We start from the raw sequence: 56,875 nt of genomic DNA on the forward strand, positions 1-56,875 counted from the left end.
GCGGCAGATGGCAAAATAGGCAGTGCTGTCACTGTAGTTACTGGCCGGATGGAGTACTAGCTGTTCACCGCGTTCAGCAAACGCTCCAGCGAAAAAGCCTTCCCCTTTGCCATCCGCTCCTCCAGACATCCCTTATTGATATCTGAATGTTCCACCTCCCTTGAGAAACGGTGGGCAACATCCACAAAGTCCAGGAACCCCATCTGTCTCCCATGCTGCTGCCAGGCCGCCATTGCCAGTTCCTCAATTAAAAGTGTGATGGCCGCAGCCATTTTCATCTTTCTGAAAGGGCTGTTGTTATAGACCGCGCCGCAGAAATAGGTAAATACAAAGTAAACCATGAGCTGTTCCCTCCACAGCGGCAGTCTGCCTGCTGCCGGGCCATCCAGGAATGCAGTCCTCATTTCCCCATATGCAGTCTCCCCCTCCGCATACAGGACCCTGTCCGCACGGCTGGCAAAATCCGGCCAGTCCTGTCCCAGTACCTCCAGATCCTTAAAAATCCCGAACATCTCCTTCATGACGCCGTGACGCGCCCCAGGGGTAATCCGGTAATCCGCCAGTTTCCTGCGGAAAAATCCATCCCGTTCCTGTTTGGCGCGGTCACCATCGCGGCTGCCTGCATACCGCGTGAGCAGTGCATCTGCTTCAAACAGGCGCCCCAGCTGTATGCGTCTCTCCAGGTCATGGGCCAGTGCAAGGCACATGGAAATGCGCATGCTTATGTCCATTGACCTGTCCTGGAGCATGGACAGCGCCAGTTCCCTTGTATCCATCAGCTTTGTATAAAGGAAAAAGTCAAAATCTCCGTAAGATTCTTCCTTCCCGTCCTCCTTTGTGATGAACCGCACCGGCTCCTCACTGCCCAGGATAAGCTTTGCCGCCTCAATACAGGACATGCACAGGGATATTTCCCTGCATCCCTCAAACTCCTCAATGTGTCTTGGATAGGTGCGGCAGGTCCTGCAAAGATTCTCCGGCCCTGTCTCGGCATAGATATCACAGAGATTATCCTCATTTAAAAATGCACACCGCCCCTCATACTGCCTGAATGAGGATTCCTTCCAGTCAATGGAGTTGTGAAGGCGGTTTCCAAAGGGCCCTTCCATGTGCCGGTAGTTCTCCAGCGACTTCCGGTCAATCATGATGGCCCATCCGGCGCAGCAGGTATCCGGGCAGCCGGATGCAATGCACCGGAACTGTTTATAATAGTGTGGGATTGTGTATATCATTTCATTGCATCCCCAGTCTCCGGCCTTCTGTTTTCCAGTTCCAGAAGCATTTTCTTTACTTCCATACCTGCCGCATAGCCGGTAAGGCTTCCGTCCGCCCCCATGACCCGGTGGCATGGAATCATGATGGAGATGGGGTTATGTCCCACCGCCCCGCCCACGGCCTGGGCCGACATGGAGGGCCTTCCCAGCAGTACCGCCACTTTCTTCGCGATTTCACCGTAGGTCGTGCTCCTGTTGTATGGGATTTCACATAATATCTTCCATACCATTTGCCGGAACGCACTGCCCTGCGGCTCAAGGCTTGGCAGGAATCCAGGGTCCCGGCCAAGAAAATATCCGTCCAGCCAGGTCCTGGCTTCATCAAACACAGGCAGTTCCTCATTTTCTTCATACAGCCCCGGAACTTCCTCCGGTTCCTTAAGCTTCCATGCCCCGCCGCCAATGCGTTCCAGCATGTTCCTATCCAGCGTGCTTCCATAATATTTCTGTCCCTCTATCCACAGGCCTGTTATGCTCTTCCCATTGCTGGAAAGGGTGAGCTGTCCTGCCGGGGAAGGTATTTTACATATGTATACCATATAAGCCAGTCTCCTTTTCTTCTTAAACCATGTTTCCCTCTTATCCAATCATGTTTCCCTCTTATCCAATCCGTATCTGTAATCCCTCACAGGAATGTATTCTCCCGTACGCCCGGAAGCAGGTCATAAATCCCGCATCCCATACGCGCTTCAAAATACTCCTTGATTTCCAGTATCTTCTTCCATCTGGGTACGGTGGAGGGGTGAGTCCCATAGCGCAGGGTCACATCCACAAACCGCTTTTCCAGAAGGCAGAATCCGCTGGGCAGGGCCAAGGAATCACACAGCTGCACCAGACGGTCATAATCATCATACACAGCTAATCCGATGAATTGTTCCATGAACCGCCGGTCCTCCTCAGGCATATCGAATATGCCGATGGATGTCCCGATGTCCTGGATCATGAATGCATGGCTGATGCAGATTTTAGCCGCCTCATCCCACCCATGCTCCATGCATCTGCGGTATCCCTCTATCAGGTGGCGTTCCGATATCCGGCCCGGAAACCGGCCCACGTCATGGAGAAGCCCCACCACATAAGCGTGCTCATTGTCAAGCCATCCGCACCGGGATGCAATATGTTCACAGGCCATGGCCACATAGTTGGAATGGTCCACCCAGATTCCCGGATTCTGTTCCCCGGCCCAGGCAAGTTCCTCCTCAGCCCGTTTTCTGTCTGGCAGCATGATAAACCTCCTTGTTGTATACACTGATATACTGTTTTCATTTTCCTGTATCTCTGTTTATTGTACTACCAAACGCATGGAAGGGCCACTCTTTTTATGAACGCCATGATTTACCATATCCTCCTTCCCATCCGGCTTTGATCCTGATATGATTATAATCATGATGAACAAACAGAACAGCTGAGGCATGCTTAGGATGCTTCAGGAAAGGAGCTGCTGCATGAGATACAGGAAACTAGGCGCTACAGGACTTGAGGTCAGTGAAATCGGACTGGGGGCGGAATGGCTGGAACGCCATACCGCAGAAGAGGTGAGGCAGGTTGTTGCCTATTGTGAGGAAAAGGGGATCAATATCCTGGACTGCTGGATGTCGGAGCCGAATGTCCGCTCTCATATCGGGGCCGCCATCAAAGGCCGCAGGGAGCGCTGGATCATCCAGGGGCACCTGGGTTCCACCTGGCAGGACGGCCAATATGTGAGGACCCGGGACCTTGAGAAGGCCAAAGCTGCATTTGCAGACCTGCTGGAACGCCTTGGGACGGATTATATTGATTTGGGAATGATCCACTTTGTGGATGAAATCGCGGAATACCACAGGATCATGGACGGGGAGTTTTACGCCTACGCAAAGGAACTGAAGGAGCTGGGCGTAATCCGGCACATCGGCATGAGCACGCATAATCCGGCGGTTGCAAGGCTGGCAGCGGAAAGCGGGCGGATTGAGATGATCCTCTTCAGCATCAATCCGGCCTTTGACATGCTGCCTGCCAGCGAGAACATGGAGGATTATTTTAAGGAAACATACGATGAGCAGTTAGGCGGGATTGCGCCGGAACGGGCAGAATTATACAAGATCTGTGAAAAGAACAACATCGGGATCACGGTCATGAAGGGATATGCGGGCGGACGGCTGTTCTCAGCAGAAACCTCCCCCTTCGGCGTGGCCCTGACGCCCGTACAATGCCTGCACTACGCCCTGACCAGGCCCGGTGTTGCCAGCGTCATGGCCGGATATGATACCATAGGGCATGTGGATGCCGCGGTTGCATACGAGACCGCTGCCGAAGAAGAAAAAGACTATGCCACCGTACTGTCCAAAGCGCCCGCCCATGCCTATTACGGGCAATGCACCTACTGCGGCCACTGCGCGCCCTGCCCGGCCGGTATTGACATTGCGATGGTCAATAAATTATACGACCTGGCCGTGATGCAGCCGGAAGTCCCCGCCGCGCTGAAAGCCCACTATAACGAGCTGTCGGCCAATGGCAGGGACTGTGTCGGCTGTAAGGGATGCGAGGAGCGGTGTCCATTTGGGGTGGCCGTGTCTGGGCGGATGGAACAGGCGGCTGATTTGTTCCGGTGATGCCGTCCTGGTCATCCCTTTGGTAATCCCCATAACCCGAGGGCTCCTAGTAAGGTACAGGCAGCCCCGGATGCACAGCCATCAGATATGTATACACGATAATCAGCAGGATAACCCCGGCAGACACAAGGATATACGGGATGATTGCCTTGGATATCTTTTCAATGGATACCCCGGACACACCCGACAGCACGAACAGCACCATCCCCACCGGCGGTGTCACCAGGCCTATCAGAAGGTTCAGGACCATTATGATGCCGAACATGACCGGGTCAATCCCAAGAGCCGTGATAAACGGAAGCAGTACCGGGGTCATGATTACAATTGCCGGTGTAATATCCATGAACAGACCAATGAACAGCAGTATGACACTGACAATGATAAGGGCTGTCATTGGGTTATCCGTCAGATTCATCAGGTATACCGCCACGGTCTGGGGTATCTGTGAAAATGTAAGGATCCACGAAAACAGCGTGGCCGACGCAATTATGAACAGCACCCCTACCGTCACATCCAATGTCTGCCGGATGACAGAGGGCAGCTCCTTCAGCGTGATGCTCTTATATAAAAATCCCAGAAGGATTCCGTATACAACCGCTATCACCGCTGCTTCCGTGGGTGTGAAAATCCCGGCAATGATCCCTCCCCTGATGATTACAGGGAGGAGCAGGGCCCAGAACGACCATTTCAGGCAGTTCCATATTTCTTTTAACGTTGCCCGTTTCCGTTTCTCATAACCTTTGTTTTTGCAGATACAGTAGTTAACAGCCATCATTGCAGCGGCAAGCAATATGCCCGGAAGGATTCCTGCCGTAAACAGGTCCCCTACCGAAACAGAAGCAGTCACGCCAAAAATAACCAAAGGCACGCTCGGGGGGATGACAGGGCCTATGAGGGAGGAGGCCCCTGTTACTGCCAGCGAGAAATCATCATCATAGCCGCCGTCCTTCATGGCCTGCAGCTCAATTGCTCCCAGTCCCCCCGTGTCCGCGATTGCGCTTCCGCTCATCCCTGCAAAAATAACGCTGGCCAATACATTGGAATGTGCCAGCCCGCCTGTGAAATGCCCTACCAGATGGTCTGCAAAGGAGAATATACGCTTTGTGATTCCTCCCTGGTTCATGATATTTCCCGCCAGGACAAAAAAAGCAACGGCCAATAAGGGAAAGGAGTCCACTCCCGCAGCCAGCCTTTGGGCAATCAGTTCCAATGGCAGTCCATAGACCACCATAAAGGCCACTGAACTGATGAACATACTCATGGCAATGGATGCCCCCATTAACAGCAGCAGGAAAAACAGTCCAAATAAAATCAGCATCCGTCCTTCCTCCTTTGCAGCATTTTCCTGATATCACCGACAATCATGCCCAAATCGTATGCCATGTAAATCACGGCCCCAACCGGTATGACCAGATAGACCAGCTGCATGGGCAGTTCCATTGCGGTAGAGACAACATTCTGGTGGGCAAGGAACTGCAGGGAGGTCCTAAACAGCACCATGAAAGCCAATAACCCAGCCATATCCACAACCAGCCCGCAGAGCGCCTGAAGAACCCGCGGCAACCTGTCCCTGAGAAGCGTCATCCCGATATGGGAACCTCTGCGGATTCCATATCCAATACCAAGGAAGGTGATCCATATCTGGAGATATCTTGCCAGCTCCTCCGCCCATTTGAGAGGGGCTGAGAAAACGGTGCGCATGATGATCTGGACAAACAGGATGATTCCCATAACGGTAAGACATAATATCAAAGAATACTCTTCCAGTTTATGTAAGCCACTAACCAACTTTTTCATAACCCACCTCATTCAACGGCGCGTATCTTATTAACAAGTTCCTGGTCAAAATCATCATATATGTACGCTGTCATTTCCCTGAATGCTTCTTTGTCCACATCCTCAATGACTTCCATACCATTGGCCTCCAGCTGCTCAATATATGTATCCTCAGCCTCAAATGCCTTACCATCAATCCATGCAGACGCTTCCCTGGCAGCCTCCAATACAGCTGTCCTGTAAGCCTCAGGCATGGATTCCAATGTCTTAGTGCTGGCGTAAAGGGCATTGGCCCCCATGATATGCTCGGTCTTAATAAGATAATGCTGCACCTGGTCGAATTTATTGGCGGCAATTGTAGCCAGGGGGTTCTCCTGCCCATCAATCACCCCTTGCTGAAGGGAAAGGAATACTTCGCTGAAAGCCATGGGCGTTGCCACTGCCCCCATTGCTGTCAGGGTGTCAATGTAGAGCTTCTGGTCCGGTACCCGTATGTTCAGCCCCTTCATGTCCTTGGGACCGGACACCAGCTTGTCCTTTGTTGTCAGATATCTGGCCCCGTAGTAGAACGCCCCGATTCCTTTGGCCCCCATATGTCCTTCCATTTCATCAAACATGGAATACACCACATCACTGTTTAAAATCCGGACCAGGTGTTCCCTGTCACCGGCAATATACGGGGCGTCCAGAATCCCTATATCCTGATACTTTTTCGCCGGTTCCCCAAATCCGATGATTGCAAAGTCAATGGAACCGATTTCCACAGCGTCAAATATCTCCTTTTCATTCCCCAGCTGGGAAGCAGGGAACACACTCACCGTCACATGACCGTCTGTCTTTTCCTTTACAAGCCTTGCAAACTCCTCTGCCCCCAGGCCGTTTGGATGGTCAATGGGCATGATATGGGCCAGCTTCAGCTCAGCATGATAATCATCCCCTGGATTCGCAGCAGCCGTATTTGCAGCACCCCCGCTGTTTCCGGCACCGCCAGCCCCGTTGCTGCCGGAGTTTTTCCCCGCTCCGCCTGCAGCGCCGCACCCCATCAGTGAAATGCCGCATGCGCAGGCCACCATCCCTGCTGCAAGACGCACAAACTGTTTTTTCCTCCATACATTGAATCCTTTTAACATAAATCCCTTCTCCTTTCGTATTTATTGGTTCATTTTTTCCAGTTTCTCCCAGTCAAATTCCACTCCAATCCCCGGTAAGCCGGACGGTTCCAGGCATCCCTCTTTGATTGTCAGGGGCTGCATCGTATACTGCCAGATAGGGAAACTGTGGAACTCAATATACCCCCTGTTTTCCAGACCTGCCAGTATGTTGACATGCAGCTCCTGCATGCCGTGGGAGTGGACCGCCAGGTGATATTGTCCGGCCAGCTCCGCCACCTGCACAAATCCGGTAATCCCCCCTGCATTGGATGCGTCGGGTATGGGACATTTGATGTGTCCAATCCGCAGAGCCATCTCGTGCTCATAAATGGTGTGCAGGTTTTCCCCCATGGCAATGGGTATGGATGTGGCCTGCCCAATCCTTGCATAGGCCTCATAGTTATCAGGATCCGTGGGTTCTTCCAGCCACGTGATGCAAAACTCCTCCAGACGCTTTGCCATCTCAATGGCAGCTGTTTCATCCCAGGCCATATTGGCATCTACCATAAAAACAGCCTGGTCCCCTATGAGGCGGCGCACCGCCCGTACCCTGGCAATATCCTCATTCCCGTCCTGTCTGCCCAGCTTAATCTTAAATGCATTGTGCCCCTGCCCCATCTGGTCTTCAATCTGGCTTAACAGTTCCTTCTCCGTCAGCATCAAGTCAATGCCGCCGTAATAGGTAGGCACCTTGGAGGATGGATTTCCTAAATACCCTGACAGCCCCATGCCTTTCTGTTTCAGCATCACATCCCAAAATGCAATATCCAGCGCAGAAATGGCAAATGCGGCAATCCCTCCCCTGGCAACATAGTGGATTCCCCGCGCCATCATCTGGTTCATGGTTTCCGGGCATTGCATTTCTTTCCCGATTAACAGCGGTCCCAAGTCCTTTTCCAACATGACCGCAATGGCCGCCCCGCCAATACCGCCCGTATATGTATATCCCACCCCCTTTACTCCGCTTTCCAGCATGACTTCAACTGTGATGACTTCAAAGAAACTATGCTTTCCATGAATCGCATCCACCAGGTTCCCCTCCAGCGGCAGCCTGAAATACCTTGTATGAATTGATCTGATTTTTCCGTACACCTGACTTCTCCTTTCCTGGCTTTGGGAATTATTTTTAAAATGTATTTCTGTCCCATTTAAACCGTTATACTTGCAAAACATTTTATGTATTTTATTTAACCCTTATTTTTATATTATTGTATACTATAAATCCAGATAAATCAAGTATTTTTGTATACTATTTTTAAAAACCCGACAGAAAATAGAGGGTTTTTCATTATGAAGCCTATTTAATACCCCGTTTTCTATAATTCATCTTTTTTATGTATACATAAACTCCTCCCGTTTTATCCATATGTTTTAATTTTATGTATACAATTTTTATTTCTTGAGTTAAAATAGATTTATCCATTGAAAAGGAGATTGCCTATATGCCCAGGCTAAAAGGAAATGCCTCTGACACGGCATTAAAAAAGATTGTCCAGAAAATTAATGACTATGAGTTATCCTCAGGGGAGATTGTATCTGACCTGGAGTTATCCAATGAGCTGAATATCAGCCGTACCCCTGTCAGGGAAGCAATGCAGCAGTTGATAGACATAGGGTTATTGGAGCGGACAGCCACCAAGGTAGTGGTACGGTCCATCACCCTTACCGATATTGCGGAAATATTCCAGATACGGGAAGCAATCGAAATCATGAGTGTTAAGATAATCCTGTCCAGGGGAGGATTAAACGAGACCCAGAAACTGGAATTGATGGATATCCATCAGAATTTGTGCAATGACATTTCAAATGGGAACTTTGACAAAAACTTTTCCGATGACACGGCATTTCATGAGAAGCTGATAGAATATTCCGGCAACACACGTATGGAAGACATATGCAGACGCATCACCCTGCAGAGCCAGAGACTGCGTTGGCTGACCCTTCTTACCCCTTCCAGATACGCGGGCACGCGGGATGAACACCAACGGATCATCCAGGGAATCTTAAACCAGGATTTAAACAGCGCTGCCCGGGCCATTGAGGAACATTTGCAGGGCAGCCTTGAAAACTATACCCAGATACTTAATAATAACCAATGGATGAAAATCATGAGCGAGCTTAAGAACATGAACCCATAGGGAGGATCATTACAGCAAGGGGTTGCGGCAGAATTGTGCACCGCTTCACCCTTGCTGAAATCATTGTTTTACCGTACTAAGACAAAACGGATGGCCTTCCGGGTCAAACATCGTGGCCGACGTTTCGTAATACTGCACTTCTGACTTGGTGGCGCCGCATTTTAAAGCATGGGCAACTGCTTCGTCTAAATTTTCAACCAGAAAATCAATATGGGCCATCTGCTGTTGCCCACCTGCTTCCCAGGGCCAAACCTCCTGATTTTTCTATTTCCGCCTTCCCTGAACAGGGTGTGTCTGATTCCATATATCTAAATTTTAATGCTGAATCTTGAAAGTCATTTCATCACTTCTTATTCTTCAGCCGCAGCTCAATCCCCCGTTCCCCAGCCATCTCCTCAAACATCCGTACAGCCCGCGCCGCCCGCTCCTTCACATTCCCCTCTTGTGCAACAATCTGTTCCCGTATCCGTGCAACCGTGGCCTTCACGTCTTCAAGCTCCAAAAGGTTGACTGCCAGACAATAAAAATTCTTGCGCCTTCCGTCATTGCAATATTCCAGCAGCCACCGCAGCAGGCCGATCTTCTCATCCAACGCAGCCTGATATGCTTTTATCCCGCCCGTTTTTACCGTTTCAAAATCCCTTGTCACATTCCTGTATGTAATAAAGGAATCCTCCGGGTGCTCATCCATATACCGCCTGCAGGGAAATTCCCCGCACAGCACACAATATTCCACCCCGCCGTGGCGCTGGCCGCAGTTAATAATGGCGCAGGATGGGTGCTTATGGTAAAATCCCGGCCCGCCGCATCCCGGGCACCTGGAGGTACCCTGCGTGTGGTACCGCGGGCAAAGGCCGCAGTTCAGACCGCAGGCCGCGTATTCCGGGTAAGCCCTGTAATGTTCCTTCATAGCCATCCCCCTCTTCTTTCCGTCCTCTTCTTTATTCCATGATTTTCTCCGGCCTGAATTTCAGGTAATCCGCTGAAACCAGCCTGTAATCGACGCCATTCACCTCTCCCAGGAAACTGTCCTGATACCGGGCCTCCCCGTGGCAGTGGGAATAAACCACCAGCTCCGCCCCGTATTCCTCTGCCATACGCGTAAAGCAGCTTTCCATCTCCCCTATGCTGGTGGGCGGATAATGCAGGAACATGATGAAATGTTCATATCCGTCCGCTGCAGCCGACTCAAAGGAAATACGCAGCCGCTCCTGTTCACGTTTCACGATTTTCTGAAAGTGTTCCGGGGTATCCTTTCCTTCATAGCAATATCCCTTGGTCCCAACAAGGGCATGGACATTCTTTGAAGGATCCCCGTAGGTAAAATAGTTGTTCTGCAGGAATAACAGCTTTCCTTTATACAGCTCATTTAACAGACGGGTCTTTTTAGCGTCCCAGAACATGTCATGGTTTCCGCGCAGAAGAATCTTCCTGCCCGGAAGGGAGGCAATGAATCCCAGGTCCGCCCGGCTCTCATTCAGGTTCCGCCCCCAGGAGTGGTCGCCCGTGATTACAACCGTGTCCTCCTGGCGGATCTGCCTGATCCAGTTCTTTTCAATCTTTTCCACATGGTTCTTCCACTCTTTCCCAAAGACATCCATGGGTTTATCCGTGGATAAAGACAGGTGAAGGTCCCCTATTGCATATAATCCCATATATCACTCCATATTTCTGTCAAAAATTCAGGCATTACATAATTTACAAATAATACCGATCCGCACTATTATATCCCTGCAAATCAAAGCATGCATTTTTTCCCTTATCTGCTATAATATAATAAGATCGTACCTGTCCCAGGGCGTGTTTGACCAATCATCCCCGCCCTCTGCCCAAAGGAGGTGAGACCATGAAATGTCCATACTGTAATCAGGACATGCAAAAGGGATATATAACTTCAGATGCGCGCTTCCTTGCCTGGCGGGAAGAAAAGCATGAATCGGCAAATGTCAAAAAGGGTGACGGCATCCAGCTGGCCAAAAAAGTCTTTGGCGGCGCAGCCACGGTATCAGACGCATACTGCTGTAAGGCATGCCGGAAAATTGTCATAGACTATGCCAAAACAGAGACTTATGCCGTGTAGACCTTCTGGTCCCCGCAGCAAAGCCTTTTCCTGCCGAATTGCCGCCATTCCCTATGCCCGGGCGTCCCTCTGTTCCATCTCTTCAAAGGCCCGGTCGGCTGCCTGCTGCGCCTTTATGATCCGGTCGCACCACCGGTCAAACCCAGGATCCTCTACCTGTGTCTCAGGATGTTCCACCATATATCTGGCAGCCTCCCGGATTCCCTGGGCCATGGAGACCGTGCACACAAAATCAGGAACCGCCCTCTTTATCTTGGAGTTGTCAAATACCACGCTGCAGGATTTGTCTCCCTGCAATTCTCCTTCCAGATCATACTGCCCCCCATGCCTTGCCAGGAAATCCGTGGTCACATGGACGGCCTTCAAAGGCATTCCAAGGGCGTCTGCTATGGTTTCGTAAATCTGGTTCCATGTCATGCTTTCATCGGTAGTGATATGGAAGGAATGTCCAATGGCATGTGGATTGCCCATCAGTCCCACATAACCTTTGGCAAAGTCCGACGCGTGGGTCACGGTCCACAGGGAAGTGCCGTCCCCGGGGATAATGACCGGTTTTCCATCCAGGATACGCTTTAAGACCTGCCAGTTCCCCCTGGCGCCATGAGGCGTCACAGGCGGCTTTTTCCCGCAGTGGGTATGGCTTGGCCTAACAATGGTAACCGGGAAACCGGCCCCGCGGTATGCATCCAGAAGTGCATTCTCAGCCTCTATCTTCTGCCGTGAATATTCCCAGTATGGATTGGCCAGGGGCGTGCTTTCCGTAATCCTGTAATCTGACACCGGCTTCTGGTAAGCAGACGCGCTGCTGATATAGATATACTGCCTTGTGACGCCGGTAAAAAGACGGATATCCCGCAGGGCATCCTCCGCCGTATAGCCGACAAACTGGGCCACCACGTCATATGACCTTCCCTCAATGGCCTTTCCCACCGCCTCCTCGTCATGTATATCCGCAACAATGGTATCCATGCCCTCCGGTACCGGCCTGCTGCCTCTGTTCAGCAGCGTAATGTCCCATCCACGTTTCAAGGCCAGTTCTGTCACGGATGTGCTGATCGTACCGGTCCCGCCAATGAATAATGCCCTCATGCCATATTCCTCCGTTTTCCTTATTGATTGAAGATGTCTGTCTTCCACTGGTTTGATTGTACCATACCTTAGGTCATCCAACAACCATACCCTGATCAGGATACCCTGGTCTTCTGCCTGGCAGCCGACCCATGACGGACATGCCGCTGCCCCGGCTGCTGACAGACGGAAAGCCATTTACAAATCCCATGCAGACAGACCCTAATATGACATTATCTCATACCCGTCTTCCGTGACCAGAACCTGGATTTCCCACTGGGCAGAAGGTTTCCCGTCAGCCGTGTATACGGTCCAGCCATCCTCCTCATCCGTGAAGATCTCATCTGAGCCCATGTTAACCATGGGTTCAATGGTAAATATCATGCCCGGTACCATAAGCATTTCCGTGCCCCGCCTTGATACATAACTGACCCATGGGTCCTCATGAAATTCCAGCCCCACCCCGTGTCCGCCGATTTCCTTCACAACCGTATACCCGTTCTGCCTCGCAAAGTCATGGATGGCCTGGCCCATATCCCCCAGGAACCCCCATGGCTTTACCTGCCGCAGGCCAATGTCAAGGCTCTGTTTCGTCACCTCCACAAGGCGCTTCTTTTCCTCTGAAACCTGGCCGATGCAGAACATCCTGGATGAATCTGAGAAATACCCGTTGTAGATGGTAGACACATCCACATTGATGATATCGCCCTCCTTGAGGATTACATCCGGTGAGGGGATGCCGTGGCATACCTGGTCATTGACAGAGGTGCACACGCTTTTTGGAAAGCCCTCGTAATTCAGGGGAGCCGGTATCCCATGGAGCCGCGTTGTCTGCTCATAGACCCACCGGTCAATCTCCTCCGTGCTGACTCCTTCCTTTATCTTCCCGCTGATGTAATCCAGGACAGCGATGTTCACCTTGCAGCTCTCCCTGATGCCTTCAATCTGTTCCGCGTTCTTGATGATGCGGCGGGGCGGTATCACTGCTCCCCTGCGGGCATATTCCTCCAGCCTGCTGTCAAAATCGCTGTGGCACTTCTTGTATTTCCTGCCGCTTTGGCACCAGCATAAATCATTTCTCCCTAATTTAAGCATAAACAATGACGCTTCCTTTCTTACTTTCCTTTTACATTTACCACTGGTACTATATGCCCGACCCATGTCTAAAATCCCGGAACCGCTTTCCGTCCCGGATAAAAAAACGTCGGAAGGCAGGCAGGTAATCCCCTGCCTCCTCCCGGGTAAAGTCATATGGTCAGTTATCACTGTCAACGATCAACATCAGCAATTATAACATGTTTTAACCGGGTGTCAAGAAGGGCGCTTATCTGCCGGACCCTGATCCATGTGGTCATCCGTCAACTGCCAGGCGCACCAGGACAACATAATCATACTTCCGGAACACTGAGTCATCCTCCGCCATTTCCTCACAGTCCACGGATTCCATGCTGTTCCTGTCAAACTGGAAGCATCTGGCCGCCAGGACATACCCGGCGGCAGGCGCATTGCCCACATCATCCGCATGCTTATCTGCTTTCTTTTTCCTCCCCGCATCTGCAGTCTCACCATAAATGCCTGTCATCGCCATACCGCCCTTCTTTCCATCTGGAAATACGGTCCGCAGGGCGCCGCTTGCTGTTTTTGTCCCATCGCTTTCCAATATCATCTTCCATGTGGTGCCGGACCATGTCCCGTCTTCCCTTTTATCAATATCGGATAAGAGGTAACATGTCATGTTTGCCTCCCCATCCCCCTGCATCAGGATGTCCGAGCCAACCAGGCTGCCATCCACCCATTCCTCCAGATACAGGCTCCTGCTGCCTGCATCCTGAGGGAATGCAAGTTCCATGACAGCTATCATATCACCGGAGAAACCGGCAATCGTCTTCTCCCTCTCTGTCAGTTCAATATGGGTCACCATGGGCCGGTCCTCCCCCTGGCTTCCAGCCCCCCTTAAACAGCCAGCGAATCCGGCCGACGCCATCAGTACGGCCCCACAGAAAACAGCCGTCCTGATATGTCTGATTGTCATCTGATTCCCTCCTCCAGTTCCATGATTTAAGGTTTATCCCTATTACAATCATACAGGATACGGCGGCTTAAAACCATATCGGATTTCTTAATCTTCCTTACGTTCCAAAGCAAGCTAGTACTCCATCCGGCCGGTAACTACAGTGACAGCACTGCCTATTTTGCCATCTGCCGCGTTGTCGTCAGTCAGCGGAGGAACCACTCCGCTTCCCTCCTCCGCCTTGCAGACTGACAAAATATACAGCACTGTCACTGTAGTTACCGGCCGGATGGAGCACTAGGGTGTGTTGGAAAAATTTCCAATGATAAATGTATAAAATTACCATTTCAAGAGAAACATAAAATTAGAAGTTTCTAATATTCATGTTTCAGAAAGGAAGGACCCAATGGGACGCAGTTATCATTTATCAAAAAAGATTGCAGAAAACCAGGCGGCTGAAATCCTTCGGGAAATCAATGGGTTTTCTGACATCAAACAGGCAGCTTTCAGTTCAGGGATGGATTATCTGGAGATTGAGGCAAAGGACCAGGATTATTCCGAGGTCATGAGCAGGGCCGTTAATATCTTCAGCAAAAAAGCAAACGGATGTGAGCTGTCATTTGCACGTTTTGTATAATGAAAGCAGGCCCCTGGCCTGACAGCGAAGAGGGACCGGGCCTCCCAGGCTCCCAGCCCCTCTTCGCTTGCAGACAACATCCCTTCCGATTAAATCAACCCCACCAGGTCCAGGCTTGGTTTCAGGGTATCTGCCCCCGGCTTCCACTTGGCCGGGCAGACCTGGTCTCCGTGTTCTGCCACGAACTGGGATGCCTGGACACGGCGCAGCAGTTCGTCCGCATTCCTTCCCACATTACCTGCAATTACTTCATAGGCCACAATCCTGCCTTCCGGGTTCACGATAAAGCTTCCTCTCTCAGCCATGCCGTCCGCTTCAATCATCACCTCAAAATCCCTGGCAAGCCTGCCTGTGGGGTCTGCCAGCATGGGATACTGTATCTTCTGGATGGTCTTGGACGCGTCATGCCATGCTTTGTGGACAAAATGACTGTCACAGGAAACGCTGTAAATCTCGCAGCCCATGTCTTTAAACTCCTCATACTTATCAGCCAGGTCCTCCAGTTCCGTTGGGCACACAAAGGTGAAATCAGCCGGATAGAAAAAGAACACGGACCACTTTCCTAATATGTCCGGCTTCTTTACTTCCTTAAATTCATTGCCTGCAAATGCCTGTACTGTAAAATCGCTTATTTCCTTTCCAATTAGTGACATGATTATGTCCTCCTTTGTCTGATATGGTTATATTAAAATCCGTTCATTAGTTCCTGCTAACTTATCTTTATCTTACCAGAACTTTCCTGTTCTGTCAATAAACAATATTAATAATTATTATTAATATTGTTTGATAAGCATAAAATCAGCCATAAGGGAATCCTGTGCCCCTTACGGCTGAAAAAACCAATCCTCTCATTATGACCGGATTGCATTTATGTGCGGCCCGTGTCATGATTTAAAAAATGTACTTGACCCTCACATGATGTGAGGGTCTATACTCCACCTATCAAATCGAAAAGGAGAAAAGATATGAATGATTACATGGTACATCCCATAGGGAAAGTCCGCACCAGTGAGGAAGGGACATTGATTGAGCTGGAGAAGGAATACATCCCGGCCCTTAAGGGGCTGGAAGGATTCAGCCATATGAATATCCTCTGGTGGTTCAGCTGCTGTGACAATGAAGCTTCACGCTCCGTCCTGACAGCCGGGCAGCCATATAAGAAAGGACCAGCAGTAATGGGGACCTTTGCCACAAGGTCGCCGGAAAGGCCCAATCCCATTGCCCTGACCACTGCCGGGATCATCAGCCTTGATAAGGACAGGGGAATCATCCAGGTCACATACATGGATTGCCATGACAACACCCCAATCCTGGACATAAAGCCCTATACCCCCAGCTTTGACAGGGTGGAAAACCCCGGCGTGCCTTCCTGGTGCGCACACTGGCCCGGCAGCATTGAGGAATCGGCTTTATTTGAGTGGGAAAATGAATTTAACTTTTAGGGAATGTTTCAGCCATTAACGTCCCTCCCATGAGGCTTGCATCCAACGGCTGCAAGTCTCAGCCATTCCTCATCCTCCTGCCCGACTAACTGTGCGTACTTCGTCCACCGCGGTGATTCCACTGCCTTAAGCGCTGTGAGTACAGCCAGCTTCTGGTACTGCTCCAGCTCACGTGGATATTTCTTCCTGTTCCAGAACAGGTCCGCATAGTGATGCACTTCCTGCACCCGTCGGGAACCTCTGCCCGGGGCAGCCTGTCCGCAAACTGCCATCTTGCTTCCGGCTCGTCCATAGGAAGGGAATATCTGCACAGTATCCCAAACCACTCCGGATATTCCAGCAGGCCGTCAATCCATTCACTCTCCATCAAAAACCGTTTCCCCGTCAATCACAGAGACCCCATCCGGCGTCTCCTCATCTGGCTCAAACACAGGAAATGTCTTCATCTCGTCAAACATATCATACAACAGATCCGACTCATAATAGTTATCCAAACTCCAGACACGCCGCAGCGAATCACCATCAAAACCGCACTGGCATAATACGTCCGGGAAATCAGTGGAAAACTCTTCATCAAATCCGAAATCCTCTATTATACCTTCATCTGCACATACAAACTTCTGAACAGCCCCATCTTTACAGACCACCAGAAAAACAACATCGTCATCCAGTACAGATAAGGCCATTACAATTGCCTGAAAATGATTACCCATCTCTTTTAAAAGGTCTTCATCCAGATTCTCAGCCTGCCATACCAGTTCTTCTGAAAATACAGGAAACCACCCAAGGCCCCTGCCATAATATATCCTCAAATCCTCTATGGAATATTGCTGCATTACCGCCTTAAACCCATTGAGCTGCTGCTCCAGTTCTTCCTGTGTCTGTTTCCTGTTCCGGATAAAATAAAATGCTTTCGTCATTCCCATATGAAACCTCCCAGCTTCAAAGCTATATCAGATTCCTAAATGCCTCACTAGGTTCCCTTATGACCCGGCTGCAAAGAGCCTCGCCCTCAGCGGCCAGGCGTTCCTCATCCACACCTGTCAGGGCCCCGTCCCGGTAAACCACATTGCCGTTAATCATGGTCATCCATACCGGGCCTGTAAGCCCTGCCCTGGCAATGATGTTCTTAGGGTCATGGAGCGCGCCGGTCAGCTCCAGCACAGCGGTGTCAATCATGAACAGGTCCGCCGCCTTGCCCGGTTCCAGGGAGCCAAGGTCAGGGCGTCCCAGTGTTTTAGCGCCGTTGATGGTGGCAACCTTAAGCATCTCATAAGCCGATGCACAGCCGCCCCGCTGTTTGCTGTGGTAGGTCTGCATCAGATACGCAATCCTCAGCGCGTCCAGAAGATTGGAACTGTCGTTGGTGGCCGAGCCGTCGCAGCCAAGGCTGATGTTGATGCCGGCCTCCAGCATTTCCTTAATGTTCAGTATGGGGAAACCGCCCAGGATGGCCGGTGACGGACAGTGGGAAACCCCTGTTTTGGTGGAAGCCAGCACCCGGTATTCCTCAGGCGTCACTTCCCAGTCATGGGCATACCACACATCCTCTCCAATGAATCCCAATTCCGCACACCAGTCCATGGTCCTCTTGCCCCAGCGGGCCACCATTCCCTCATTCTCCCCTTCGCCCAGATGGGTGTGCATACGCACGCCCTTATCCCTGGCCATGGAAACCGTCTCCTTAAAGGTATCCCTGGTACAGTTAATGGGCTGGCATGGCGCCATTACGATCTGTCTCATGGAAAATGCCCCGGGATCGTGGTACAGGCCAATCAGCCGTTCACAGTCCTTCAGGAACTCATCCGTGGTCTCCAGCATGTTGTCCGGTATGGAACTGCCCTCCGCCCTTGACAGGGTATTGGTCCCCCTTCCCGCATGATACCGGATACCCAGAAGCCCGGCGGCTTCCATCTGGCGGTCCACAGGCGTCTTGCCGGTCTTATTGGTGTAGCAGTACTGGTGGTCAAAGGCACAGGTACAGCCATGCTTGATCAGGTCCCCCAGCGCAGTAAGGCTGGAATAGTAAATCACATCTGAATCAATGATCTGGAAAATCCTATAAATTTTATCTATCCAGTCCATGACCATCAGGTTAGGGTAATCAATGGAGGTCAGGTTCCTAACAAAGGTCTGGAAAAAATGGTGGTGGGTGTTGATTAAGCCCGGATAAACAAACTTACCGTCCCCACGTATGATTTCCGCCCCTTCTGCCTCTATATCCTTTCCGATTTCCGTTATCTTGGGACCCTCAATCAGGATATCGGAATCCCAATATACCTGGTCCCCGCTGTCACAGCTTACAATCGCTTTTGCATTTTTAATCAGTATCTTCCTGTCCATGAACCCTCCGCTTTGTCTTTTATCTTTTAACTTTTAGCTTTTCTTATCTTAATTTACTGTTTTCCTCATCATATAGCCATGATAAAAGTATACCATATTTTCACATAACTTCAATTATCATATGGAAATCCGTGGTGAAACCAGTGCCGGGCGGCATTAGGGCATGTTTGAAAAGGGCCCTGGAGCGTGTACTATGGATTTATGGTGAAGCTGAAGGTGCGTTCAAAGTCCGTGTATCCTGCCGTCCCGTTTACATCCTTCACGGATTTTGTAATGGCATAGGTTCCTTCTTCCAGCCCGCCATAGAGGGACTCCCAATCCACTGTCAACTCCACCGGATGCCCCCGCCTGGGCTTATAGGCAATGCTGTGAAAGTAAATCCCGTCTTTCTTTAACAACGGTTCCATATCCACCCATGATTCCCCGTCATGCTTCTGAAGCCTGAAATCATCCCCAAACACAATATCCAGGTCTGTTTCATTTTCCAGTAAAAGCTTCATGGATGTCGGTGTAATATCGCTTTCATCCGCAGACATGCTGACCTCCCCCGGCAGGCCGAAGGATTCGTTCAGCCCGTTGATGGCCCTCACCTTAAGTCCCTGGGATGATAAATCGTCGTTCAAGGCCTCCACCACCCATACCCGGCCTGTTTTTCCAAGCATGATGCCGCTCCAGTTGCAGAACATCCTGCTGCAGGTTTCTTCCTCCAACTCCACGAAAAAATAAGGATTCAGATCAGCCCCAAAATCAGCTGCCAGGAATTCCTCCGGCGTATCATAGATTACCCCGTCAACGGTAACAGGATACGACAGTTCCCCGGATAATGCGTCCCAGTCCTGTATCATCAGCTGCTGTTTTACCTTCTTAGCAAACTGTTCCACCTTGGATGCAGGAAGATCAGTGGCCAGACTGTAAAAGTCCTCAGGAACCGAATCATCGCCCGCCAGCACATCGTTCTGGTCTACAGGCTTGAAATCAGTATCCGTACCCTGGGCCGCATGGCGGGTCACATAGTCATTACTGCGGGTCACCCCGTGGGCGGCTTCCTTCCCCTGCCCTGGTGTCTGTGCTTTTATCCCGGCGCTTTCATCCGCTTCCCTCTTTGTCCCGTCCTCATCCTGACCATCACTTTCAGCCACGGCCATGGTTCCGACGCTTTCCGTTGTCCGGGAAACGGAACGTGTTTCTCCTTTGCATCCCCAAAGCAGCATTGCGCACATCACCACAGCCGTGATTTTCCTTGTTTCCCTGATGCTTTTCTTTCTCATAATACCACCTCTCCATACATATCCGTCCTGTCCCAGGTGCGGATAACCCTTAAAATTCATCGCCTTCTGCCGCCTTTTCCGGCATTCTCCCCTAACCATTAATAAAAGTCCTCAATGACCTCTACATTTTTTCCGTTTTTCCATCAAGGAGAAAAAAGAATACATTGCGCCCGTCATCCCGCTCCAGCCGCTCCGGAACAGACACCCACCACCACCACCCACGGAACAGCCATCTAATCAAAGGATATCACAATGCAGCTGATTTTCAATTAACGATACCTTAAACTTTATTAATTTTCAGACAGCAAAAAAGCACGGCTTCCAGAGACATTCATGTGCTGCCACATGCCAGGGCGTATTTGAAAATCCAAAACACACCATGTCCCTGGAAACCGTACTCTGCTGCTGCCTGCTAATCCAACAGGTCCGTTAATCCAACAGGTTCGTCATACTCTTAAGGCTGATTGCAAGGGTAGATGTATTGTGAAGCAGGGCCGATGTGGCCGGGGCAATCACTCCGCCCACCCCAAGTAAGATAAGCGCCAGGTTAAAGCCGATGACGCACCGATAATTCCGGTCAATCCGGTCAATCAGGCCCCGGCTGATTGCCCTGAGTGTCACTAGCTGGTAAAGGTTATCCTCTGAGATTGTGATATCCGCAATCTCCCTGGCGATTTCAGCGCCTTCGCTGATTGCAATGCCCACATCCGCAGATGAAAGGGCCGGGGAATCATTGATTCCATCGCCAATCATGATGACCTTGTGTCCTTTTTTCTTTTCTGCCTCCACAAATCCCGCCTTGTCTTCAGGCAGTACCTCTGAATAACATTCATCCACCCCGACCCTGGCTGCAATGGCCCTGGCCGTACGCTCACTGTCGCCTGTCATCATGACAATCTTAGATATCCCCTGCCTGTGAAGGGCGCTGATAACAGCGTCTGCTTCTTCCCGCAGCGGGTCCTCGATACAGATTACAGCAGCCAGCACGCCGCCGATTGCAAGATAGAGATGGGAATATTCAGAGGGCAGGCTGTCAAATGCTTCCTTTCCGTCTTCCGGTATCCTGCATCCTTCATCCTCAAAGACGAAGTGGTAGCTTCCGATTACCACCCGCTCATCTCCCACATAGGTGGCAATACCGTGGGCCACGATATAATCCACCCTGGAATGCATTTCCTGATGTACCAGGCCCCGCTTCACCGCTTCAGTGACAACCGCATTGGCCATGGAGTGGGGAAAATGCTCCTCCAGGCAGGCTGCAATGCGAAGCAGCTCATTTTTGTCCTGTCCGTTGAATACAACTACATCTGCGACCTGGGGCCTTGCCTTTGTAAGGGTTCCTGTCTTGTCAAATACAATGGTGTCTGCTGCTGCCACTGCTTCCATATACCTGCCGCCCTTTACCGTGATATGGTAGGTGCTGGCCTCACGCATGGCTGACAGGACGGAAAGGGGCATGGCAAGCTTTAATGCACAGGAGAAATCCACCATAAGGATGGACAGTGCCTTGGTGGCATTGCGGGTCAGAAGCCATGTAAGCACAGTTCCGCCAAGGCTCCACGGTACCAGGGCATCTGCCAGTGTGGCTGCCTTTCCTTCTGCCGTGGACTTTAACTGTTCGGATTCCTCAATCATGGTCACAATGCGCTCGAACCTGGTGGAACCGGCTGCCTTTTTAACGCACAGGGTAATCTCCCCCTCTAAAATGGCAGTCCCTGCATAAACATACATGCCCTTTTCCTTTTTCACCGGCACGGACTCACCTGTCATGGATGCCTGGTTCACCATTGCTTCTCCTGAAGCCACCACTCCGTCCAGAGGGATTACATTGCCCATATGTACGGTTACAAGGTCCCCTTCTATGATTCCTGAAACAGGTACTAGGACCTCGGTCCCATCCACGTTCTGCCATACCTTACTGATATTAAGGGACATGCTTCTGGCCAAATCACCCACTGATTTCTTATGGGTCCATTCTTCTAAAAGCTCGCCGATTCCCAGCAGGAACATCACAGAACCTGCTGTATCAAAGTCCCGGCGCACAATGGATACCATAATGGCCGTGGCGTCCAGGACTTCTACTTCCAATGAACCTTTTAACAGGCAGCGGATACCTTTGATTAGATACCTGACCGCGTGGATGGCTGTATAAACCGCCCGCAGAGGCATTGGGAAAAAGGAGTTGGTGACAACCCTGACAATTACCTTCTGAACCAGCTTCTCTTTATATTCCCTGTTCAGGGTACGCCCGCTGTTCTTCGGCACGATTTCATTCAAGCGTTCATTTTCATAGGAAAACCTGCAGATTCCTTCCAGGATTTCCCTTCTACTGCCGTCAAAAAGGATGACGGCATCAGCTGTCCTCTCATATACCTTAACGCCCGTGACCCCTGGCAGAGAACAGATATAATAGTGCAGCAAATCTGCCTGCCTGAGATTCATTTCCTTTTGATACAGGTGAATCCTAACCCTTCCCTGCAGTTCATGTCTTATTACAAATTTCATCGCTGATTGCTCCTCATCTGGTAAAAAAGTACCGCCCAGGGAATCTCCCCGGGCGGATTACATGGCGGATTTAACCTTACTCCGTAACCTCGTCTGCCGGAGCCTGCGTTTCCATTAACTCATCTGCGTCTTCTGCTACGCTCTCATCCTCAAACACATCTTCCTGCCTGCGCTTTTCATTGATGTCCTTTGCTTCTGCCAGGATATCTTCTGCATTCTCCTGAATATTGGTAGCTGTGGTCATCACACAATCCTTTGCCCTTAAACCGGCTGCAAGGCAGTTAATATAAAACTTCTTGGCATCTGTACTTGCCAGTACCTTTACTCCCGCTGTTCCAAACAGGACGCCTCCTAAAAAAAGGCCAATTTTTTTGCACTTAAAACAATCAATCATTTCCTAATCCTCCTACTTATGCCTGTAACCATTGTACATTGTCATTACAAAACAAAATATCATGGCCCAGGCCCAGAATTTGTGGTGTTTCATCTTCTGTCACTTTCTTATATGGAAATTTTACCTTTTGTTTACAGTTTTGATACTACCCCCGTCACCCCCGGTTAGTCAATTCCAACAAACCTTATTGAGAAATTGTATCAATTAATCCGGTTAATTCTGAATACAGTGTATCCGGAATCCTTTACAGCATCCTTTAAAGCCTTGTCTTCATACTCCTGTTTCATGTAAACACTGGCCTCTCCTGCTTCCAAATCCACACGGGCCCATATGCCGTCCATGCTGTTCAATGCATTTTCCACATGCACTGCACAGTTCCCGCAGGACATTCCATCTACCTTAAGGATGCAGTGGTGAGGGTAGTGGGACAAATCCTTATCTTTTACTTTTACCCTTTTAGGAGCCTTGTCGCCGGATGAACCGCAGCAGCCGGATGTCAGGCGCTTCAGGTAGCTTCTGATACCAAATACGCAAACAACAATTAATATGGTGCAAATGACTGCTGTTGACAATCTTCTTCCTCCTTCGGTGAAGAGTATTGGTATGTCCTGGCAAGGACACCCATTTCCTCAAGTGTGCTGACAGTCCGGTAGACAGTGGCCATTCCAAGGTTTGGGTCCAGCTTGCGGGCCTCATAATAAATATCCTTGCAGCTTGTCCATCTGCCTTCCAGAATAACATCCAAAAGCATTCTTCTCTGCTGGGTTATACGCTTTCCCCTTTTTTGGAATTCATCAATCACCTGCTCTTTTTCCCACATATGGTTCCCTCCTTACGTGATTCTAAGCGCCCAAAGAGCGTGTCTTCAAGTTAGTGTGTGCCCTTAAACACACCCTAGGAAATAAATTTCCAGACACGCTCCTGGTACAGTACTTCACAGGTTCATATATAATTTACATACAATCCGTTATTATGCTGCTGATTTTGCTCTCACACCCAGGTTAAGGGTTTTGCTTTCTTTATATGGCCTGAACAGCAGGTAGATGAACAGTGCCACCAATACAATAGCTGCAATGGCTCCGATTCCAAAGCTTCCGGTTAAAAACCAGGTGCCCAGCTGATAAATGCAAAGGGATACAGCATAAGCCAGGATGGTCTGATATCCGATTGCAAACCAGGTCCATTTTGCGTTATTCATCTCACGCTTGATGGCACCGATGGCCGCAAAGCAGGGGGCGCACAAAAGATTGAACACCAGGAAGGAGTATGCGCTGACAGCTGTAAAACTTCCTGCCAGGGTTCCCCAAATTTCCTCTCCGTCCTCCGCAACCTCTGCAAAGCCGTAAAGGATACCGAATGTACCAACCACGTTTTCTTTTGCAACCAGCCCTGTGATAGCTGCAACCGCTGCCTGCCAGTTGCCCCATCCAAGAGGAGCAAAAATCCATGCAATGCCCTGTCCAATGGATGCCAGGATACCGCCAGACAAATCTTCCACCATTCCGAAGTGTCCGTCCACAAAACCAAAGCTGGATGTGAACCATACAAAGATGGTGGACAAAAGGATTACGGTTCCTGCCTTCTTAATAAAGGACCAGCCCCGCTCCCACATACTTCTGAGCACATTGGAAACAGTAGGCATATGATAAGCCGGAAGCTCCATAACAAAGGGAGCAGGGTCGCCCACAAACATCTTTGTCTTTTTAAGGATGATACCGGAGCAGATAATTGCCGCGATTCCAACAAAGTAAGCACTTGGTGCAACCCAGGAAGCACCGCCGAATAAAGCACCTGCAAACAAAGCAATGATTGGCAGCTTTGCGCCGCAGGGGATAAAGGTTGTAGTCATGATGGTCATCTTGCGGTCCCTGTCATTTTCAATGGTACGGCTTGCCATGATTCCCGGAACGCCGCATCCAGTACCAATTAACATAGGGATAAAGGACTTGCCGGATAAGCCGAACTTGCGGAAAATCCTGTCCATGATAAACGCAACCCTTGCCATATAGCCGCAGGCCTCAAGGAATGCCAGGAAAATGAACAGTACCAGCATCTGAGGAACAAAGCCAAGGACAGCGCCCACACCCGCAACAATACCATCCAGAATCAGGCTGGACAGCCAGTCAGCACAGCCCACAGCAGCGAGGAAGCCTTCAACGACAACCGGTATGCCCGGAACCTCCATTCCAAGCAGGCTGAAGCCTTCTCCGAACAGGCCGTCATTGGTCCAGTCAGTTGCCCATGCCCCTACCGTGGAAACAGATATATAATATACAGCCCACATAACCAACGCAAATATGGGAAGGGCCAGCCAGCGGTTGGTAACAATATGGTCAATCTTATCTGATGCACTCAGCTTCTGCCTGTTCTTCTTCACATAGCATTTATTGATGATAGATGTAATATATGTATAGCGCTCATTGGTGATAATGCTCTCAGCATCATCATCCATGGCATCTTCCGTGCCTTTGATAAGCCTTTCCACATCCGGAACCATGGTCATATGGGCAGCGATTTTGTCATCGCGTTCAAACAGCTTGATGGCATAAAAACGTTTCTGTGCATCCGGGATATCAACTCCCAGGCTTGCCTCAATCTCATCCAGCACATGCTCCACATCCGCGCCGAACTCATGGACAGGCGCTGTCTTGCCGCTGGCCTTGGCCAGTTCTACTGCCTTGGCAGCTGCATCCATAATGCCGGTGCCCTTTAGGGCTGAAATCTCAACCACAGGACAGCCCAGTTCCTTGCTCAGGGCGTTTATATTAATCTGGTCGCCGTTTTTCTGAACAATATCCATCATGTTCACAGCCATGAGCACGGGAATCCCTAACTCCATCAGCTGTGTGGACAGGTAAAGGTTACGCTCCAGGTTTGTACCATCTACAATATTCAGGATTGCATCTGGGCGTTCCGTAATCAGATAGTTTCTTGCAACCACTTCTTCCAGTGTATAAGGTGACAGGGAATAAATTCCCGGAAGGTCCATGATGATTACTTCCTTGTTCCCCTTCAGCTTTCCTTCCTTCTTTTCAACCGTAACACCAGGCCAGTTTCCTACAAACTGGTTGGAACCCGTCAACCCGTTAAAAAGAGTTGTCTTACCGCAGTTTGGATTACCGGCCAAAGCAATTTTTATTGACATTTTCATATCCTCCTCTTCCTCTTATTGAGAAAATTTATCAATAAATTAGTATTAACTAACTCATCGTCTTAAAAAAAGCAGCCCCTACTGCACTTCAATCATTTCTGCATCTGCTTTTCTCAGCGATAACTCGTATCCTCTTACATTGACTTCAACCGGATCGCCAAAGGGTGCCACCTTACGGACAAATACCTGTGTCCCCTTTGTAATTCCCATGTCCATAATCCTGCGTTTTACAGCTCCTTCACCATGAAGCTTTACCACGCATACCGTATCGCCGCACTTAACCTCTTTTAATGTGTGCATTTTACAACACTCCTTTCTTCTTCATACCCCTATTCGGTTATATCATTATTTTATTAGCCATTTCCTTGCTGATTGCTACACGGGCATCCTTCACGTTCACAATCACATTACCATTATTGACAGAAATAACTGTCACATTGGTACCTGGCACAAACCCCATATTCTCCAGATGGCGGCGCACTTCCTCTTTTCCGCCTACCCGCTTGATGGATGTCACTTCACCCTCTCTTGCCATTGTCAAAGGCATACGAATCACTCCTCTTCTCTGTTGATGTGATTATATTCTTGTAGTCATACAGTCCTGGAAAGTTATGGTATCCTAACTGCATCTCTAAGTTAGCACTGATTAACTCAAATGTCAATGATTTTTTTCAATTTTTCTAAGATATATCCATGAAGAGGAAGGAATCTTTTAACACACCCCAGGTCCAGGCTTTCTGTTTACAAAAACAGGGAAAAGGGAAATACCAGTACAAGGGAGGGCAGGATATTCAGCACCCTGGACCGCTTGATATCCGCAATCTTAAGCCCCACGGCCAGCGTAATGATCCCTCCGCATGCCTTAAAGTTGGACAGCATGGTTTCTGTCACAAACGGCAGTATGTAAGACGCCCCGGCAAACAGCAGGATGCCTACCAGGAATTGCGGTATGGCTACAAATCCCACCAGATATCCGGCCGTCGTCCCGAATATGACTGCCGTAAAAAAGTCCATGATTGCCTTGGCAATCAGCACGGAATGGTCCCCTGTCATGGCGGAATTCATGGCCCCGAAAATGCCTGTGCCGCTAAAACAGAACAGGATGATCATGCTGATAAGCACATCCAGCTGTCTGTCATCCAGACTCAGGGGAAGCCTGGATTCCAGGCCGTGAAGTCCGTGCATCAGGTTTGTTTCCAGATTCAGGAGTTCCCCGATGACCGTGCCGATGATAACGGCCAGGATAACAGCCGACAGGCTTTCAAGGCGGATAATCAGCGTAACCCCCATGGTGATGGCGGATAATCCGAAAATGCCTGGCAGGGACTCCTTTAGCTTATCCGGAAAATAATCCTTTAAAAAGGCCCCCATAAGGCCTCCAATCAATACTGCAGTGCAATTAATCATAATACCGTATGGCATGCTGTCCGCTCCTTTTCTGCTATTTCATTGGCCGGTCCGTCAGACGCCGGTGGATTTTCCCATATAATTCCATAAACTGTTCCACTTCCTCCTCCGGCATTCCATCAAAGGTCTGTTCCTCAATGTTCTGGAATGCTTCCATGACCCGCTGCTGCTGCTGCCTCCCCTTTTGTGTAAGGAAGATGTGGAAGGTGCGGCGGTTCCCGTTCAGCCGTCTGCGCTCAATCAGCGCCTTGGCCTCCATGCCGTTGAGCACGGATGTAAGCGTGGCCGCCTCAATATAGCAATGTGCCGCAATCTCCTTCTGGCTGGCCCCGTCGTGATACCCCAGATAATCCAGAACTTTTGGCTGGCCTGCTGTCAGCCCGGTTTCCTCAAGGATTTCCATCAGCATCCTGTTATAAATTGCATGATTTGCCATGACCATGTAGTGGAATGTCATGATTTCCCCTTTCAAAATGATTAGATTTCTAATTATTATAATTCTAATCATTTTTCCTGTCAAGTCCCCTGTTCATGATTCAGGACAATGATTCAGGTCCCTGGTCCAAAGGAGCGGCACCGAAAAACAGGCATCCATGCCTGCTGTTGCACAGTACATGGATGCCTGTCCATGATATCATTCGCTGGGATGATGCCCATCCCACACAATCCGTCTGTAAAGCTCCCGGTCCGTATCTGTAAACACATTGAATATGACCTGCCTGAGGGAGGAATCATGCTCCAGGAACCGCGATACGGTTTCCACCGCAATCTCTGCCGCCTTTTCCTGCGGGAAATGAAATACGCCGGTGGATATGCAGCAGAATGCAATGGACTGGATGTCATGCTTTACAGCCAGTTCAAGACACGCCTCATAACACCCTGCCAGAAGTCTGCAGTCCTTCCTGCCAAGGGGGCCTGTGATGTTTGGTCCCACCGTATGCAGCACATACCTGGCAGGGAGATTAAATCCAGGTGTGATTTTAGCACTGCCAACCCGCTCCTCCTGTCCCTGGGCCCGGATGATATCATTGCATGCCAGCCGCAGCTGGACTCCCGCATAAGTATGGATCATATTGTCAATACAGGAATGGCAGGGATGGAAGCAGCCCAGCAGCCCACTGTTGGCGGCATTGACAATGGCATCCGCTTTCAGCCGCGTTATATCTCCCTGCCAGAGAAAGACACGCCTGTCCTTACCCACGTTTTTAAGGAAACGGCTGTCCACCACGCCACGCCTTCTTACCTCCTCCGACAGGTATTTATCCTGTACGGACAGGAAATCCGGCCCCGCCGGCATGGGCGGCCGCAGGTTAAAAAGGGAGCGCAGGAGTCTCCACCTGGCTTCCTCATCCCCCGGGATGTCCATGTGCCGGTACTGGGGCATCTCTGTCAGCAGGACCTCAATCAGATACTCCCGTTCCTCCTCATGTGTCACTGAAACCACTCCTTTCTTTACAGCCTATTTCCCAGGACCGCTTCCCTCTCCTGCCCGGTCCCCCAAGGCTGCACTTATATCCTCAAGACATACCGCCAGGTCCATGTTGATCCCCACTGCCCGGCTTCCCAGGCTTTCGGGTACCGCTGCATCATCAAGATTCAGGCGGATCAGGCTCCACCCGCTGTTTTCGCACAGCATTTTCTCAAATGGGAAACGGATGATGGCCGGGGTGTTGAATCCAACCCCCAGTTCCAGCAGCGCCAGCCTGCGTCCAGCTGCCCGTTTCAGGAAATCCCCATACCTTCCCGCTGCCTGATGCCAATGTCCATCTTCCACAAAATACCCGTCGCACCGCAGGTTCATGGTCATGGGACCATTGCAGACAGGACATCTCGGCACCATGCCGGAGGGAATCCTGCAGTCCTTGGCAGCCTGGTCCATGCGCACGAAAAGTCCCGTTGCATCGTAGGTTTTCTGGTGGCAGGCTTTTGCGCACTGGATTAGCCCATAGTCCCCCTGGGTTGCAAAGATATCCTCGTCCTTAAACCCGGCTTTCCAGAACTGATGGTCCACATTGGTGGTCAGCACAAAATGCTCTCTTTTGCGCATCATCTCAAAGACCTTGAGATATAAGGGCAGGGCCGGCGGTTCAATCCGGTTCACATAAGCATGCCTTGACCAGTAAGCCCATCGTTCCTCCTGTGTCGGAAATGGATAAAAGCCTGCCGCGTACATATCCCTCATGGCAACGGGGCCGTACCGGCCAATGAATTCACTGAAATTATCCGTAAAACGGCGCCCGCCATAGACAAGTCCTGCTGCCGCGGAAAGCCCTGCCCCTGCTCCAATCAGAACCGCATCCGCCTGGTCCAGCAGGTCTGCCGCCCGTCTGACCTGCTCTTCATATGGCGCTTCCTGATACACGTAATCCCCGGCAGGTGTTCCCCTTAAAAACCGCATCCAATCCATACCCTTCCACTCCCTTTCCATCCATCAAATCCTTCATCCAACTGCGCCAGAGGGCCATATCCAAAGGGCCATATCTCCACCCGTCTGCCGCAGTGCAGGTTGTTTTCCTGCCTGATTGCCCAGAAGATACCTGCCCTTGCAAAAAAATCCCCCATGGTCTATAATCACCATATACATCCCTCTGTCACTGTACATCTACTAATATACCAGGAGGTACATAAATGGAACATACAAAAAACATCCCCGACTGTCCGGTGGAAATGACCCTGCAGCTCATCGGAGATAAATGGAAAGTCCTTATCATACGCGACCTGCTGACCGGGACCAAGCGTTTCAATGAGTTAATGCGCTCTGTAAGCGGGATAACCCAGAAGGTCCTTACCAGCCATCTCAGGGCCATGGAAAAGGATGGCCTGGTTACCCGTACCGTTTACCCTGAGGTCCCGCCCAAGGTTGAATATACGCTGACCGGGACCGGATACAGTTTAAAACCCATTCTGGATTCCATGTATGCATGGGGCAATGAATACAAATCCGGTCTGTGACGCAATACACATGGTTTGGGCGGGAGTAAACATCAAGCTCCCTCCCTTTTGCAGGAGCTAGAACTCATAGGGAGGATTGCCGGAAAAATCGGCAATCACGCCATGGGGATGTTCCAGATAAAACACAGTGAATATCGGATTATCCGCTGTGCCGTACTGTCCCTTCACAATGGGGTTTCCCATGCAGGCCTCCTTAACTTCCATGTTGTCTTCAAACACAGCCTTTCCATGCAGGCGCATCCAGGCAAAGGCGGCATCGGCAATGCTCACCTCAATCTCCGGGTTCTCCTGCATATCCTTATAAACATCTTTCTGGTTGTTGGTGCAGAACCAGAGTTTCCCATCCTTTTCCAAACAGAACATGAACGGACGGCATTTTGCCTTTCCATCCCTTCCAACCGTTGCCAGATACTGTACGGGATTTGCCTGTAAGAATTCAACTACTTTCTGCATACTGTCTGTCTCCTTTATCATCCATCATTTTGGGGAATGGCCATTTCCTATGGACTTATTATAAAGGAGGCCGGTTCTTCCTGTAAGTACGCACTTTAAAGTGGGATAGCTTCCCAAAAGTAACTTAGTATCTGATAGATACTATCTGGCAAATCCAGAAAAGTCGATTACCAGGTCCTCAAACCCAATAGACCCCACCTTATCCTCCCACCCATAGCTGAACACCTTCTCATGCTCAAAGTCATAGATGAGGATTACATCCTTTTCCATATCCAGAATCCAGTACTCCCGGACACCTGCGGACTGGTACTTGTTCAGCTTCAGCAGATAGTCCCTGCTCCTGGTGCTGGGGGATACGATCTCAGCTATCAGGTCCGGCGCGCCATGGCAGCCTTTTTCATCCATCTTGCTGTTATCACATACCACCATCAGGTCCGGTTCCAGATAGGTATAGCCATCCTCATCCAGATACAGGGCCAATGGCGCCGGGTAAACCTGGCAGCCGCAGTTCTTTTCCTTGATATAATTCCAGATATTTCCAGACAAAAACATCACCAGCCGCTGGTGCGTCCTGGTCGGCGCGGCCATATAATACAATCTTCCGTCAATCAACTCCGCCCTTACATCCTCCGGCAGCGCCTCCATATATTCCACATTATAAATCTGCTCCTGTGCCAATGCCATATTTTTTTTAATTACCTCTTCCTCTCCCATATACGTGGGCATAGCTGCGCCTCCTGTCAGTATAGCTGTTTTCTTTCAGTATACCTTACCGCCAGCCCATATGTCTAATTATTTTTCTGCTGTCCGGTCTTTCACTGCATGTGATGTCCCTACCATAAGCCCATATGCCCACCTCCCCCGATGCTCCTTCTAAATATAATGGAAATTTGGAACAGAAACGTCCCATGAACCTGCCGGTCGTGAAAACCAGCGATGTATGTCATCAAAATAGCACAATCCGTCCCCCTTGTCAATATTAAAAAGACCAGACATCTGCGTATCCCCATCAAATGTCTGGTCTTGATTTTAAATCCAATTAAATCCATTTCAATCCACAAACTGACTCCGCAAACATAAAACCTGGCTTCTGCTGCTCAGACATCCTTGGGAACCAGGGGGGTCCTCCCCTGTTCCTTCACCAGTCTGTCAAATTCCTCCAGCGGCATGGGCTTAAAGAACGTATATCCCTGTACCACATCACATCCGCAGTGCCTCAGGAATTCCACACTGTCCCTGTCCTCCACGCCTTCGGCGATGGTCTTGATGTCCAGTTCCTTTGCCATATGGATGAAATTGGAGATTACAATCCGCTCCCTGCCCATATCCCTGCTCTTGTGAAAGAACATGATATCCAGCTTCAGCACGTCGATGGGCAGATTCTTCAGCAGGTTAAGGGAACTGTAACCCGAACCGAAATCATCCAGGGAACATGTAAATCCATTGTACTGAAGCTGCCTCACAATGTCAGAAAACATATCAGTGTCGTTTAGCAATACGCCTTCGGTAAATTCCAGTTCCAGGCACCTGTCCGGAATCCCGAACCGTTTCTTTGTCTCTGAATAGTATTGGATGAAGTCCTTCTGTAGCAGACCCACCTTGGAAACATTGACCGCAATGCTGATTGGGTGTCCGCCCTTATCCAGATACCCTCTGTACCATCTGCAGACCTGTTCAAACATATACCGGTCCAGCATCACAATCCGTCCGCTCTTCTCAAACAGGGAAATGAACCGGTCCGGAGGTACAAGCCCCCTGGAGGGGCTGAGCCAGCGCACCAGGGCCTCTGCGCCTGACAGGCAGTTATTGTTCTGGATATTAACCTTGGGCTGCATGTAAACTTTGAATTCACCGGCTTTAATGGCTTTCTCAGCTTCTGATTCCAGGATGGAATCCTCTATCTGGCGCTTCCTGAGCCCGCTGTCATACAGGGCAACGTTGCTCCCCGGCTTTTTCTTGGCAATCTTATGCGCCATATTGGCATAATTCATCAGCACATCTATGGAAAGCTTTTCATCTCCCGGACTGAGCCGGTAAATCCCCACAGACAGTTCAATAAACGCCTGGCTTTCAACGCCTGCATTTTTTATATGGTCCAGTACTCCCTGGAACCTGATGTTGAGGCCGCCCTGATCCTCATACTTTACAATACCCGCAAAATTATCCGCGGATATACGGCACACGATACAATCCTTATCTTCCAGCCCCTTAAGATATTCTGATATGAGCCTCAGGATCTTATCCCCTTCTTCATATCCAAGTATGTCATTGATGAACTTAAACTTTTTTAAATCCCCGTACCACAACAGGTAGGAGGACAGGTCATTTCTTTCCATAAACGGCTTCACATCCAGCTTAAAGCCGTCAAAATTGCGCAGGCCTGTAAGGGAATCCCTGTATGCCAGGTCCATGAGCATTTTCTGGGTCCTGGCAGCCATGCTTCGCTGCCTTGAAAGGAACAGGGCGAACAGACAGCAGGACACCACGATGATTGTCATGATCCCGGCGGCTGTCTCCGTGTACCTGGCGCGCAGCACACGGTCAGGCACCATGCTGTGCAGGTACCAGCGTCCCTCCAGAAGCGGGATGATGACGGATACCTGCTTCCTGCCGGTCCGGTCCAGCATGTCAAAGGATGCGGTCCCTCCTGTTCCAACCGCCTCCCTTATCAACTCACGGTTCTCAGGCAGGATGTCCCCGGGATAGGCATTGATGGAACGCAGCACATAATCCCCGTCCCCATTGACTATGTTGGAAAAGCCCTGTCCGCTGAGCACGGGGGCATCCAGGATCCGGCGGAGCACGTCCGCGGAATGGACGGCGCATAATACGCCCATGGTCCCCCCTTCCGAATTGGGGATATTGACCCCATAATAATTCACATAACGGTCTTTCCTGCGTTCATCCTGGTATATATCCGATACCGTGCTGGTTCCATAAAGGGCATTTTGGAAAAACTCCATGTCGCGGAAGCTGATTTCATAAATACTGCCATCTAAATCCACCAGCCAGGCGCTGCCGTCCGGCCGGGCAAACCCCATTCGGATAAAAGCATTGTCATTATTGATTTCCTGCAGGATTGGCAGCAGCTGTTCCCGTTCCATTCCCCCTATCTCGCCCAGGATTACCGCAAGCCCCTCCAGTGTCTGAAGGTCTCCCTGTATCTGCTTAATGATGGTGGTTTTTTTCTGTTCCGCAGCATTATACAGCGCCTCGATATTCTCACCCTGGTTCTTTCTGATCATCTGCACCAGAAACAGCAGGCTGCTGGCAATAAAACATGCGCACAGTAACAGGGGAAGGATTGTATCCCATATCCTGTGCTTGCTTCTGTCTGACCCTTTCATCTCATATACCCCGGCCTTTTCTCAAAGTAATATCCATACAATACCGATTATTCAGGTAATATTATAATAATATATCCGGAAACAAATGGCAATCAAAAAAACAGGCAGCAAGACTGCTGCCTATAACCTGGTATTCTGTCCATGGACAGGCCATGGACTTAATGACCATATGGCTTACTGTTTTGCCCGTTTTACCTGAAGCGGCATCCTGACTCCCATGGGGTTAAGGAGCACGCCCGTGGCCTCCGCCACAAGTATCTGGGGAATCCTGTCAGCTGTCACCACAATGGGACGGAGCTGATTCTCTTTATTGAACTTCTGGAATTCCATGATATCCGTAAAAATCGCCTGGTAAACTTCCTTGTCATTTAACTTCACAACCGGAATCCCATTCCCCTCTTTCTGGACAGCGGCAATGAAGCTTCCTTTGCTGAAGTAGTTGGAAATTTCATCCTGCCATTCCTTAATCTGAGGATTCCCCTCCTGGACAGACGGTTTCCTGGTTTCCTGCATATAATAAAGGGCAGTCAGGTGCAGGGAGGGATTTTCCACCAAAAGCTTGCCCTCCGGGTCCTGCTCCGGTTTATTACGTCTTACAAAATCAGCCAGCTGAATCCGTGTCTGTGTATCCCCTTCACTTACCAGAAGCGCATTGATGCCCATGGTGTACAGGCTGGTATAGAACAGCAGCATCTGCCTCTTCTCCAGTTTTACAATCCCCACAGGTATCCCTGCCTCATTCAGCTGTTTTGCCTTCCCTTCCGCATCCTGCGCGCTGAAAAACATCATGATTTCATCATCAAAGGTTTCAGGGTCACAGACCACATATGGTTCCTTGGTGCACCCTGATACCAATGCCCAGAGTGATTCCGCAGTTTTAAGGCGCTGTATGATTTCCTGATTCCCTGTGTTTTCATTGTTGTTCATTTGTTTCTCTCCTTTTCTACCTTGTTAAGTGCATCCGTGCAGGATCCTGTACGGCCTTGTCCCTCTGCACGGAACACTTAAACCAGACTATCGTTTCTTATTATATCATTCCTTTCACTCATATGCCATTTATTTTATAAATCTTTTCTATTACGTTTCTATTACCTTTATTTTCATCCCATTTTTCGATTTGATACAACTTTGATGCATCTTTGATGCTTTTTTGATGCATGGGTATTGTAAATTAAACAGGAAGCCAGCTCCACTATAAGACAATTGAGGTGTCCGATATGAAAAAAAAGAAAACATGGCTGTTTATACTTTCTTTAATACTGCTCCTGTCCCTGTGCCCTGCCGCCTATGGCGGGGAAGACGGCAATGACCCGGTTGACAAAACCCTTGCCCCTTATTTCCTGGTTGAAGGGGCGGACCCATCCTCTGACAGCTTTCCGCTAAAGGACACAAAGGTGTCAACCACCATAAACGGCGTCATAGCCGAAACCTATGTTACCCAGACCTATGGAAATGAGGGCAGTGTCCCTGTAAATGCAAGCTATGTCTTTCCTGCCTCCACCAGGGTCTCTGTCCACGGTATGAAAATGCAGATTGGAGACAAGGCTGTCACTGCCAGGATAAAGGAAAAGGAAGAGGCGCGCCAGGAATTCACCGCTGCTAAAAGCCAGGGAAAAAGCGCGTCCCTCCTTGAACAGCAGCGCCCCAACGTATTTACAATGAAGGTAGCCAACATCATGCCCGGTGATACGGTAAATATCGAACTGCATTATACGGAAATGCTTGTCTTAACTGAAGGGACCTACGAATTTGTATTCCCTGCGGTTGTGGGTCCCCGGTACGTAAGCCCTTCATCGGACCAGAAGGAGGGCGGGCATGAATGGGCAGCCGCGCCCTACCAGGAAAAAAACGCTGCGCCCAAGGGAACCTACGACATTGCGGTCAGCCTTTCCACAGGCGTCCCCATTACCGGCCTGGCCTGCGCCTCCCATAAAATCAATGTGGAGCAGCCCGTTGATTCCTCTGCCCGGATTGCGCTGGGGGATCCGGCCGATCATGGCGGGGACCGGGATTTCATACTCCGCTGGCAGCTGGCCGGACAGGCGGTAAAAAGCGGCCTTATGCTGAATACCGGTGAAAAGGAAAATTTCTTCATGCTCATGGTCCAGCCCCCGGAACGTGTATCGGCAGAAGACATCCCTTCCCGTGAATATATTTTTGTCCTGGATGTGTCCGGATCCATGTTCGGATATCCGCTGGACACTGCCAAGGAACTGATTGAGGACATGGTTTCCAACCTGCGTGAAACAGACACCTTTAACCTGATACTTTTCTCCAATAACGCCATATGTATGTCGCCGGAATCACTGCCTGCCACGGATAAGAATGTGGGGCAGGCCATTGACCTGATCAACCGCCAGAAAGGAGGCGGCGGCACCGAGCTGGCACCGGCCCTGAAAAAAGCAGCCGGGATTCCCATGGATCCCAGGGCAGGCACCGTCTCCCGCAGCATCGTGGTCATCACGGACGGTTATATGTCTGACGAACAGGCCATATTTGACATTGTATCAGGAAACCTTGACACCACCAGCTTTTTCTCCTTTGGCATCGGGACCTCCGTGAACCGTTACCTGATTGACGGCATTGCCAGGGCGGGAGGCGGCGGATCCTTTGTTGTCACGGATCCGGCTGAAGCAGCGGATACGGCCAGGCTCTTTGAGACCTATATACACTCGCCTGTTTTAACGGACATCCATGTGGACTATGACGGATTTGATGTCTACGACATCGAACCCACGGCCATTCCCACCCTCTTTGCCCAAAAACCCATTGTCCTGTTTGGGAAATGGCGGGGCCGGCCCGCCGGCGCCATACACATCACAGGAAAGTCCGGGACCGGGGATTACAGCCAGACAATCCAGGTTTCAGAAACAGCGGCCTTAGGCACAAACACCGCCATCCCCTATCTGTGGGCACGCACCCGTGTGGAAAACCTGATGGATTATGGATTCAACGGCGGGGATGAGGAAGCTGTCAGGAAAGAAGTGACCGCCCTGGGCCTTGACTACAGCATGATGACTTCCTATACCTCCTTTGTGGCAGTGATGGATGAAGTGCGCAACACCACAGGTGAAGGCAGGGATGTGGACCAGCCGCTGCCCCTTCCCCTGCATGTGTCTGACCTGGCCGTGGGCAGGGGATACACCATTGGCTCCGAACCGGATATCCTGCTCCTTGCAGCGGCTGCGGCTCTTATATTGATTTTGAATATCCGGAACACCACTGCAGGCAGCAATCATGCCGGAGGTAAGAATGATGGCTGAGACATCCATGCCGGGCTCTTTTAAAATATTCCCTATCCTCAGACAGAACTGGCCATACTATCTCACCGGGACAGCTGTCATAATCATCATCAAGGTTTTTTACGGACACGCGGCCGCCAGCCGGCTAACATGGATCCTGACCCCCACGGCCTGGTGGGTCAGGACCTTAAGCAGGATCCCGTTTGAATATGACCCCATTGCAGGATATGTGAATTATCCCCTCCGCTTTATCATTGCGCCATCCTGTTCCGGTGTCCAGTTCATGATGATTGCCATTGCCATGCTTATTTTTTCTTATGTTCACCGCATGGATACAAAAAAGAAAAAAATCATCTGGACCCTTTTCAGTTTCGGGATATCCTATCTGTCCACTGTGTTTATCAATGGGTTCCGAATCCTGCTGTCCATATACCTGCCTGCCTCGCTGCCGGTCTGGCTGCACAATCCCCGGCTTTACGAGGGGTGGCTGACCCGCGGACGGCTTCACACCATGACCGGGGTGGCTGTGTATTTCACATCCCTGTTCATACTGTATCACGGCGCAGGACATATTTCAGGCAAACCATTCCCCACATGGTCCCCGCCCCTTTTCTGGTATGTCTTCCTTGTGCTGGGCCTTCCTTTCCTTAACAGAGCATGCAAAAACAACGGGCCCCGGTTCCTGGAATACGCAGCGCTACTGGCAGCCGTATGCACGGTTATCCTGTTCCTGTTTTTTCTGGCAGGCAGGATGAGACGGCATTTTATGAAACGGCATGGAAATACTGCCGTGGACAAAAACTGACCAATACATGAAGATTCCCCTGCCTGACGGCATCCAGCCGGTCAGCAGGGGAATCTATATCAATCTGTCTTATGATATCACAGTTCCACATGGCTGGCGTTGCGAAACACAGGGTACACTGCCGTTGCATGCACCAGTCCCAGCCTCACACTCATCTCCGCATATGCAGGCGCGATAAACGCAGGGTCGATGACCTTGACCGGAAGCTCCTTTTCCAGCATCTCCCCATAACCTGCCATGCCCAGGCAGCCCAGGATAACGCCGTCCGCCTGTTCTTCCCTGACAGCTTTTTCGCAGACCTGTTTCAGATACCGTGCGGTTGCCCCGGGGTCAGCCCTCAGTTCCCCGATGGGAATGTCCAGCGCCCTCACGGAAGTCATCTTTTCCCTGGCAATCCCGTTGCGCATCAGCCTGCGGTATGTCCTTGGGATGTTGGCGCTCTCCGTGGTGATTACCACGAACCGGCTGCACAGCAGGCTGGCCGCGCAGAGGCTGGTCTCCCCTGGCCCGATTACCGGGATCCTCACATTCTCCCGCACCGCGTCAATCCCCACATCGCTGAAACAGTATATGACAATGGCGTCATATCCTTCCTGCTCAGCTTTTATGCTTTCCTTCACAAGCTCCGGGGCTGCAAATGCCTCATCCGTGTTGCAGTCCAGCTCGTCCGGCCCTTTCTTTATACAGTCCACGGATATGGTCACGCCCTTTGACACGGCGGCTGACAGCATCTTTTCCCTTTGGTCCATGGTCTCCCGGTCCATGGCCTTGTCTGTCATGATTACTTTAATCTTCATGCTTACCTCCATACATCTGTCTCAATGCCTATGTCAGATGATACAAACCGCCTGCCTCCGCTGCATTTATAATTCTTATATGCATTGAGGATGATATTCCTGGCCATGAGCAGGGTTGGGATATTGATGAATACCAGCACCACGTTAATCAGGTCCGATACATACCACAGGTTATCCAGCTGAAGCCCTGCCAGCACGGTAATGGTCCCCAGCGGCACAAAGAATAATGCGCCCAGCACGCGGACAAAACCGATAAAACCTTTGCTGGTGGAAATCTTGTTGGCTGCGATTTCCGCATAAGTCAGGTCGCACAGCAGGGTTGTAAATGCAAACAGTCCGAACGCAATGGCCACGAATATCAGGGCCGCGGTGTCCATGGCAGTACCCGGGACCAGTTCCTTGACAGAGGTCAGGAAAGTGCCTATCTTATCCAGCTTCAAGGTGTCCCAGTCAATACCTGGGTTTTCCCAGATGGTTCCTGCCGTGATGACAAAACCGGTCAGGGAACAGATCACAATGGTATCCACAAACACACCGATGGCCTGGACAAAGCCCTGCTCACATGGATGGTTTGCATCCGCAATGGAACTGGCCTGGGTGGCAGTACCCATGCCGGCCTCATTGGAGAGCAGGCCCCTCTTAAGGCCCTGGGCCATGGCCACGCCGAAAGCGCCTCCGAATACGGCCGATGGCTTGAAAGCCCCTCCGAACACAGCAGCCACAAAGGCCGGGACCTTATTCAGGTTCAGGATGATAAGCAGGGCAATCACCGCAATATACAGGGCCGCCATCACAGGAACAGCCCGGTCGGAGAACCTGACCACGCTTTTGATCCCGCCAAAGGTAATGACTGCGATAATCACCACAATGGCAGCAGCAATGACATAATAGAGGGGTTCTGATACCTGGGTCACGCGCCCGGTCACTTCATTGGCAATGGAGCTGGCCGCTGTAAACACATGGAATGTATGTACCGGAATGCTCAGCATGTTGTAGAGCAGGTACAGGATACACATCCCTGCGCCCACCCATGCCTTGTTCTTCCATATTTTCTGGATATAAAACGTAAATCCCCCCACATATTCATCGCCCTTTTTCTCCTTGTATATCTGCGCCAGGGTGGCCTCCCCAAAGGAGGTTGCCATGCCTGCAAAGGCAGATATCCACATCCAGAAAATCGCGCCCGGGCCGCCAATCGTGACAGCGCCCGTAACACCCACGATATTGCCTGCCCCTACCCTGCCCGCCATACTGATCAGGAAGGCCGCAAGCTGGGTGGTGCCCACCTTGGCCTTTGTCTTAGCAGTAAGCAGCTTAAGGCCGGTCTTAAATTCCTTCATCTGGACAAAGTTGAATTTAAAGGTAAAGTAAAAGCTGCCTCCCAGCAGCAGTAAGATTGCCAGGGAGAACTGCCCCAGGATAGGGATTCCGGAATACCACGCATAATTGGTTGGGAAATCCCATAGGAAATCCGCAACAGGCACAACGCCTGCAAACATCCTGTCCACCATCTCAAAAATTCCCGCCATGAACCATTTCCTCCATTTCATTTTGTATTGTTAACATCCTGCACCGCATCCACTGTAATAACCGTACATGTCCCAGCCGGTTGCCCACCAGACATCACCCAGCCCATTGATGTAATCAATCAGATCCTCCAGCATCCCGATCCTGCCCGGCGCACCGATGGCTGCCGGGTCAAGCTGCAGCACATAGCAAAGCCCGTATTCATGGCAGCCGCAGAACTCATCCTTCCAGTTGCTGAGCACGCCCGTATAATTGGCAATCCTTCCCTGTCCTGCCGGAAATGCAGGATGATAATTAAATGCAAAATACGGCAGGTCATAATTCACCCAGTGTATGGGGATTTCCAGGATGGATGCACCGTCCCCCAGGTCCTTTACATATGGCCTGTCGTCATCACAGAGATTGCTGGAATATACCATGCCGTGCTTTCGCGCAATCCTGAGCGTGTCCAGGGTCAGCTCCCCTTCCGGGCTTCTGAACCCCCTCGGACTTATGCCGCAGATCTGCCGGATGGCCTCAGCGCCTTTTTGGATGGCCTCCTCCTGTTCCTCCACGGACAGCAGGGCCATATTCTCATGCCGGTAGCCCATGGCCCCGATTTCATGGCCGCGGTCCCGGATTTCCAGGATTTTATCCGGATAATGCTCCGCAACCCATCCAGGGGCGAAGCATGTGGCCTTTATCCCTTTGTCATCCAGGATATTAAGGATCCTGTCCAGGCCCCGGTTCATCCCATATTGTCCCAGGGACAGGGTTTTGGGCATGTTGACGCATGTCTTGTCCAGCTGTAGCCAGAAAAGCTCTGCATTTAAATTAATGGTAATCATGGCCGCGCATTTTTTCCCGCCGGGCCATTTTGGTCTTTCCACTCTCATCTATCCCACCTCCTGAGTCTTACCGCAGCCAGGGCCGGAATGCTCCCTGTACCAGTCCGCTATCTGTGACCCGGTTGCAATCCACACATCCTTTTTGGACGTTATGTGCCGTAACAGATGGTCCAGGATCCGTATCCTTCCCGGTGAACCGATTACCTGGGGATGGCTCATGAAGGAAATGCACAGTCCGTACCTGTAGTGTCCTTCAAACTCACGCATGAAGTTATCCTCCACCTCCCGGTAGCAGGAAATCCTGTCCTGTCCCGCCGGCTCCGCCGGATACATGTGGTAGGCCATGGCAACATAGTCATCCACTTCCCACTTGGTGGGGATTTCGATGAAATCCGTCTCCCTGCCGTCAATGACAGTCCGGTAGGGCCGGTCATCCCCCCTCATGGAACTGGAATAGCGGATCCCCCTTTCATACAGCAGCTTCGGCGTTTCCACGGCCCAGTCCCCGGACGGCGTCCTGAAGCCTTCCACATCATGTCCGATCAGCTCCCTTAATATGCCCTGGGGCTTTTCAATGATTTCAATCTGCTCCTCCGTTGTTTTTCCGGCAAACCGCTCATGGGCATATCCATGAAGTCCGATTTCATGCCCGGCAGCCGCAATCCGTTTTACCACCTCCGGATACCGCTGCGCCGTAAGACCAGGAATAAAAAAGGTTGCCTTTACCCCATACTGGTCCAGCTTGTCCAGAATCCTGTCCGCGCAGCGCTTGGGACCATACTGCCCCACGGACAGGGACTTAATGTATTGTTCCCCGCCAGGAAGGCCCCTGTTCCCGTTTTCCCAGGTTGTGTCGCCGTCCAGGTCAAAGGAAAACATAACCGCGCATTTTTTGCCCTCCGGCCACTGTATTGCATCCATCTCCCATCGCTCCTTTTCATGATTATTGTATATTTATTAACAACAGTATGACGATTTATTATACTTATTGCTCTTTATTTATAGCAAAAATCATGCCAAAAGAAAAATAACGTATTTTTATGCATTTTCTTTTATATTCATATAGAAAATAGGGTTTATAGGATAATTTTTATCCTGCAAACCCTATTATTTCCCATAACCAATCCGATTGTTTTCATCAGCTTATCCCATAACCGCCGCGCCTGTCCATGACCTGAAGAAGGGACAGCCCATCCCGCGTAATCACACTGCCTCCCCTGCCCCTGACAGACCTGACAAACCCGTGGGCGGACAGTTTGGACAGGGCCTTCCTCACTTCAGCTTCCGTATAGAACCCGCCGCTGCCGTTCACCTTCTCCAGCAGCTTCTGCCGCCCATAACGCTCATTGCGTTCCAGGGATTCCCGAAGCTGGACAAGGACCGCCTTATACAGCCCCAGGTCCTTCCACTCATTTAATATGAACCGTTCCATGAATCCCGGCTCCTTATCCATCCCTTCCGTTATGCAGGACTTCTGCCCCTCATCCGGGAAGCCAGGGACAGCCCTCCCTTTCCCGCTCCTCAGGGGCGGCAGGTCCTCTGCCCCGATTACCTGTTTCTCCTTTGTCAAAAGGAACTCCACCACATTGCGCAGCTCCCTTACATTTCCCCGCCACGAATAACCGGTGAGGATTTCCTCTGCCTCCGGGGTCAGCACCATATGCGGATGGTTCCTGCCTGCAAAAAAATGGAATATGGGAAGTATGTCCTGGGTCCGCTCCCTTAAAGGAGGCACGTTAAGGGGAAGTACATTTAACCGGTAGAACAGGTCCTCCCGGAAGGCGCCATTTTCCACCATGGCAAACAGGTCCTTGTTGGTGGCGGCAATCACCCGCACATCCACATCAATGCTTTTATCCGAACCGATCCGGTCCACCTTCCGCTCTTCCAGCACCCGCAGCAGCTTGGACTGGAGGGACATGGGCATTTCCCCTATCTCATCAAGGAAGATGGTGCCTTTATGCGCCAGTTCAAAATACCCCGTCTTACCGCCTTTTTTCGCACCGGTAAAGGAGCCTTCCTCATACCCGAACATCTCGCTTTCCAACAGGCTGTCCGGTATGGCCGCGCAGTTGACGGCCACAAAGTTATAATTTTTCCTGGCAGACTCGTTGTGTATACCCTGGGCGAACATTTCCTTGCCGGTCCCGCTCTCCCCGGTAATCATCACAGCCGCGTCCGAGCGCGCCATCTGCCTGCCGTTCTTCACGGCTTCCCGGATAGCGCTGCTGCTTCCTATGATATCCTCAAACGTATACCTTGCCCTGTGGCTGGTTCCGTACAGTTTGGAACGCATGTCATGCTGCCTGGTCTCCGCTTCCTCAAAATCCTTGAGCGTTATGATATGCCCTGCAACCTTGTCCCCGGAACGGATTTCCACTGCCGAGGCAATCAGGTTGCTGTCCCCTGTCTTAATCAGCTTTTCCCGGGTGCTCTTCACATCCAGTTCAGGCAGCAGCTCCTCAATGTTAAACCCGCGCAGCACCCTGGACCGGTGGGACATCAGCTGCCTGGCTTTTTCATTGCACAGGTAAACCCGGCCCACCACATCCGTTATGATAATCCCTTCATTCATCAGGTTCATGAGGGTATTCAGCTTATCCGACATATTTTCCTTGTCATTGAGCAGTTTATCCATGCTGGAGTCAATGTAATAATACTCCCTTCTGGCGGCAGCTGCCTCCTTGGAGGAGAACTCATCATAGACCCCCAGCTTCCCGGCAATGATATACAGGCTGTTCATGTCAACCGAGCTTTCCCCCACATCAATCACCTGGCTGATTTCCCCGGGTACCAGGTGCCCCTCATTGGGGGTGATGGCCAGCTTGATGGACCTGTCGTAATCCCCTGTCCCGTAGTATGGGAACAGCTCCACATCCCGAAAGCCTGAGGCATACATACTGGTTATGGTGTGCATGCAGGTCCTGTGGTCAAAGTTGACCAGCAGGGCTTTGGTTCCCTTTGGAATCTTCTTAAGCTTTTCCATCTGTTTTTTGGTAAGGGCCAGCGAGAGGACCACGATTTCCGATCGGTCGCTGATTTTCTGGCGGACCTGCTGGAATATGTTAAAGGCCGACACCAGGACATAGTCCTCCTTTACCCGGTCCAGGGTTTCCACCTCTGCAATGGAATACGCCTTAAAACTGGCATATCTGCCCAGATATTTGCTGATGTTGTCCATCAGGAACCTTGCATACTGCTTTTCCGTTGCCACCACCGCTATCTCTTTCATCCGCCTTCACCTCTCCCTTGCCGCATATGGCCGATTGTACCGTAACCGTTCAGACGGCGCGCTGCCTGAACGGTTACATTATACCTGAGGCAGATTGCTTTTTCAACTCCCCTGCTTCTTGCGGATACGCGGAAAGCTGTATATAATGGTATCAGACAATCCAATACTAATGGAGGCCCATATGGCAGAAATCGTACCAATGCAAAGCCTGTACTGCTCCATGCAGGATGAGAACAGAATATGCAGTTTTGACATCGAGGTCCTGACAGGGCCGACCACGCCCCTGATCCATCCCATGTCCCGTTTCTGGCTAATCAACAGCGGAAAAGGGACACTTATGCTTAACAACCGACCCTATGAGCTGAGGCCGGGCGCCGTGGTCAGTGTCCTTCCCTGGCAGATCAGCGATATCGTGAAGGTGGAGTCACCCATACAGTTTTTTGTGATGGCGTATTATTTTGACAACATCAATGAAATCATCAAAACCTTTTATAATCCCGGCAATGAACCGCTCTCCATCATCCAGACCCTTTCCGCCGGCCCGGTCCTGTATCTTGAGGGAGAGGACCTGGCATCCATGCAGAAGCTGTTCCTCCAGATCAAGGGGGAGATCGGCATGGAATCCAGCAACCCATCCGCCGCGTCCCGGCCGCCTTCCCGGGAACTCAGCAACCTCTATATCACCAATAAGCTCATTGAAATCATCATTAATTTCCTGCGCGCCAAAAAGACGGCATCCCTGCCGCCTTGCGCCGGGCCCATTGAACCCAGTGAGATATTCCAGTATCTGTACAGCCACCTGAACGAAAAAATCACCCTGTCCAAGCTGTCCCGGATTTTTTATATGAGCGAGTCCTCCATCAGCACCTATATCACCAGGACCACCGGCCTTTCCTTCTTTGACCTGTTAAATGAAATGCGGATTGGGAAAACCATCAACTTCCTGCTCTATACCGACTTTACCCTGGAAGAACTGGCTGAAATCCTGGGCTTTGTGGACAGCGCCCATATCAGCAAGGTCTTTTCAGCCCGGGTGGGCATGAAGGCCAATGAATTCCGCACCACGTACCAGAACGTGGGCAGCCTGTGCCGGATTAAGGACAGGAAGGATTTCTATTCCATTGTATCCTATATCTACCGCCACTACAGCGAGCCCCTGAATCCGCGCATGGTAGGTGAGCGGTTCCTCCTGTCGCCCAAAGAACTGAACCGTATCCTGTTGTACCAGGTGGAGATGAACTTCTCCGATTACCTGAACTTCATACGGGTCAACCGGGCATCCGAACTGCTGCTTTTGACCTCCAAGAGCATCCTTGAGATAGCCCTTGAGACCGGATACCACAACGAGAAGACGCTGACCCGCAATTTCCTGAAGTTCCGCTCCATGACCCCTGGAAAGTTCCGCCAGTCCGTGGGACTGCAGGATTTCCCAGGCCCCGGGCATGTATGAAACCAAGGGACGGCCCTGTACAGCAACCCATAAACAGACCCTAGGGCTACAGATTCCAGGGCTGCCCCTGATTTTACCGGATTACCTTCAGCGCCTTGGCCACAATGGTGATGAAGTCCTGGACATTGGTAACCACGGTGGTGGCGCAGAGACTTCCCCTGTCCAGAAGCTTGTTTACCACAAACTCATCCGCATCCACGGTATACAGGTACACCGGACGTATGGTGCCGTCGGGCATCACCCGGAAGGACGGCGTCATATTGCCTGTGGCAATGGTGTGAAGCATGGTTGCCAGGCAGATGACGCAGGTGGATTTCTTCACAAGGCCCCGCATGGCGCCCTGGCCCTCATAAGCGCTGCCGATTACCTCCGGCAGGGGCCCGTCGTCCCGTATGGAACCGGTCAGCACCATAGGCACATGGTTCTTCACACAGCTGTATATGATACCGTTGTCAATGTGATAATCCTCTATGAACTGCGGAATGGATCCGCTTCTTCTGGCCTTGTTGATTACGTCCAGATGGTTGTAATGGCCATTGGGCTGGGATACCTGGGTATAGATATCCTGCCCCAGGGCAGTGTGCAGCAGCGCCCCCTCCAGGTCATGGGTTGCCAGGGCATTGCCTGCCATCAGCCCATGGGCGTAACCGTTGTCAATGAGCGCCTGCATGGCTGCCCTTGCATCCGCGTCAAAGGAAAACGCAGGTCCCATGACCCAGACAATATTGCCGTGCTCCTTTTCATGCTTTAAGAGCTCAAACAGATTGTCATAATCCCTGGCATAGGAAGTTTCCCGGCTCCTGCCCTGGCGGAACACGAACTGGTCCTCCGGCTTCCCGTCCTCTTCCTCAAAGCCGTGGCAATGCATGTAGATCCCTTCCTCGCATTTCTCCGTCCGTCCAAGGATTACCTTATCGCCCTTCTTGATATTCCTGTTCTCCACCACGTTAAGGTGCCCATCGTCACAGAGCACTACGCTGGAGTCCATGCGGCTCTCCTCAGCCAGCACCCATTTCCCGTTAATCTTAAAATATTCCGGGTACATGGAGGTGCTGTGATAGTTGTCAGGCGCAACCCCGTCCATGTCCGCTGCCTTGTATTTTACATCCGGGGCATTGACAAATTCCTCCTTGGTAAAATCCGGATGATGATATTCTGGTAATTGAAATGACATATGTTTCTCCTTCTTTCTTTTATAATTAATCAATCCCGGGCCGGAAACGAATTTCCAAACACGCCCTAACAAAGCGTGGCGTAGATAACGGCCTTGATTGTATGCATGCGGTTCTCCGCCTGGTCAAACACAACCGACTGCCTTGACTCAAACACTTCATCCGTTACTTCCATCTCCGTGATGCCGAACTTTTCAGCAATCTCTGCCCCGATGGTGGTCCTGGTGTCGTGGAAGGAGGGCAGGCAGTGCATGAATACAGCCGTGTGCTTTGCCTTTTTCATCACCTCTCCATTCACCTGGTACCTGCGCAGCAGTTCAATCCTGGTTCCCCATACAGAATCCGGCTCACCCATGGACACCCAGATATCGGTGTACACTGCGTCCGCATCCTTCACGCCCTGGTCCACATCCTCTGTCAGCCGGATGGTGCATTCATTTTCCTCTGCAATCAGCCTTGCCTCTGCCACCAGTTCCTGGGCAGGGAACAGCTCCTTTGGGGCGCAGGCCGTAAAGTGGATGCCCATTTTGGCGCAGGCCACCATCAGGGAATTGCCCATGTTATTCCTTGCATCGCCCATGTATGTAAAGCGCAGCCCTTTGAGGCAGCCGAACTTCTCCTCCAGCGTCAGAAGGTCGGCCAGCATCTGGGTGGGATGGAACTGGTCCGTAAGCCCGTTCCATACAGGCACGCCCGCATACTCCGCAAGCTCCTCCACAACCGCCTGGTCATATCCCCTGTACTCAATGCCATCATACATCCGTCCCAGGACCCTGGCCGTGTCGGCAATGCTTTCCTTTTTCCCCATCTGGCTGCTGCCCGGGTCCAGGTAAGTCACGCCCATGCCCAGGTCCCTTCCCGCAACCTCAAAGGCGCAGCGGGTGCGGGTGGATGTCTTTTCAAACAAAAGAACGATGTTCCGGTTATCCAGGTATTTGTGGGGAACGCCGTTCCTCTTCATGTTCTTAAACTGTTTTGACAGATCCAGCAGATAGCGGATCTCCTCCGGCGTGTAGTCCAATAACTTCAGGTAATTCCTTCCTCTGATATTCACTGCCATCTTCCTTACTCCTTTGCTATGTTATTTGAATGTTCAGTCACGCACCAGGGGCATGCTCATGCACCGGGGGCCTCCCCTTCCCCTGGACAGCTCCGAACTGGGCATTTCAAGGACTTCGATGCCCTTATCCCTGAGCATCTCATTGGTTATATAGTTCCGGTCGTATACGACCACCTTTCCCGGCTCAATGCACAGTGTATTGGAGCCGTCATTCCACTGTTCCCTCTCTGAGGCAACCCTGTCCTTTCCGCCGCAGCGTATCATGGTCACCTTATCCATCCCCAGATAATCTGCCAGCACATCCGGAAGCGGACGGTCAAGCTCCTTTGCAAAAAGCCTGCCCTTGCGGTCCCCGCGCCGGATTTCATAAATGCGCAGGTTTCCCAGGATTCCGGGATGGATGGTAAATTTGTCATGATCCACCTGGGTGCACACCGTGTCCAGATGCATGTACGCGCGGATGCTGGGGATATCCAGGGCCAGGATGGTCTCCACCTCACATGCGCTGTCCTCAAACAGGTTCTGGGCCAGAAGTTCAATTGCCTCCGGCGTGGTCCTTTGGGAGATTCCCACGGCCAGGACCCGATTGCTCAGGTTCAGGATATCTCCTCCCTCAATGGAAAACGGATACTCCCTCTTATAATAAAATGGCGTCCTCCCCCCGTAATCCGGATGATGCTCCAGGATGTACTGCCCGTAAATGGTTTCCCTTCTCCTTGTCCTTGAATACATGCAGTTCAGGCTGACCCCGGCCCCGATACAGGCAAAGGGGTCCCTTGTAAAGTACAGGTTGGGTATGGGATCCATGATGAAACGGCTGTCTGATTTGACCAGGTCCACTAAGGGGCTGTGGGTTTCAGACTTAATCTCATGCATGCTGACCCCGGACATGGTCTTTAGCACCAGCTCCTTTTCATCCGGAATATCCATCAGGAAATCAAACAGCTGATTCCTGAACTTCTGCGCGGTATTCCCTCCCTCACGGATGAACTGCCGGATGAAGTTTTCCCTGATATCCGGGGACTGCCTTAACACATCCGCCATCATGTCCTCCATATAGACCACCTGGCTTTTGTTTGCCTTTAAAATGCCGGCGAAAATATCGTGTTCCCCCTGGGCTGTCTTAAGGTATGGGATATCGTCAAACAGCAGCCGTTCCAGTTCCCCCGGAACCAGGTGCTCCAGTTCCTTTCCCGGCCTGTGAAGCATGACCTTTTTTAACTTTCCTATCTCGCTTTTCACACAGATTGGCATGCAGCTATCTCCTTTGCGCTCTTGTTCTGCTCTCATATGGATATTCTATTATATTTTTGCGGGAACGGTAGGACATCCGGAGAGCCTGGATTGGTATTTTAACCTGTTTTGCCCCGGAATATGCCTGGGACACGGGTCCTGGAATTAGCCCAATACATGGACATACGGATAAGACCGTGCTGTAATCCATTCCCAGGACAGGGGTTTAAATACAAAAATATTTCCCCTATTTGTCTCAAATATGCTAAAATACCTCCATGGCATAAAGCAATGGAGGTACCTGTCATGACACTGCAGCAACTGCGCTATATTGTAACAATCGTGAACTGCGGCTCGATTTCCGAAGCAGCCAAGCAGCTCTTCATCACCCAGCCCAGCCTATCGAATTCAGTCAAGGAACTGGAAAAGGAAATGGGGATTTCCATCTTTAACCGCAGCTCCAGGGGGATTGCCCTGTCCCCGGAAGGCACGGAATTCCTCTCCTATGCAAGGCAGGTCCTGGAGCAGGCAGAACTTCTGGAACAGCATTATACGGGCAGGAAACCGTTAAAACGGATCTGCTCCATCTCCACCCAGCATTATGCATTTGCCGTTAATGCATTTGCCAATGTGGTATCCAGGCAGAATACGGATTCTTATGAATTTACCCTGAGGGAAACCCGCACCTACGAAATCATAGATGATGTGAAAAACTACCGGAGCGAGCTGGGCATCCTGTATATCAATGAATTTAACCGCAAGGTACTGGAAAAGCTGTTCAAGGAAAACGGACTTGTCTTCCATCCCCTGCTCCAGGCCGACCCCCATATATTCATCAATGTCTCCCATCCCCTGGCAGGACGGAAAAGCGTTTCCATCCAGGAGCTGGAACCGTATCCCTTCCTGGCCTTTGAACAGGGGGAACAGAACTCCTTCTACTTTTCAGAGGAAATCCTGAGTACCATTCCCAGGAAAAAGGTAATCTATGTAAGCGACCGGGCCACCCTTTTTAACCTTCTGATCGGCTTAAACGGATACACCATATGCAGCGGCATCCTTAACAGCAATTTAAACGGCGATTCCATTATCGCCGTCCCCCTTGAGACAGAGGAATCCATGCTCATCGGATGGATTGCCAATCCCAGGCTGCATCTCAGTGAATTTGCAAAAAAGTACCTGGAGGAGCTGGAACGGCTGATCCGCTGATATGGATCCGCTGATATGGATCCGCTGCCATGGACTTCCGCTGCATGGACTTCCGCTGCATGGATTTCCGCCGCCATCCTTGTCAGGACGCCATCAGCCGGAATACGGACTCATGAATTTTATTGGCAATATAGGGATTGTTCATGGTGTACAGATGGATTCCGTCCACCCCATGGGCCGCCAGGTCCACAATCTGGTCAACCGCATAGGCGATTCCCGCATCCCTCATGGCCGCCGGGTTATCCCCGTACCGCTCCATCATGGATATGAACTTTTGTGGAAGCTTCACGCCGCACAGGGATACCATGCGCTCAATCTGTTTTTTATTTACAACCGGCATGATCCCGGCTTCCACCGGAACCCGGATGCCCGCCAGGTCAAGCCGCTCCCTGAAACGGTAAAAATATTGGTTGTCAAAAAAGAGCTGGGTAATCAGCTGGCTGACCCCTGCATCCACCTTTTGCTTAAGGTTCCTGATGTCCTGCACCAGGTCCCCTGATTCCTGATGGCCTTCCGGGTAACAGGCGCCAATGATGTTAAAATCACCGTGGTCCCTGATGAATCCAACCAGATCCGCAGCATACTTAAAACCGCCTGCCGGTTCCATGTCCGGGATGCGGTCGCCTCTCAGCGCCAGGATGTTTTCAATCTGATGTGCCTTCAGCTGTTCCAGTATCCTTGCGGCCTCTTCCTTTGTCAGATGCAGGCAGGGCATGTGGGCCACGCTTTCAATCCCATACCGGTGCTTGATGGAGGATGCGATTTCCAAGGTGGCGCGGCTGTTCCCAATGCCTCCCGCCCCATAGGTCACGCTGATGAAATCCGGCGTTATCCCCTTAAGTCCGTCCAATGTCTTATATACGGTATCCACGGGCGCTGTCCGTTTGGGAGGAAACACCTCCAGGGACAGCACTGTTTTCTGTTTAAAAAATTCCGATGTCTTCATACGTATTCCCCTCTTTCCTGATTGCTGCCATCATAACACAAACAGAAAAGGGGGGCATAATTCCTATTTTTTATGACTTTCCATAGATTTAAACTATATCCCTGTCATAGGCCTTGATATACACAAAATTATCATTGTTCCGGTCCATGGTGTATTCCGGGTCCAGGATGGCATCCATAAACTCCTTTCCGCCCGGCTCAACCGCGGCCAGCCTCATGCCCAGTTCCCGCTCCACATCCTTTACCGTCAGGTCGTCCAGGAATACCTGTTCCCCCATGCGCAGCATATTGGACGGGATCAGCAGCACGCCGCCCAGGTCTTCCCCCTTATCCTGGCGCTCCTTCAGCTGCCCGATCAGGTCCTGTCCCGTTATCAGGCCTGAAACGGTGATGGTCTCCCCGAAGAAATCGTTCCTGATATAATATACATGGATGGTCAGGCCGGGGAACGCCTCCATCAGCTTGCATGCAAACCCGCAGATTGTGGGATAGGCCAGCTTCCCGGTTGCAATTGTAAGTGTGCGCTTTACCTTCCCTGCCAGTTCTTCATAACCCGGGCTGTGGACCGCAGCATCCAGGGCCTCCTGGAATTCATTGATGAACAGGCGCATCATGCCCACTCCGTTTTCCAGCTGGATATAACCGTCATAGCGCTCCTCTTCCGGGAACTCCCGCCCTGCCGTTATATACCACTCGTCGCTTGCATGGATGAAATGCAGGCCGAACTTATGGTAGAATTCCTCCTGGCGGCACTCTATCATGTCAATCACATCCCCTGCCTCTTCTTTGGTATACAGTCCGATGGGGAACAGGTTGTCCCGGAACTTGGTGATTCCGGCCGGCACAACAGAAACGCTCCTTAAAAACGGCAGGTACCCGGCCAGGTCATTGATGGTGTGTTCCAGTTCCGCACCGTCGTTCACATTCTTACAGCACACAACCTGCCCATTCATTTCCACATGCCCGTCATAAAGCATTTTCAAATACTTCAGCTTCTCCCCTGCAAAACGGTTGTGGAGCATCTTACACCGCAGCTGCGGGTTGGTTGTCTGCACGGAAATATTAATGGGCGCCAGCTGCATCCGGATGATCCGCTCAATATCCCTGTCCTTCATATTGGTCAGGGTGATATAATTCCCCTGAAGGAAGGAAAGACGGGAATCATCATCCTTAAAATACAGCGTGTCCCTCATCCCGGGCGGCATCTGGTCAATGAAGCAGAAAATACACTTGTTGCTGCAGGAGCGGTATTCACTCATAAGGCTGTTCTCAAACTCAATGCCCAGGTCGTCATCGTATTCCTTCTCAATCTCCAGCAGCCATTCCTCGCCGTCCGGTTTCCTTACCAGCACTTCAATATATTCATCCTTAATCATGTACCTGTAATCAAAGACATCTTCCACATCCTGTCCATTGACCGCAAGCAGCACATCCCCTGGTTCAATCTCCATCTCTTCTGCGATGGAGCCGGGAAACACTTCCTTAATCACATGTTCATTCTTTTTTATATTCAACTGTAATCCCTCAATCTATGATTTTTTCAATCCACACAAACCAGAATATCAGTAATGGATGGTTTTTTCAAGGGCTAACCCTTTGGTTTTCCCGCTGTCTGAACGGTTGCGTCCTGTCATGCTTTGGCCTCGCGGTAACAGGCCCACACTGAACAGCCTGTAAACACTGCCACAAACAAAGCCGACACGCCCATGGACAGGAAGTTAACGCTGCCCCCAAAGGATATCTCCCGGATCAGACGGGTCGTGTGGGTCAGGGGCATGATGTCCACAACCAGCTTTAAGGCCCGTGGTATGCCGTCCAGCGAAAAGAAGGTGCCGCACAAAAAGGACATGGGGGTTATGACAATATTGGTAAAGTTATTCATATCATAATGGCTTTCAATCATCAGGGCGGCAAAGAAGCCCAGGGCGGCAAAAATCAGTGAATTAAGGGCAACCGCGGTGAGGAGCCAGCCGTTGAGCACCAGGCCGGCGCCGGATACCAGCCCCAGGACCAGGATGAACACGCCGGAATACATGCCCCGCAGCGCCCCGGCCAGGATATGCCCGGCAGCCAGCAGATACATCCTGGTGGGCGAATAAAAATAACATTCAAAACTTTTTTCATGGAGCCGCATCACGCTGATCCGGGTGGATACGGACGTATAGCTGTTGCGCATGGTGGTCATGGCCAGCAGTCCCGGGATCAGATAATAGAGATAAGGCTGCCCGCCCACATCCATCATTCCCCCCAGTCCCATCCCAAAGGTCACGAAATACAGGAAGGGGGACACCATCTGTGAAAATGTGACCCGCCAGAACCGTCTCTTAAGGAACAGCCATTCCCTCCACAGGATCGTGGTTATCTCCATCCCCCCACCCCCTTACTGGTATGGTGGAAGAACACGTCCTCCAGTGTGGAGGGCAGGACGCTGCATGGCACGTCCAGTAAAGCCGCCCTGGCTTTTGCCTCCGGCAGGTTCTTAAAAAACTCTGACCGCATACGCTCGTCCTCCCCTTCGTATTCTACTTTATACGGCCCGATTTCAGCAATCAGCCCTTGCGGCGTATCCTCCCGGAATATCCTGCCCCCGTCAATCAGCATCACGTCGTCGCACAGATGCTGGGCCTCCTCTATATAATGGGTGGTCAGAAGGATGGTCTTTCCCTCCTTGTGCTGCATCCTGAGGAAATCCCAGATATCCCGCCTGGCGTTGGGATCGATTCCCACCGTGGGTTCATCCAGGAACAGATACCTGGGATCATGTATCAGGGCTTTGGCAATCATGAGCTTGCGCTTCATGCCTCCGGACAGGCCCTGGGCCACCCGCCTGCGCACGGATTCCAGGCCCAGGAAGGATAAGAGCCTGTCCGTGGACGCAGCAATATCCGCCTTTCCCATCCGGTAAAGGCGGCCTGCAAATTCCATATTCTCTTCCACGGTCAGTTCCTTGTCCAGGTTCATGTGCTGGCTGGTGACCCCGATTGCCTGCTTTACCGCCACCGCATTCCTGTCCATGGGCTGCCCGTCAAACATTACGGTTCCTGTATCCGGCATCAATAAGCCGGTCATCATGCGCATCAGCGTTGTCTTTCCAGCCCCGTTCGGGCCCAAAAGCCCCAGGAAGGTCCCGTCCTTTATCTCCATGGACACCCCGTCCACCGCGGTGACTGTTCCGAACTTTTTATGAAGGCAGTCACACACAATCATGGGTCTGCCTCCCCTGCCGCTTGATGATGATGGTTGAAAGGTAAGGGATGTCGTACTGCTTAAGCTCCTCAAAATCCGTAACCAGGCGCTCCTCCCCTGTGCCGGACTTTGTAATCAGGACAAAGTTATCCTCCAGATGGTTTTCACGGATTGCCTGAATCAGCGCCTCCTGGTCAGAGGATGGCTTCATCAGCACCACATTGTCGTGCTCCCTTAATACTTTTCCCAGTTCCTCCCCGCTGTTCTTGCGCACAGGCACAACCACAAGGTCCTCATCCCATGCCACCAACGGCATTTTCATTGAATCTGCCACCGCGCAGAAGGATGTGATTCCCGGCACTACCTCCACTTCAACCCCGGCCCGTTCAATATATGGCAGGGTGTACATGAATGTACTGTAGACAGCCGGGTCCCCCAGGGTGATGAAGGCGCCTGTCCTGTCTTCCTTAAGCATTCCTGCAATCCGGCCTGCATTGTCCTCCCACATCCGGCGCAGCTTCCCACCGTGGTAATGCATGGGATAGACCAGATTCACAATCCGTGCCTTGGTATCCTTAAGCAGGTCTTTTATGATGTCAAATGCAAAACTGCCTGCCCCGGCTTCCTTTTCAGGGCAGAATATGGTATCCGCCTCCTTGAGGATCCGGTATGCCTTTAAGGTCAGCAGTTCAGGGTCTCCCGGCCCCACGCCGATTCCGTATAATTTTCCCATCGTCCATTCCTCTTTTCGTTCTTCGTACCATGACATGGTAACATATCAAAACTCAAAGAGCAATTCTTTCCCGTTATTTTAATGAAAATGTCCGCCCATCCACCCGGCCAGCATATCGTATAACAGATCAGGATCAATGGGCTTTGCCAGATGCCCGTTCATCCCAGCCTCGCCGGCCCTCACCACGTCCTCGTGGAACGCATCGGCCGTCATGGCTATGATGGGAATGCTGCGGGCCATTTCATGGTCCGAGCCGCGGATGGCCTGGGTTGCTTCATAACCGTCCATCACCGGCATCTGTACATCCATCAGGATCAGGTCAAAGGAATCGCCGTGGGACAGGAACCGCTCCACTGCCTCCCTGCCATTGACCGCGCATTCCACCGTGATATCAGCCATGTGCAGCAGTTCCACCGCGATTTCCCGGTTAAGCCCATTGTCTTCCACCAGCAGCACGTGATGCCCTGCCAGGCCGGCCCGCCGTGCCGTTCCTCCCGGCGGCCGCACGGCCCGTTCGATTCCGGTCACGGAAAGCAGCGTATCATAAAGGGTGGAGGCAAAAATAGGCTTGGTGATGAATGCGTTGGCCCCCGCCTGCCTGGCGCTGTTCTCAACAGCGCCCCAGTCATAAGCCGTTATGATGATGATCATGGTCTCCGGGCCAACAATTTCCCTTATCCGGCGGGTCACCTGGACCCCATCCATATCCGGCATCCTCAGATCAATGAGACAGACATCATAATCCCCGCCTGACCGGTGGGCCAGACGGACGCGGTTTATGCACTCCCTGCCGGTCAGGACCCAGTCCGACCGGATTCCCAGATTTTCCAGCAATAGGGCTGTATGGACACAGCTGTCCCTGTCATCATCCGTCACCAGCACCTTCAGGGATTCCATCACATACTGTTTGGCAGACGTCTGGCTCCCCTTATCCTTTGGAAGGTCAAAATCCAGTTCCACGGCAAAGGACGTTCCTTTTCCCAGTTCACTCTGCAGCGTTATGGTACCGCCCATCAATGTAACAAGATTTTTGGTGATGGGCATACCCAGGCCGGTGCCTCCTGGGTTCTCACCCATAGACATGTCTTCCTGCTCAAATGGGACAAAAAGGCGTTCCATGAATGCGCTGCCCATCCCTATTCCTGTATCGCTTACCGTAAAACGCAGCCGGATCCTGCCGTCCTTTTTCTGCAGCTGCCTGATTTCCATACGGATACTGCCCCCTGCCGGGGTAAACTTAAGCGCATTGGATAAAAGGTTGAGAAGGACCTGGTTCAGCCGCAGTGAGTCGCCTATCAGTTCCGTATCCGTAAGCCCTGCCAGCGGCACGGTAAAGTCCAGGCCCTTTTCCCTGGCCTGGGGATAGATGATGGAGGAAACAGACTCCACCACTGTCTCCAGCTTAAACTGCTCATGGGCAATCTTCATCTTTCCCTCGGAAATCTTGGACATATCCAGAACATCATTAATAAGGG

The 56,875-nt window shown here is 51.1% G+C and carries 58 protein-coding genes (1 of these 58 cut by a window edge); 10 read left to right on the forward strand and 48 right to left on the reverse strand.

What is annotated here, in order from left to right:
• Positions 1–56 precede the first annotated feature (56 nt).
• The 3 genes from fliB to DWX59_RS24740 all read right to left on the reverse strand — a co-directional run bounded on the left by fliB (position 57) and on the right by DWX59_RS24740 (position 2,499).
• Positions 57–1,232, reverse strand: a complete 1,176-nt coding sequence (fliB, locus tag DWX59_RS24730; RefSeq protein WP_117562608.1) for a flagellin lysine-N-methylase — start codon at positions 1,230–1,232, stop codon at positions 57–59.
• Positions 1,229–1,813 (reverse strand): methylated-DNA--[protein]-cysteine S-methyltransferase, encoded by a 585-nt coding sequence (locus DWX59_RS24735; RefSeq protein WP_117562782.1) that lies wholly within the window; start codon positions 1,811–1,813, stop codon positions 1,229–1,231. Before DWX59_RS24735 ends, fliB begins: the two co-directional genes overlap by 4 nt.
• A gap of 86 nt (positions 1,814–1,899) precedes the next feature.
• Positions 1,900–2,499, reverse strand: a complete 600-nt coding sequence (locus tag DWX59_RS24740) for an HD domain-containing protein (protein ID WP_117562611.1) — start codon at positions 2,497–2,499, stop codon at positions 1,900–1,902.
• A 220-nt stretch (positions 2,500–2,719) separates the two neighbouring features.
• On the opposite strand from DWX59_RS24740, the gene DWX59_RS24745 reads away from it, so the two are divergent.
• Positions 2,720–3,862, forward strand: coding sequence for an aldo/keto reductase (locus DWX59_RS24745; protein WP_117562613.1), 1,143 nt, complete (start codon positions 2,720–2,722; stop codon positions 3,860–3,862).
• A 46-nt stretch (positions 3,863–3,908) separates the two neighbouring features.
• Here the strand turns inward: DWX59_RS24745 and DWX59_RS24750 are convergent, their stop codons facing one another.
• Genes DWX59_RS24750 through DWX59_RS24765 form a run of 4 tightly spaced genes read right to left on the reverse strand, consistent with a single transcriptional unit; the run spans position 3,909 to position 7,881 of the window.
• Positions 3,909–5,180: a TRAP transporter large permease gene (locus DWX59_RS24750; RefSeq protein WP_117562616.1), complete on the reverse strand. Its 1,272-nt coding sequence runs from the start codon at positions 5,178–5,180 to the stop codon at positions 3,909–3,911.
• Positions 5,174–5,659 carry a TRAP transporter small permease gene (locus DWX59_RS24755; protein ID WP_166441904.1) on the reverse strand — a complete coding sequence of 162 codons (486 nt, stop codon included), beginning with the start codon at positions 5,657–5,659 and terminating at the stop codon, positions 5,174–5,176. Before DWX59_RS24755 ends, DWX59_RS24750 begins: the two co-directional genes overlap by 7 nt.
• Positions 5,660–5,667: 8 nt before the next feature.
• Complete coding sequence (locus DWX59_RS24760; protein ID WP_117562621.1) at positions 5,668–6,768, reverse strand: TRAP transporter substrate-binding protein; 1,101 nt, start codon at positions 6,766–6,768, stop codon at positions 5,668–5,670.
• 21 nt (positions 6,769–6,789) lie between these two features.
• Positions 6,790–7,881, reverse strand: a complete 1,092-nt coding sequence (locus DWX59_RS24765) for a mandelate racemase/muconate lactonizing enzyme family protein (RefSeq protein ID WP_117562623.1) — start codon at positions 7,879–7,881, stop codon at positions 6,790–6,792.
• A gap of 350 nt (positions 7,882–8,231) precedes the next feature.
• Between DWX59_RS24765 and DWX59_RS24770 the strand changes: the two genes are divergently transcribed.
• Positions 8,232–8,927: a GntR family transcriptional regulator gene (locus tag DWX59_RS24770; protein WP_117562626.1), complete on the forward strand. Its 696-nt coding sequence runs from the start codon at positions 8,232–8,234 to the stop codon at positions 8,925–8,927.
• A 60-nt stretch (positions 8,928–8,987) separates the two neighbouring features.
• Here DWX59_RS24770 and DWX59_RS24775 read toward each other — a convergent pair whose 3' ends face one another.
• The 3 genes from DWX59_RS24775 to DWX59_RS24785 form a co-directional block, all read right to left on the reverse strand.
• Entirely contained in the window at positions 8,988–9,146 is a 159-nt protein-coding gene (locus DWX59_RS24775) for a VOC family protein (protein WP_165641551.1), read from the reverse strand.
• Positions 9,147–9,270: 124 nt separating this feature from the next.
• Positions 9,271–9,837 (reverse strand): DUF3795 domain-containing protein, encoded by a 567-nt coding sequence (locus tag DWX59_RS24780; RefSeq protein ID WP_166460297.1) that lies wholly within the window; start codon positions 9,835–9,837, stop codon positions 9,271–9,273.
• Positions 9,838–9,868: 31 nt separating this feature from the next.
• Positions 9,869–10,582, reverse strand: a complete 714-nt coding sequence (locus DWX59_RS24785; protein WP_117562628.1) for a metallophosphoesterase — start codon at positions 10,580–10,582, stop codon at positions 9,869–9,871.
• Positions 10,583–10,773: 191 nt separating this feature from the next.
• Between DWX59_RS24785 and DWX59_RS24790 the strand changes: the two genes are divergently transcribed.
• A complete protein-coding gene (locus DWX59_RS24790; protein ID WP_117562631.1) occupies positions 10,774–11,007 on the forward strand; it encodes a PF20097 family protein in 234 nt (77 codons plus the stop codon).
• Positions 11,008–11,058: 51 nt separating this feature from the next.
• Here the strand turns inward: DWX59_RS24790 and DWX59_RS24795 are convergent, their stop codons facing one another.
• From DWX59_RS24795 to DWX59_RS24805, 3 genes are all read right to left on the reverse strand, one after another.
• Positions 11,059–12,096 (reverse strand): SDR family oxidoreductase, encoded by a 1,038-nt coding sequence (locus DWX59_RS24795; protein WP_117562788.1) that lies wholly within the window; start codon positions 12,094–12,096, stop codon positions 11,059–11,061.
• Positions 12,097–12,297: 201 nt separating this feature from the next.
• A complete protein-coding gene (locus DWX59_RS24800; protein ID WP_117562633.1) occupies positions 12,298–13,170 on the reverse strand; it encodes a methionyl aminopeptidase in 873 nt (290 codons plus the stop codon).
• A gap of 256 nt (positions 13,171–13,426) precedes the next feature.
• Complete coding sequence (locus DWX59_RS24805; RefSeq protein WP_117562636.1) at positions 13,427–14,107, reverse strand: hypothetical protein; 681 nt, start codon at positions 14,105–14,107, stop codon at positions 13,427–13,429.
• A 385-nt stretch (positions 14,108–14,492) separates the two neighbouring features.
• On the opposite strand from DWX59_RS24805, the gene DWX59_RS24810 reads away from it, so the two are divergent.
• Complete coding sequence (locus tag DWX59_RS24810) at positions 14,493–14,723, forward strand: hypothetical protein (RefSeq protein ID WP_117562638.1); 231 nt, start codon at positions 14,493–14,495, stop codon at positions 14,721–14,723.
• An 89-nt stretch (positions 14,724–14,812) separates the two neighbouring features.
• Here DWX59_RS24810 and ahpC read toward each other — a convergent pair whose 3' ends face one another.
• Positions 14,813–15,376, reverse strand: a complete 564-nt coding sequence (ahpC, locus tag DWX59_RS24815) for an alkyl hydroperoxide reductase subunit C (protein WP_117562640.1) — start codon at positions 15,374–15,376, stop codon at positions 14,813–14,815.
• Positions 15,377–15,688: 312 nt separating this feature from the next.
• Between ahpC and DWX59_RS24820 the strand changes: the two genes are divergently transcribed.
• Entirely contained in the window at positions 15,689–16,165 is a 477-nt protein-coding gene (locus tag DWX59_RS24820; RefSeq protein WP_117562643.1) for an SAM-dependent methyltransferase, read from the forward strand.
• Positions 16,166–16,173: 8 nt separating this feature from the next.
• Here the strand turns inward: DWX59_RS24820 and DWX59_RS24825 are convergent, their stop codons facing one another.
• The 16 genes from DWX59_RS24825 to DWX59_RS28920 form a co-directional block, all read right to left on the reverse strand.
• On the reverse strand, positions 16,174–16,491 hold the full coding sequence (locus DWX59_RS24825; protein WP_165641557.1) for a hypothetical protein: 318 nt from the start codon (positions 16,489–16,491) through the stop codon (positions 16,174–16,176).
• Between the two features lie 30 nt (positions 16,492–16,521).
• Complete coding sequence (locus DWX59_RS24830) at positions 16,522–17,091, reverse strand: hypothetical protein (protein ID WP_117562648.1); 570 nt, start codon at positions 17,089–17,091, stop codon at positions 16,522–16,524.
• Positions 17,092–17,113: 22 nt separating this feature from the next.
• Entirely contained in the window at positions 17,114–18,508 is a 1,395-nt protein-coding gene (locus tag DWX59_RS24835; protein WP_117562650.1) for an amidohydrolase, read from the reverse strand.
• 191 nt (positions 18,509–18,699) lie between these two features.
• Positions 18,700–19,776, reverse strand: coding sequence for an immunoglobulin-like domain-containing protein (locus DWX59_RS24840; protein ID WP_147325860.1), 1,077 nt, complete (start codon positions 19,774–19,776; stop codon positions 18,700–18,702).
• A 429-nt stretch (positions 19,777–20,205) separates the two neighbouring features.
• Positions 20,206–22,281 (reverse strand): heavy metal translocating P-type ATPase, encoded by a 2,076-nt coding sequence (locus DWX59_RS24845; protein ID WP_117562655.1) that lies wholly within the window; start codon positions 22,279–22,281, stop codon positions 20,206–20,208.
• Between the two features lie 76 nt (positions 22,282–22,357).
• On the reverse strand, positions 22,358–22,675 hold the full coding sequence (locus DWX59_RS24850) for a DUF6110 family protein (protein WP_117562657.1): 318 nt from the start codon (positions 22,673–22,675) through the stop codon (positions 22,358–22,360).
• Between the two features lie 200 nt (positions 22,676–22,875).
• Positions 22,876–23,247, reverse strand: coding sequence for a heavy-metal-associated domain-containing protein (locus DWX59_RS24855; protein WP_117562660.1), 372 nt, complete (start codon positions 23,245–23,247; stop codon positions 22,876–22,878).
• Complete coding sequence (locus tag DWX59_RS24860; protein ID WP_117562662.1) at positions 23,217–23,495, reverse strand: Fur family transcriptional regulator; 279 nt, start codon at positions 23,493–23,495, stop codon at positions 23,217–23,219. Before DWX59_RS24860 ends, DWX59_RS24855 begins: the two co-directional genes overlap by 31 nt.
• 150 nt (positions 23,496–23,645) lie before the next feature.
• Positions 23,646–25,820 carry a ferrous iron transport protein B gene (gene feoB / locus DWX59_RS24865; protein WP_117562665.1) on the reverse strand — a complete coding sequence of 725 codons (2,175 nt, stop codon included), beginning with the start codon at positions 25,818–25,820 and terminating at the stop codon, positions 23,646–23,648.
• A gap of 84 nt (positions 25,821–25,904) precedes the next feature.
• Positions 25,905–26,126 carry a FeoA family protein gene (locus DWX59_RS24870; RefSeq protein ID WP_117562668.1) on the reverse strand — a complete coding sequence of 74 codons (222 nt, stop codon included), beginning with the start codon at positions 26,124–26,126 and terminating at the stop codon, positions 25,905–25,907.
• Positions 26,127–26,163: 37 nt separating this feature from the next.
• Entirely contained in the window at positions 26,164–26,373 is a 210-nt protein-coding gene (locus tag DWX59_RS24875) for a FeoA family protein (protein ID WP_117562670.1), read from the reverse strand.
• A gap of 194 nt (positions 26,374–26,567) precedes the next feature.
• Positions 26,568–27,248 carry a DUF554 domain-containing protein gene (locus tag DWX59_RS24880; protein WP_117562672.1) on the reverse strand — a complete coding sequence of 227 codons (681 nt, stop codon included), beginning with the start codon at positions 27,246–27,248 and terminating at the stop codon, positions 26,568–26,570.
• 19 nt (positions 27,249–27,267) lie between these two features.
• Positions 27,268–27,690 carry a MarR family winged helix-turn-helix transcriptional regulator gene (locus DWX59_RS24885; RefSeq protein WP_117562674.1) on the reverse strand — a complete coding sequence of 141 codons (423 nt, stop codon included), beginning with the start codon at positions 27,688–27,690 and terminating at the stop codon, positions 27,268–27,270.
• A gap of 177 nt (positions 27,691–27,867) precedes the next feature.
• Positions 27,868–28,668, reverse strand: coding sequence for a protein-ADP-ribose hydrolase (locus DWX59_RS24890; RefSeq protein WP_117562676.1), 801 nt, complete (start codon positions 28,666–28,668; stop codon positions 27,868–27,870).
• A 24-nt stretch (positions 28,669–28,692) separates the two neighbouring features.
• A complete protein-coding gene (locus DWX59_RS24895) occupies positions 28,693–29,640 on the reverse strand; it encodes an SIR2 family NAD-dependent protein deacylase (protein ID WP_207660466.1) in 948 nt (315 codons plus the stop codon).
• Positions 29,619–29,795, reverse strand: coding sequence for a hypothetical protein (locus tag DWX59_RS28920; protein ID WP_166460298.1), 177 nt, complete (start codon positions 29,793–29,795; stop codon positions 29,619–29,621). Before DWX59_RS28920 ends, DWX59_RS24895 begins: the two co-directional genes overlap by 22 nt.
• Before the next feature lie 66 nt (positions 29,796–29,861).
• Here DWX59_RS28920 and DWX59_RS24900 point away from each other — a divergent pair, with 66 nt between their 5' ends.
• Positions 29,862–30,185, forward strand: a complete 324-nt coding sequence (locus DWX59_RS24900; protein WP_117562681.1) for a winged helix-turn-helix transcriptional regulator — start codon at positions 29,862–29,864, stop codon at positions 30,183–30,185.
• 57 nt (positions 30,186–30,242) lie between these two features.
• Here the strand turns inward: DWX59_RS24900 and DWX59_RS24905 are convergent, their stop codons facing one another.
• The 4 genes from DWX59_RS24905 to DWX59_RS24920 form a co-directional block, all read right to left on the reverse strand.
• Positions 30,243–30,638 (reverse strand): pyridoxamine 5'-phosphate oxidase family protein, encoded by a 396-nt coding sequence (locus DWX59_RS24905; RefSeq protein ID WP_117562684.1) that lies wholly within the window; start codon positions 30,636–30,638, stop codon positions 30,243–30,245.
• A gap of 141 nt (positions 30,639–30,779) precedes the next feature.
• A complete protein-coding gene (locus DWX59_RS24910; protein WP_235845173.1) occupies positions 30,780–31,364 on the reverse strand; it encodes a Uma2 family endonuclease in 585 nt (194 codons plus the stop codon).
• Between the two features lie 371 nt (positions 31,365–31,735).
• Entirely contained in the window at positions 31,736–33,985 is a 2,250-nt protein-coding gene (locus DWX59_RS24915) for a bifunctional diguanylate cyclase/phosphodiesterase (RefSeq protein ID WP_117562686.1), read from the reverse strand.
• A gap of 174 nt (positions 33,986–34,159) precedes the next feature.
• On the reverse strand, positions 34,160–34,912 hold the full coding sequence (locus DWX59_RS24920; protein ID WP_117562688.1) for an SseB family protein: 753 nt from the start codon (positions 34,910–34,912) through the stop codon (positions 34,160–34,162).
• A 290-nt stretch (positions 34,913–35,202) separates the two neighbouring features.
• Between DWX59_RS24920 and DWX59_RS24925 the strand changes: the two genes are divergently transcribed.
• A complete protein-coding gene (locus tag DWX59_RS24925) occupies positions 35,203–37,248 on the forward strand; it encodes a VIT and vWA domain-containing protein (RefSeq protein WP_117562691.1) in 2,046 nt (681 codons plus the stop codon).
• Complete coding sequence (gene xrtK, locus DWX59_RS24930) at positions 37,223–38,032, forward strand: exosortase K (protein ID WP_117562694.1); 810 nt, start codon at positions 37,223–37,225, stop codon at positions 38,030–38,032. Before DWX59_RS24925 ends, xrtK begins: the two co-directional genes overlap by 26 nt.
• Positions 38,033–38,109: 77 nt before the next feature.
• Here the strand turns inward: xrtK and DWX59_RS24935 are convergent, their stop codons facing one another.
• The 5 genes from DWX59_RS24935 to DWX59_RS24955 all read right to left on the reverse strand — a co-directional run bounded on the left by DWX59_RS24935 (position 38,110) and on the right by DWX59_RS24955 (position 44,415).
• A complete protein-coding gene (locus DWX59_RS24935; protein ID WP_166460299.1) occupies positions 38,110–38,829 on the reverse strand; it encodes an aspartate/glutamate racemase family protein in 720 nt (239 codons plus the stop codon).
• A 2-nt stretch (positions 38,830–38,831) separates the two neighbouring features.
• Complete coding sequence (locus DWX59_RS24940) at positions 38,832–40,358, reverse strand: alanine/glycine:cation symporter family protein (RefSeq protein ID WP_235845174.1); 1,527 nt, start codon at positions 40,356–40,358, stop codon at positions 38,832–38,834.
• A 30-nt stretch (positions 40,359–40,388) separates the two neighbouring features.
• Positions 40,389–41,231 carry a polysaccharide deacetylase family protein gene (locus tag DWX59_RS24945; protein ID WP_117562698.1) on the reverse strand — a complete coding sequence of 281 codons (843 nt, stop codon included), beginning with the start codon at positions 41,229–41,231 and terminating at the stop codon, positions 40,389–40,391.
• Positions 41,232–42,104 (reverse strand): polysaccharide deacetylase family protein, encoded by an 873-nt coding sequence (locus tag DWX59_RS24950; RefSeq protein WP_117562701.1) that lies wholly within the window; start codon positions 42,102–42,104, stop codon positions 41,232–41,234.
• 217 nt (positions 42,105–42,321) lie between these two features.
• Positions 42,322–44,415: a sigma 54-interacting transcriptional regulator gene (locus tag DWX59_RS24955; RefSeq protein ID WP_117562703.1), complete on the reverse strand. Its 2,094-nt coding sequence runs from the start codon at positions 44,413–44,415 to the stop codon at positions 42,322–42,324.
• A 181-nt stretch (positions 44,416–44,596) separates the two neighbouring features.
• Between DWX59_RS24955 and DWX59_RS24960 the strand changes: the two genes are divergently transcribed.
• Positions 44,597–45,865, forward strand: coding sequence for a helix-turn-helix domain-containing protein (locus DWX59_RS24960; RefSeq protein ID WP_166460300.1), 1,269 nt, complete (start codon positions 44,597–44,599; stop codon positions 45,863–45,865).
• Between the two features lie 73 nt (positions 45,866–45,938).
• On the opposite strand, the gene DWX59_RS24965 is transcribed toward DWX59_RS24960, so the two are convergent.
• From DWX59_RS24965 to arcA, 3 genes are all read right to left on the reverse strand, one after another.
• Positions 45,939–47,039: a putative NPN-dependent ornithine cyclodeaminase gene (locus DWX59_RS24965; RefSeq protein WP_117562706.1), complete on the reverse strand. Its 1,101-nt coding sequence runs from the start codon at positions 47,037–47,039 to the stop codon at positions 45,939–45,941.
• A gap of 65 nt (positions 47,040–47,104) precedes the next feature.
• A complete protein-coding gene (gene argF, locus DWX59_RS24970; protein ID WP_117562708.1) occupies positions 47,105–48,097 on the reverse strand; it encodes an ornithine carbamoyltransferase in 993 nt (330 codons plus the stop codon).
• A gap of 33 nt (positions 48,098–48,130) precedes the next feature.
• The gene (gene arcA / locus DWX59_RS24975) at positions 48,131–49,351 is read right to left on the reverse strand and encodes an arginine deiminase (RefSeq protein ID WP_117562710.1); all 1,221 of its coding nucleotides are present in this window, start codon (positions 49,349–49,351) and stop codon (positions 48,131–48,133) included.
• A 285-nt stretch (positions 49,352–49,636) separates the two neighbouring features.
• Here arcA and DWX59_RS24980 point away from each other — a divergent pair, with 285 nt between their 5' ends.
• Positions 49,637–50,536 carry a LysR family transcriptional regulator gene (locus DWX59_RS24980; RefSeq protein ID WP_117562713.1) on the forward strand — a complete coding sequence of 300 codons (900 nt, stop codon included), beginning with the start codon at positions 49,637–49,639 and terminating at the stop codon, positions 50,534–50,536.
• A gap of 82 nt (positions 50,537–50,618) precedes the next feature.
• Here the strand turns inward: DWX59_RS24980 and metF are convergent, their stop codons facing one another.
• The 6 genes from metF to DWX59_RS25010 form a co-directional block, all read right to left on the reverse strand.
• Positions 50,619–51,482, reverse strand: a complete 864-nt coding sequence (gene metF, locus DWX59_RS24985; protein WP_117562715.1) for a methylenetetrahydrofolate reductase [NAD(P)H] — start codon at positions 51,480–51,482, stop codon at positions 50,619–50,621.
• 88 nt (positions 51,483–51,570) lie between these two features.
• Positions 51,571–52,995, reverse strand: a complete 1,425-nt coding sequence (locus DWX59_RS24990) for a DUF512 domain-containing protein (protein ID WP_117562718.1) — start codon at positions 52,993–52,995, stop codon at positions 51,571–51,573.
• A gap of 116 nt (positions 52,996–53,111) precedes the next feature.
• Positions 53,112–53,849: an ABC transporter permease gene (locus DWX59_RS24995; protein WP_117562720.1), complete on the reverse strand. Its 738-nt coding sequence runs from the start codon at positions 53,847–53,849 to the stop codon at positions 53,112–53,114.
• Positions 53,840–54,688, reverse strand: coding sequence for an ABC transporter ATP-binding protein (locus DWX59_RS25000; protein WP_117562723.1), 849 nt, complete (start codon positions 54,686–54,688; stop codon positions 53,840–53,842). The genes DWX59_RS24995 and DWX59_RS25000 overlap by 10 nt, the downstream gene beginning before the upstream one ends.
• Complete coding sequence (gene cobI / locus DWX59_RS25005) at positions 54,675–55,400, reverse strand: precorrin-2 C(20)-methyltransferase (RefSeq protein ID WP_117562725.1); 726 nt, start codon at positions 55,398–55,400, stop codon at positions 54,675–54,677. Before cobI ends, DWX59_RS25000 begins: the two co-directional genes overlap by 14 nt.
• 78 nt (positions 55,401–55,478) lie before the next feature.
• Positions 55,479–56,875: the 3' portion of a PAS domain-containing hybrid sensor histidine kinase/response regulator gene (locus DWX59_RS25010; RefSeq protein ID WP_117562798.1), read on the reverse strand. The gene runs 1,036 nt beyond the window's last position; only the last 1,397 of its 2,433 coding nucleotides appear in the window; the start codon falls outside the window, past its right edge; the stop codon is at positions 55,479–55,481.

Origin of the sequence: Enterocloster aldenensis (assembly GCF_003434055.1) — a bacterium.
GTDB lineage: Bacteria > Bacillota > Clostridia > Lachnospirales > Lachnospiraceae > Enterocloster > Enterocloster aldenensis.

What these genes read in the sequence shown, in the direction of transcription:
- fliB (WP_117562608.1), bottom strand. Translation starts at nt 1,232, where the DNA reads ATGATATACACAATCCCACACTATTATAAACAGTTCCGGTGCATTGCA.
- DWX59_RS24735 (WP_117562782.1), bottom strand. Translation starts at nt 1,813, where the DNA reads ATGGTATACATATGTAAAATACCTTCCCCGGCAGGACAGCTCACCCTT.
- DWX59_RS24740 (WP_117562611.1), bottom strand. Translation starts at nt 2,499, where the DNA reads ATGCTGCCAGACAGAAAACGGGCTGAGGAGGAACTTGCCTGGGCCGGG.
- DWX59_RS24745 (WP_117562613.1), top strand. Translation starts at nt 2,720, where the DNA reads ATGAGATACAGGAAACTAGGCGCTACAGGACTTGAGGTCAGTGAAATC.
- DWX59_RS24750 (WP_117562616.1), bottom strand. Translation starts at nt 5,180, where the DNA reads ATGCTGATTTTATTTGGACTGTTTTTCCTGCTGCTGTTAATGGGGGCA.
- DWX59_RS24755 (WP_166441904.1), bottom strand. Translation starts at nt 5,659, where the DNA reads ATGAAAAAGTTGGTTAGTGGCTTACATAAACTGGAAGAGTATTCTTTG.
- DWX59_RS24760 (WP_117562621.1), bottom strand. Translation starts at nt 6,768, where the DNA reads ATGTTAAAAGGATTCAATGTATGGAGGAAAAAACAGTTTGTGCGTCTT.
- DWX59_RS24770 (WP_117562626.1), top strand. Translation starts at nt 8,232, where the DNA reads ATGCCCAGGCTAAAAGGAAATGCCTCTGACACGGCATTAAAAAAGATT.
- DWX59_RS24775 (WP_165641551.1), bottom strand. Translation starts at nt 9,146, where the DNA reads ATGGCCCATATTGATTTTCTGGTTGAAAATTTAGACGAAGCAGTTGCC.
- DWX59_RS24780 (WP_166460297.1), bottom strand. Translation starts at nt 9,837, where the DNA reads ATGAAGGAACATTACAGGGCTTACCCGGAATACGCGGCCTGCGGTCTG.
- DWX59_RS24785 (WP_117562628.1), bottom strand. Translation starts at nt 10,582, where the DNA reads ATGGGATTATATGCAATAGGGGACCTTCACCTGTCTTTATCCACGGAT.
- DWX59_RS24790 (WP_117562631.1), top strand. Translation starts at nt 10,774, where the DNA reads ATGAAATGTCCATACTGTAATCAGGACATGCAAAAGGGATATATAACT.
- DWX59_RS24795 (WP_117562788.1), bottom strand. Translation starts at nt 12,096, where the DNA reads ATGAGGGCATTATTCATTGGCGGGACCGGTACGATCAGCACATCCGTG.
- DWX59_RS24800 (WP_117562633.1), bottom strand. Translation starts at nt 13,170, where the DNA reads ATGCTTAAATTAGGGAGAAATGATTTATGCTGGTGCCAAAGCGGCAGG.
- DWX59_RS24805 (WP_117562636.1), bottom strand. Translation starts at nt 14,107, where the DNA reads ATGACAATCAGACATATCAGGACGGCTGTTTTCTGTGGGGCCGTACTG.
- DWX59_RS24810 (WP_117562638.1), top strand. Translation starts at nt 14,493, where the DNA reads ATGGGACGCAGTTATCATTTATCAAAAAAGATTGCAGAAAACCAGGCG.
- ahpC (WP_117562640.1), bottom strand. Translation starts at nt 15,376, where the DNA reads ATGTCACTAATTGGAAAGGAAATAAGCGATTTTACAGTACAGGCATTT.
- DWX59_RS24820 (WP_117562643.1), top strand. Translation starts at nt 15,689, where the DNA reads ATGAATGATTACATGGTACATCCCATAGGGAAAGTCCGCACCAGTGAG.
- DWX59_RS24830 (WP_117562648.1), bottom strand. Translation starts at nt 17,091, where the DNA reads ATGGGAATGACGAAAGCATTTTATTTTATCCGGAACAGGAAACAGACA.
- DWX59_RS24835 (WP_117562650.1), bottom strand. Translation starts at nt 18,508, where the DNA reads ATGGACAGGAAGATACTGATTAAAAATGCAAAAGCGATTGTAAGCTGT.
- DWX59_RS24840 (WP_147325860.1), bottom strand. Translation starts at nt 19,776, where the DNA reads ATGAGAAAGAAAAGCATCAGGGAAACAAGGAAAATCACGGCTGTGGTG.
- DWX59_RS24845 (WP_117562655.1), bottom strand. Translation starts at nt 22,281, where the DNA reads ATGAAATTTGTAATAAGACATGAACTGCAGGGAAGGGTTAGGATTCAC.
- DWX59_RS24850 (WP_117562657.1), bottom strand. Translation starts at nt 22,675, where the DNA reads ATGATTGATTGTTTTAAGTGCAAAAAAATTGGCCTTTTTTTAGGAGGC.
- DWX59_RS24860 (WP_117562662.1), bottom strand. Translation starts at nt 23,495, where the DNA reads ATGTGGGAAAAAGAGCAGGTGATTGATGAATTCCAAAAAAGGGGAAAG.
- feoB (WP_117562665.1), bottom strand. Translation starts at nt 25,820, where the DNA reads ATGTCAATAAAAATTGCTTTGGCCGGTAATCCAAACTGCGGTAAGACA.
- DWX59_RS24870 (WP_117562668.1), bottom strand. Translation starts at nt 26,126, where the DNA reads ATGCACACATTAAAAGAGGTTAAGTGCGGCGATACGGTATGCGTGGTA.
- DWX59_RS24875 (WP_117562670.1), bottom strand. Translation starts at nt 26,373, where the DNA reads ATGCCTTTGACAATGGCAAGAGAGGGTGAAGTGACATCCATCAAGCGG.
- DWX59_RS24880 (WP_117562672.1), bottom strand. Translation starts at nt 27,248, where the DNA reads ATGCCATACGGTATTATGATTAATTGCACTGCAGTATTGATTGGAGGC.
- DWX59_RS24885 (WP_117562674.1), bottom strand. Translation starts at nt 27,690, where the DNA reads ATGACATTCCACTACATGGTCATGGCAAATCATGCAATTTATAACAGG.
- DWX59_RS24895 (WP_207660466.1), bottom strand. Translation starts at nt 29,640, where the DNA reads ATGGATTGGATGCGGTTTTTAAGGGGAACACCTGCCGGGGATTACGTG.
- DWX59_RS28920 (WP_166460298.1), bottom strand. Translation starts at nt 29,795, where the DNA reads ATGGGGGATTTTTTTGCAAGGGCAGGTATCTTCTGGGCAATCAGGCAG.
- DWX59_RS24900 (WP_117562681.1), top strand. Translation starts at nt 29,862, where the DNA reads ATGGAACATACAAAAAACATCCCCGACTGTCCGGTGGAAATGACCCTG.
- DWX59_RS24905 (WP_117562684.1), bottom strand. Translation starts at nt 30,638, where the DNA reads ATGCAGAAAGTAGTTGAATTCTTACAGGCAAATCCCGTACAGTATCTG.
- DWX59_RS24910 (WP_235845173.1), bottom strand. Translation starts at nt 31,364, where the DNA reads ATGCCCACGTATATGGGAGAGGAAGAGGTAATTAAAAAAAATATGGCA.
- DWX59_RS24915 (WP_117562686.1), bottom strand. Translation starts at nt 33,985, where the DNA reads ATGAAAGGGTCAGACAGAAGCAAGCACAGGATATGGGATACAATCCTT.
- DWX59_RS24920 (WP_117562688.1), bottom strand. Translation starts at nt 34,912, where the DNA reads ATGAACAACAATGAAAACACAGGGAATCAGGAAATCATACAGCGCCTT.
- DWX59_RS24925 (WP_117562691.1), top strand. Translation starts at nt 35,203, where the DNA reads ATGAAAAAAAAGAAAACATGGCTGTTTATACTTTCTTTAATACTGCTC.
- xrtK (WP_117562694.1), top strand. Translation starts at nt 37,223, where the DNA reads ATGCCGGAGGTAAGAATGATGGCTGAGACATCCATGCCGGGCTCTTTT.
- DWX59_RS24935 (WP_166460299.1), bottom strand. Translation starts at nt 38,829, where the DNA reads ATGAAGATTAAAGTAATCATGACAGACAAGGCCATGGACCGGGAGACC.
- DWX59_RS24940 (WP_235845174.1), bottom strand. Translation starts at nt 40,358, where the DNA reads ATGGCGGGAATTTTTGAGATGGTGGACAGGATGTTTGCAGGCGTTGTG.
- DWX59_RS24945 (WP_117562698.1), bottom strand. Translation starts at nt 41,231, where the DNA reads ATGAGAGTGGAAAGACCAAAATGGCCCGGCGGGAAAAAATGCGCGGCC.
- DWX59_RS24950 (WP_117562701.1), bottom strand. Translation starts at nt 42,104, where the DNA reads ATGGATGCAATACAGTGGCCGGAGGGCAAAAAATGCGCGGTTATGTTT.
- DWX59_RS24955 (WP_117562703.1), bottom strand. Translation starts at nt 44,415, where the DNA reads ATGAAAGAGATAGCGGTGGTGGCAACGGAAAAGCAGTATGCAAGGTTC.
- DWX59_RS24960 (WP_166460300.1), top strand. Translation starts at nt 44,597, where the DNA reads ATGGCAGAAATCGTACCAATGCAAAGCCTGTACTGCTCCATGCAGGAT.
- DWX59_RS24965 (WP_117562706.1), bottom strand. Translation starts at nt 47,039, where the DNA reads ATGTCATTTCAATTACCAGAATATCATCATCCGGATTTTACCAAGGAG.
- argF (WP_117562708.1), bottom strand. Translation starts at nt 48,097, where the DNA reads ATGGCAGTGAATATCAGAGGAAGGAATTACCTGAAGTTATTGGACTAC.
- arcA (WP_117562710.1), bottom strand. Translation starts at nt 49,351, where the DNA reads ATGCCAATCTGTGTGAAAAGCGAGATAGGAAAGTTAAAAAAGGTCATG.
- DWX59_RS24980 (WP_117562713.1), top strand. Translation starts at nt 49,637, where the DNA reads ATGACACTGCAGCAACTGCGCTATATTGTAACAATCGTGAACTGCGGC.
- metF (WP_117562715.1), bottom strand. Translation starts at nt 51,482, where the DNA reads ATGAAGACATCGGAATTTTTTAAACAGAAAACAGTGCTGTCCCTGGAG.
- DWX59_RS24995 (WP_117562720.1), bottom strand. Translation starts at nt 53,849, where the DNA reads ATGGAGATAACCACGATCCTGTGGAGGGAATGGCTGTTCCTTAAGAGA.
- DWX59_RS25000 (WP_117562723.1), bottom strand. Translation starts at nt 54,688, where the DNA reads ATGATTGTGTGTGACTGCCTTCATAAAAAGTTCGGAACAGTCACCGCG.
- cobI (WP_117562725.1), bottom strand. Translation starts at nt 55,400, where the DNA reads ATGGGAAAATTATACGGAATCGGCGTGGGGCCGGGAGACCCTGAACTG.